This is a genomic window from Streptomyces sp. NPDC054932 (assembly GCF_053610205.1).
Genome location: NZ_JBSGXU010000035.1, coordinates 1 through 54136, shown reverse-complemented (window position 1 = coordinate 54136; position 54136 = coordinate 1). Strand labels below are relative to the sequence as shown.

Annotated in this window: 59 protein-coding genes and 1 riboswitch (1 of these 60 cut by a window edge); of the genes, 29 read left to right on the top strand and 30 right to left on the bottom strand. The window is 72.1% G+C overall.

Features of this window, described 5'->3' with window-relative positions:
* Window positions 1-552, top strand: the end of a protein-coding gene (locus tag ACWGE1_RS13020; RefSeq protein ID WP_453420553.1) for a DNA repair helicase XPB. Its footprint begins 1092 nt before the window's first position; 552 of the gene's 1644 nt are visible here — the last part of the coding sequence; its start codon lies off the left edge, out of view; the stop codon is at window positions 550-552.
* Here the strand turns inward: ACWGE1_RS13020 and ACWGE1_RS13015 are convergent.
* Window positions 510-1277, bottom strand: a complete 768-nt coding sequence (locus ACWGE1_RS13015) for a glycosyltransferase 87 family protein (protein ID WP_453420552.1) — start codon at window positions 1275-1277, stop codon at window positions 510-512. The two genes, ACWGE1_RS13020 and ACWGE1_RS13015, sit on opposite strands and share 43 nt — an antisense overlap.
* Window positions 1278-1325: 48 nt before the next feature.
* Window positions 1326-1511, bottom strand: coding sequence for a hypothetical protein (locus ACWGE1_RS13010; RefSeq protein ID WP_453420551.1), 186 nt, complete (start codon window positions 1509-1511; stop codon window positions 1326-1328).
* 208 nt (window positions 1512-1719) lie between these two features.
* Here ACWGE1_RS13010 and ACWGE1_RS13005 point away from each other — a divergent pair, with 208 nt between their 5' ends.
* Entirely contained in the window at window positions 1720-2367 is a 648-nt protein-coding gene (locus ACWGE1_RS13005; RefSeq protein WP_453420550.1) for a hypothetical protein, read from the top strand.
* 258 nt (window positions 2368-2625) lie between these two features.
* Entirely contained in the window at window positions 2626-4599 is a 1974-nt protein-coding gene (locus tag ACWGE1_RS13000; protein ID WP_453420559.1) for a HelD family protein, read from the top strand.
* Between the two features lie 160 nt (window positions 4600-4759).
* Here the strand turns inward: ACWGE1_RS13000 and ACWGE1_RS12995 are convergent, their stop codons facing one another.
* The gene (locus ACWGE1_RS12995; protein ID WP_453420549.1) at window positions 4760-5446 is read right to left on the bottom strand and encodes a copper homeostasis protein CutC; all 687 of its coding nucleotides are present in this window, start codon (window positions 5444-5446) and stop codon (window positions 4760-4762) included.
* A gap of 132 nt (window positions 5447-5578) precedes the next feature.
* Here ACWGE1_RS12995 and ACWGE1_RS12990 point away from each other — a divergent pair, with 132 nt between their 5' ends.
* Both ACWGE1_RS12990 and ACWGE1_RS12985 read left to right on the top strand, forming a co-directional pair.
* A complete protein-coding gene (locus ACWGE1_RS12990) occupies window positions 5579-6244 on the top strand; it encodes an HD domain-containing protein (RefSeq protein WP_453420548.1) in 666 nt (221 codons plus the stop codon).
* 73 nt (window positions 6245-6317) lie between these two features.
* Window positions 6318-7541, top strand: a complete 1224-nt coding sequence (locus ACWGE1_RS12985) for a Cmx/CmrA family chloramphenicol efflux MFS transporter (RefSeq protein WP_453420558.1) — start codon at window positions 6318-6320, stop codon at window positions 7539-7541.
* Here the strand turns inward: ACWGE1_RS12985 and ACWGE1_RS12980 are convergent.
* Window positions 7538-8449 carry a helix-turn-helix domain-containing protein gene (locus ACWGE1_RS12980; protein ID WP_453420547.1) on the bottom strand — a complete coding sequence of 304 codons (912 nt, stop codon included), beginning with the start codon at window positions 8447-8449 and terminating at the stop codon, window positions 7538-7540. The two genes, ACWGE1_RS12985 and ACWGE1_RS12980, sit on opposite strands and share 4 nt — an antisense overlap.
* A 447-nt stretch (window positions 8450-8896) precedes the next feature.
* Here ACWGE1_RS12980 and ACWGE1_RS12975 point away from each other — a divergent pair, with 447 nt between their 5' ends.
* The gene (locus tag ACWGE1_RS12975) at window positions 8897-10126 is read left to right on the top strand and encodes a serine hydrolase domain-containing protein (RefSeq protein WP_453420546.1); all 1230 of its coding nucleotides are present in this window, start codon (window positions 8897-8899) and stop codon (window positions 10124-10126) included.
* A gap of 81 nt (window positions 10127-10207) precedes the next feature.
* Here the strand turns inward: ACWGE1_RS12975 and ACWGE1_RS12970 are convergent, their stop codons facing one another.
* Window positions 10208-10477, bottom strand: a complete 270-nt coding sequence (locus ACWGE1_RS12970; protein ID WP_030387344.1) for a DUF4031 domain-containing protein — start codon at window positions 10475-10477, stop codon at window positions 10208-10210.
* 7 nt (window positions 10478-10484) lie between these two features.
* Window positions 10485-10859, bottom strand: a complete 375-nt coding sequence (locus tag ACWGE1_RS12965) for a hypothetical protein (protein WP_453420545.1) — start codon at window positions 10857-10859, stop codon at window positions 10485-10487.
* A 228-nt stretch (window positions 10860-11087) separates the two neighbouring features.
* Here ACWGE1_RS12965 and ACWGE1_RS12960 point away from each other — a divergent pair, with 228 nt between their 5' ends.
* The 4 genes from ACWGE1_RS12960 to ACWGE1_RS12945 all read left to right on the top strand — a co-directional run bounded on the left by ACWGE1_RS12960 (window position 11088) and on the right by ACWGE1_RS12945 (window position 15146).
* Entirely contained in the window at window positions 11088-11963 is an 876-nt protein-coding gene (locus ACWGE1_RS12960; protein ID WP_453420557.1) for a MurR/RpiR family transcriptional regulator, read from the top strand.
* 61 nt (window positions 11964-12024) lie between these two features.
* On the top strand, window positions 12025-12960 hold the full coding sequence (gene murQ / locus ACWGE1_RS12955) for an N-acetylmuramic acid 6-phosphate etherase (RefSeq protein WP_453420544.1): 936 nt from the start codon (window positions 12025-12027) through the stop codon (window positions 12958-12960).
* A 53-nt stretch (window positions 12961-13013) separates the two neighbouring features.
* Window positions 13014-14501, top strand: a complete 1488-nt coding sequence (locus ACWGE1_RS12950; protein ID WP_453420543.1) for a PTS transporter subunit EIIC — start codon at window positions 13014-13016, stop codon at window positions 14499-14501.
* Window positions 14502-14552: 51 nt separating this feature from the next.
* A complete protein-coding gene (locus ACWGE1_RS12945) occupies window positions 14553-15146 on the top strand; it encodes a GNAT family N-acetyltransferase (RefSeq protein WP_453420542.1) in 594 nt (197 codons plus the stop codon).
* Window positions 15147-15153: 7 nt separating this feature from the next.
* Here the strand turns inward: ACWGE1_RS12945 and ACWGE1_RS12940 are convergent, their stop codons facing one another.
* Window positions 15154-16599: a hypothetical protein gene (locus tag ACWGE1_RS12940; RefSeq protein ID WP_453420541.1), complete on the bottom strand. Its 1446-nt coding sequence runs from the start codon at window positions 16597-16599 to the stop codon at window positions 15154-15156.
* A gap of 132 nt (window positions 16600-16731) precedes the next feature.
* Between ACWGE1_RS12940 and ACWGE1_RS12935 the strand changes: the two genes are divergently transcribed.
* Window positions 16732-16932 carry a hypothetical protein gene (locus ACWGE1_RS12935; protein WP_453420540.1) on the top strand — a complete coding sequence of 67 codons (201 nt, stop codon included), beginning with the start codon at window positions 16732-16734 and terminating at the stop codon, window positions 16930-16932.
* 7 nt (window positions 16933-16939) lie between these two features.
* On the opposite strand, the gene ACWGE1_RS12930 is transcribed toward ACWGE1_RS12935, so the two are convergent.
* Window positions 16940-17584, bottom strand: coding sequence for a hypothetical protein (locus ACWGE1_RS12930; RefSeq protein WP_453420539.1), 645 nt, complete (start codon window positions 17582-17584; stop codon window positions 16940-16942).
* The gene (locus tag ACWGE1_RS12925; protein WP_453420538.1) at window positions 17581-17802 is read right to left on the bottom strand and encodes a hypothetical protein; all 222 of its coding nucleotides are present in this window, start codon (window positions 17800-17802) and stop codon (window positions 17581-17583) included. The genes ACWGE1_RS12930 and ACWGE1_RS12925 overlap by 4 nt, the downstream gene beginning before the upstream one ends.
* 115 nt (window positions 17803-17917) lie before the next feature.
* On the opposite strand from ACWGE1_RS12925, the gene ACWGE1_RS12920 reads away from it, so the two are divergent.
* The gene (locus ACWGE1_RS12920; RefSeq protein WP_453420537.1) at window positions 17918-18754 is read left to right on the top strand and encodes a helix-turn-helix domain-containing protein; all 837 of its coding nucleotides are present in this window, start codon (window positions 17918-17920) and stop codon (window positions 18752-18754) included.
* Window positions 18738-18932 carry a DUF397 domain-containing protein gene (locus ACWGE1_RS12915; RefSeq protein ID WP_453420536.1) on the top strand — a complete coding sequence of 65 codons (195 nt, stop codon included), beginning with the start codon at window positions 18738-18740 and terminating at the stop codon, window positions 18930-18932. Before ACWGE1_RS12920 ends, ACWGE1_RS12915 begins: the two co-directional genes overlap by 17 nt.
* Here the strand turns inward: ACWGE1_RS12915 and ACWGE1_RS12910 are convergent.
* Window positions 18916-20103, bottom strand: coding sequence for a S8 family peptidase (locus tag ACWGE1_RS12910; protein ID WP_453420535.1), 1188 nt, complete (start codon window positions 20101-20103; stop codon window positions 18916-18918). The genes ACWGE1_RS12915 and ACWGE1_RS12910 overlap by 17 nt on opposite strands.
* 281 nt (window positions 20104-20384) lie before the next feature.
* A complete protein-coding gene (locus ACWGE1_RS12905; RefSeq protein WP_453420534.1) occupies window positions 20385-21578 on the bottom strand; it encodes a S8 family serine peptidase in 1194 nt (397 codons plus the stop codon).
* 365 nt (window positions 21579-21943) lie between these two features.
* Here ACWGE1_RS12905 and ACWGE1_RS12900 point away from each other — a divergent pair, with 365 nt between their 5' ends.
* Window positions 21944-22318, top strand: a complete 375-nt coding sequence (locus ACWGE1_RS12900) for a protease inhibitor I9 family protein (protein ID WP_453420533.1) — start codon at window positions 21944-21946, stop codon at window positions 22316-22318.
* 7 nt (window positions 22319-22325) lie between these two features.
* On the opposite strand, the gene ACWGE1_RS12895 is transcribed toward ACWGE1_RS12900, so the two are convergent.
* The 3 genes from ACWGE1_RS12895 to ACWGE1_RS12885 all read right to left on the bottom strand — a co-directional run bounded on the left by ACWGE1_RS12895 (window position 22326) and on the right by ACWGE1_RS12885 (window position 25212).
* Window positions 22326-23750, bottom strand: a complete 1425-nt coding sequence (locus ACWGE1_RS12895) for an outer membrane protein assembly factor BamB family protein (RefSeq protein ID WP_453420532.1) — start codon at window positions 23748-23750, stop codon at window positions 22326-22328.
* Between the two features lie 44 nt (window positions 23751-23794).
* Window positions 23795-24535, bottom strand: a complete 741-nt coding sequence (locus ACWGE1_RS12890; protein WP_453420531.1) for an SDR family oxidoreductase — start codon at window positions 24533-24535, stop codon at window positions 23795-23797.
* 77 nt (window positions 24536-24612) lie between these two features.
* Window positions 24613-25212 carry a phosphoribosylanthranilate isomerase gene (locus tag ACWGE1_RS12885; protein WP_453420530.1) on the bottom strand — a complete coding sequence of 200 codons (600 nt, stop codon included), beginning with the start codon at window positions 25210-25212 and terminating at the stop codon, window positions 24613-24615.
* Window positions 25213-25336: 124 nt separating this feature from the next.
* Here ACWGE1_RS12885 and ACWGE1_RS12880 point away from each other — a divergent pair, with 124 nt between their 5' ends.
* Entirely contained in the window at window positions 25337-25498 is a 162-nt protein-coding gene (locus ACWGE1_RS12880) for a hypothetical protein (RefSeq protein WP_453420529.1), read from the top strand.
* Between the two features lie 9 nt (window positions 25499-25507).
* Window positions 25508-25918, top strand: a complete 411-nt coding sequence (locus ACWGE1_RS12875; protein WP_453420528.1) for a Uma2 family endonuclease — start codon at window positions 25508-25510, stop codon at window positions 25916-25918.
* A gap of 92 nt (window positions 25919-26010) precedes the next feature.
* Here ACWGE1_RS12875 and groL read toward each other — a convergent pair whose 3' ends face one another.
* The 4 genes from groL to thrC form a co-directional block, all read right to left on the bottom strand.
* Window positions 26011-27633, bottom strand: a complete 1623-nt coding sequence (groL, locus tag ACWGE1_RS12870) for a chaperonin GroEL (protein ID WP_033223630.1) — start codon at window positions 27631-27633, stop codon at window positions 26011-26013.
* A 328-nt stretch (window positions 27634-27961) separates the two neighbouring features.
* Complete coding sequence (locus ACWGE1_RS12865; protein WP_030009783.1) at window positions 27962-28168, bottom strand: cold-shock protein; 207 nt, start codon at window positions 28166-28168, stop codon at window positions 27962-27964.
* Window positions 28169-28585: 417 nt separating this feature from the next.
* On the bottom strand, window positions 28586-28864 hold the full coding sequence (locus ACWGE1_RS12860; protein WP_453420527.1) for a MoaD/ThiS family protein: 279 nt from the start codon (window positions 28862-28864) through the stop codon (window positions 28586-28588).
* A gap of 36 nt (window positions 28865-28900) precedes the next feature.
* Window positions 28901-30175: a threonine synthase gene (gene thrC, locus ACWGE1_RS12855; RefSeq protein WP_301369964.1), complete on the bottom strand. Its 1275-nt coding sequence runs from the start codon at window positions 30173-30175 to the stop codon at window positions 28901-28903.
* A gap of 17 nt (window positions 30176-30192) precedes the next feature.
* Window positions 30193-30350, bottom strand: a riboswitch (SAM riboswitch).
* Between the two features lie 184 nt (window positions 30351-30534).
* On the opposite strand from thrC, the gene ACWGE1_RS12850 reads away from it, so the two are divergent.
* Window positions 30535-31485, top strand: a complete 951-nt coding sequence (locus tag ACWGE1_RS12850; RefSeq protein ID WP_453420556.1) for a glucosyl-3-phosphoglycerate synthase — start codon at window positions 30535-30537, stop codon at window positions 31483-31485.
* 46 nt (window positions 31486-31531) lie between these two features.
* Window positions 31532-32962 carry an alpha,alpha-trehalose-phosphate synthase (UDP-forming) gene (locus tag ACWGE1_RS12845; protein WP_453420526.1) on the top strand — a complete coding sequence of 477 codons (1431 nt, stop codon included), beginning with the start codon at window positions 31532-31534 and terminating at the stop codon, window positions 32960-32962.
* Between the two features lie 74 nt (window positions 32963-33036).
* Here ACWGE1_RS12845 and otsB read toward each other — a convergent pair whose 3' ends face one another.
* The 3 genes from otsB to ACWGE1_RS12830 are packed head-to-tail and all read right to left on the bottom strand — an operon-like array spanning window position 33037 to window position 35501.
* On the bottom strand, window positions 33037-33885 hold the full coding sequence (otsB, locus tag ACWGE1_RS12840) for a trehalose-phosphatase (protein ID WP_453420525.1): 849 nt from the start codon (window positions 33883-33885) through the stop codon (window positions 33037-33039).
* A 33-nt stretch (window positions 33886-33918) separates the two neighbouring features.
* Entirely contained in the window at window positions 33919-34155 is a 237-nt protein-coding gene (locus ACWGE1_RS12835) for a DUF3263 domain-containing protein (protein ID WP_453420524.1), read from the bottom strand.
* A 47-nt stretch (window positions 34156-34202) separates the two neighbouring features.
* A complete protein-coding gene (locus ACWGE1_RS12830) occupies window positions 34203-35501 on the bottom strand; it encodes an extracellular solute-binding protein (RefSeq protein WP_453420523.1) in 1299 nt (432 codons plus the stop codon).
* A gap of 176 nt (window positions 35502-35677) precedes the next feature.
* Between ACWGE1_RS12830 and ACWGE1_RS12825 the strand changes: the two genes are divergently transcribed.
* The 3 genes from ACWGE1_RS12825 to ACWGE1_RS12815 all read left to right on the top strand — a co-directional run bounded on the left by ACWGE1_RS12825 (window position 35678) and on the right by ACWGE1_RS12815 (window position 38791).
* Window positions 35678-36610, top strand: coding sequence for an ROK family protein (locus tag ACWGE1_RS12825; RefSeq protein ID WP_453420555.1), 933 nt, complete (start codon window positions 35678-35680; stop codon window positions 36608-36610).
* A complete protein-coding gene (gene nagA / locus ACWGE1_RS12820) occupies window positions 36610-37773 on the top strand; it encodes an N-acetylglucosamine-6-phosphate deacetylase (protein ID WP_453420522.1) in 1164 nt (387 codons plus the stop codon). Before ACWGE1_RS12825 ends, nagA begins: the two co-directional genes overlap by 1 nt.
* Window positions 37774-37873: 100 nt before the next feature.
* Entirely contained in the window at window positions 37874-38791 is a 918-nt protein-coding gene (locus tag ACWGE1_RS12815) for a 1-phosphofructokinase family hexose kinase (protein ID WP_453420521.1), read from the top strand.
* Between the two features lie 19 nt (window positions 38792-38810).
* Here the strand turns inward: ACWGE1_RS12815 and ACWGE1_RS12810 are convergent, their stop codons facing one another.
* Both ACWGE1_RS12810 and cdgB read right to left on the bottom strand, forming a co-directional pair.
* Window positions 38811-39821 (bottom strand): CBM35 domain-containing protein, encoded by a 1011-nt coding sequence (locus ACWGE1_RS12810; RefSeq protein ID WP_453420520.1) that lies wholly within the window; start codon window positions 39819-39821, stop codon window positions 38811-38813.
* Window positions 39822-39889: 68 nt separating this feature from the next.
* A complete protein-coding gene (gene cdgB / locus ACWGE1_RS12805; protein WP_453420519.1) occupies window positions 39890-41629 on the bottom strand; it encodes a diguanylate cyclase CdgB in 1740 nt (579 codons plus the stop codon).
* A gap of 302 nt (window positions 41630-41931) precedes the next feature.
* On the opposite strand from cdgB, the gene ACWGE1_RS12800 reads away from it, so the two are divergent.
* A complete protein-coding gene (locus ACWGE1_RS12800; RefSeq protein ID WP_453420518.1) occupies window positions 41932-42501 on the top strand; it encodes a flavin reductase family protein in 570 nt (189 codons plus the stop codon).
* Window positions 42502-42635: 134 nt separating this feature from the next.
* Here ACWGE1_RS12800 and arfB read toward each other — a convergent pair whose 3' ends face one another.
* Complete coding sequence (gene arfB, locus ACWGE1_RS12795) at window positions 42636-43061, bottom strand: alternative ribosome rescue aminoacyl-tRNA hydrolase ArfB (protein ID WP_453420517.1); 426 nt, start codon at window positions 43059-43061, stop codon at window positions 42636-42638.
* A gap of 187 nt (window positions 43062-43248) precedes the next feature.
* Here arfB and ACWGE1_RS12790 point away from each other — a divergent pair, with 187 nt between their 5' ends.
* A complete protein-coding gene (locus tag ACWGE1_RS12790) occupies window positions 43249-43824 on the top strand; it encodes a TerD family protein (protein WP_030718836.1) in 576 nt (191 codons plus the stop codon).
* A 126-nt stretch (window positions 43825-43950) separates the two neighbouring features.
* On the top strand, window positions 43951-44472 hold the full coding sequence (locus tag ACWGE1_RS12785; protein ID WP_453420516.1) for a GNAT family N-acetyltransferase: 522 nt from the start codon (window positions 43951-43953) through the stop codon (window positions 44470-44472).
* A gap of 12 nt (window positions 44473-44484) precedes the next feature.
* Here the strand turns inward: ACWGE1_RS12785 and ACWGE1_RS12780 are convergent, their stop codons facing one another.
* Window positions 44485-45897: a M1 family metallopeptidase gene (locus tag ACWGE1_RS12780; protein ID WP_453420515.1), complete on the bottom strand. Its 1413-nt coding sequence runs from the start codon at window positions 45895-45897 to the stop codon at window positions 44485-44487.
* Window positions 45898-45928: 31 nt separating this feature from the next.
* Entirely contained in the window at window positions 45929-46486 is a 558-nt protein-coding gene (locus tag ACWGE1_RS12775) for a GlcG/HbpS family heme-binding protein (RefSeq protein ID WP_453420514.1), read from the bottom strand.
* A 393-nt stretch (window positions 46487-46879) separates the two neighbouring features.
* On the opposite strand from ACWGE1_RS12775, the gene ACWGE1_RS12770 reads away from it, so the two are divergent.
* Genes ACWGE1_RS12770 through ACWGE1_RS12760 form a run of 3 tightly spaced genes read left to right on the top strand, consistent with a single transcriptional unit; the run spans window position 46880 to window position 49212 of the window.
* Complete coding sequence (locus tag ACWGE1_RS12770) at window positions 46880-48043, top strand: sensor histidine kinase (protein ID WP_453420513.1); 1164 nt, start codon at window positions 46880-46882, stop codon at window positions 48041-48043.
* Entirely contained in the window at window positions 48040-48663 is a 624-nt protein-coding gene (locus ACWGE1_RS12765; protein WP_453420512.1) for a response regulator, read from the top strand. Before ACWGE1_RS12770 ends, ACWGE1_RS12765 begins: the two co-directional genes overlap by 4 nt.
* Before the next feature lie 45 nt (window positions 48664-48708).
* A complete protein-coding gene (locus ACWGE1_RS12760; RefSeq protein ID WP_453420511.1) occupies window positions 48709-49212 on the top strand; it encodes a hypothetical protein in 504 nt (167 codons plus the stop codon).
* A gap of 10 nt (window positions 49213-49222) precedes the next feature.
* Here ACWGE1_RS12760 and ACWGE1_RS12755 read toward each other — a convergent pair whose 3' ends face one another.
* Complete coding sequence (locus tag ACWGE1_RS12755) at window positions 49223-50293, bottom strand: glycoside hydrolase family 26 protein (RefSeq protein WP_453420510.1); 1071 nt, start codon at window positions 50291-50293, stop codon at window positions 49223-49225.
* 140 nt (window positions 50294-50433) lie between these two features.
* Between ACWGE1_RS12755 and ACWGE1_RS12750 the strand changes: the two genes are divergently transcribed.
* Window positions 50434-50775 carry a hypothetical protein gene (locus ACWGE1_RS12750; RefSeq protein ID WP_453420509.1) on the top strand — a complete coding sequence of 114 codons (342 nt, stop codon included), beginning with the start codon at window positions 50434-50436 and terminating at the stop codon, window positions 50773-50775.
* A 43-nt stretch (window positions 50776-50818) separates the two neighbouring features.
* Here ACWGE1_RS12750 and ACWGE1_RS12745 read toward each other — a convergent pair whose 3' ends face one another.
* The gene (locus ACWGE1_RS12745; RefSeq protein ID WP_453420508.1) at window positions 50819-51496 is read right to left on the bottom strand and encodes a pentapeptide repeat-containing protein; all 678 of its coding nucleotides are present in this window, start codon (window positions 51494-51496) and stop codon (window positions 50819-50821) included.
* A gap of 94 nt (window positions 51497-51590) precedes the next feature.
* Between ACWGE1_RS12745 and ACWGE1_RS12740 the strand changes: the two genes are divergently transcribed.
* A complete protein-coding gene (locus ACWGE1_RS12740; RefSeq protein ID WP_453420554.1) occupies window positions 51591-52583 on the top strand; it encodes a zinc-binding dehydrogenase in 993 nt (330 codons plus the stop codon).
* A 6-nt stretch (window positions 52584-52589) separates the two neighbouring features.
* Here ACWGE1_RS12740 and ACWGE1_RS12735 read toward each other — a convergent pair whose 3' ends face one another.
* Window positions 52590-53063 carry an N-acetyltransferase family protein gene (locus tag ACWGE1_RS12735; protein WP_453420507.1) on the bottom strand — a complete coding sequence of 158 codons (474 nt, stop codon included), beginning with the start codon at window positions 53061-53063 and terminating at the stop codon, window positions 52590-52592.
* Window positions 53064-53084: 21 nt separating this feature from the next.
* Window positions 53085-53975 (bottom strand): aminoglycoside phosphotransferase family protein, encoded by an 891-nt coding sequence (locus tag ACWGE1_RS12730; RefSeq protein WP_453420506.1) that lies wholly within the window; start codon window positions 53973-53975, stop codon window positions 53085-53087.
* Window positions 53976-54136: the final 161 nt, after the last annotated feature.

Genomic DNA, 54136 nt, shown 5'->3' with positions numbered 1-54136 from the left:
GTGCGGGTCAATCTGACGGAGTCGGAGCGGCTCGCGTACGCGACCGCCGAGACGGAGGAGAAGTACCGCTTCTGCGCGACGACGGCGACGAAGCGGAAGGTCACCGAGGCGCTCGTCGCCAAGCACCGCGGTGAGCAGACCCTCGTCATCGGCCAGTACATCGACCAGCTCGACGAGCTGGGCGAGCACCTGGACGCCCCCGTCATCAAGGGCGAGACCTCCAACGCGCAGCGCGAGAAGCTCTTCAACGCCTTCCGCGAGGGCGAGCTCAGCGTGCTGGTCGTCTCGAAGGTCGCGAACTTCTCCATCGACCTGCCGGAGGCCACCGTCGCCATCCAGGTGTCGGGCACCTTCGGCTCCCGCCAGGAGGAGGCCCAGCGCCTGGGCCGCGTGCTGCGCCCGAAGGCGGACGGCCACGAGGCGCGGTTCTACTCGGTCGTCGCGCGCGACACGATCGACCAGGACTTCGCGGCGCACCGCCAGCGGTTCCTCGCCGAGCAGGGGTACGCCTACCGGATCATGGACGCCGACGAGCTGCTGGCGAGCGACTGACCCCGGCACGCCCGGGCCGCCAGGACGGCCAGTAACGGAGCGCACCAGACCCACAGCGGCGGCCAGTCCAGTACCAGGGCCCGGGCCGCCGCGGGCAGGTGCCGGGTCCAGAACTCGGCGGAGGCCTCCGGGAGGACCAGCAGCCCGAGCAGGGCGGTGCCGGCCGAGGCCGCCAGCGCCGTGAGCCCGGCACGGACACGGCGGGTCAGCAGGAGGTAGGCGGCGATGGCCGCCGGGGCGAGGGTGATCCCGGCGGCGATGCCCAGCGCGAAGCCCTTGCCGAGCGCGGAGCGGGGCCGGCCGAGGTCCCACAGGACCAGGCAGGCGAGGGCCAGGTTGATCTGGCCGGCCAGCGGGGCCTGGAACAGGGGCTGCAGCCACAGCCCCGCGATGGTCGCGGCCAGCACGGGCCCGGGCCGCGACCGCAGTCCCGCAAGCCGGCAGGACAGCATGATCAGCAGGGCGAGCAGGGCGGCGTTGCCGAGGACGAGGACGGCCTTCAGCGCGCCGGCCGGCAGCCACGCGGCCGGAGTGAACAGGATCGCGGCGAACGGCGGATACGCGGCGGGCGGCCCCCAGTCGGCGGCGGAGAAACCCTGGACGAGGGCGTCGGCCACCGGAATGCGCAGGGCGATGCAGAGCACGCCCAGCACCAGCAGCGAGCCGGTCAGCAGCACACCGGCAACGAACGACGGCGAGCGGCTGGGAACGGGGCTCCGGGTCACCCGCGTGACCCTAGTGGATCAGTGGATGCGCTGCGCGGGCCCGGCCGTTCAGTGACGTATGACGCCCGCGTCCTCGGCGTACTCACCGAGGACGACGACGCTGACGGCGGTCGCCGCGAAGATCTTGACGGCGCGCAGCATGCCGCCGAGACCATGGCGCGGGCGGGAGTCGGAGGTGGCGGAGGCGCCGCTAGGGCGGCCGCCCTGGATCGGGGTGAAGGTTGCGGTGCTCATGTATCCATGGTGCGTTTTCGCCCCGTCCCGCACATCGCTCCCGGGAGGGAACATCAAGGCGTCCCGCCTACTCCTCCCGTCGCATGCCCACCCCTAGGGGGCCGTACCGAGGTCTGACGCTCCCGGGTATGACACCCGTCCGGATGCAGGGGCGGCGGGGGCGGCGGTCCCGGGGAGGGGCCCCGCGACCCGCGCCCCTGGGCAGGGGGTGGGGTTCATTATACCCCGGTATCGGACGCAGCGCCTGCTGCTGGTCCCCGCAGCCACGGCCGCGGCCGCGGCCCTGGTCACCGGTGGCGTGCTGCCGTCCGCCGCGACCGCCACCGCCGTCGCCACCGGCGCTGCCGCACCGACGCCGACGCCGACGCCCGCCACGTCCGCGCCGCCGACCGCCGAGGACTGGGTGAAGAACACCGACGCCCCCAGCGGCATCTCGGCCGACCTGCCCGGCACGGCCGAGGTCCGCAAGAGCTCCGTCCTCGTCGACGGCAGGACCGTCGACGTCCGCGCGCACGTGCTGGACACGCCGACCGGAGGCACCGGCTTCGTCGTCCACGACCTCCCGGGCAACCTGCACCCGCTGGAGGACAACCTCACGAGCTTCGTCAACGCGTACAACCGGCTCGGCCAGGGCGTCATGACCACGAGCCGGATCCGCAGGACGACGGTCGACGGCCGCCCGGCCCTCGACGCACACGTCTCCGGCAAGGAGGGCCCCGACCTCGCGGTCGGCTCCATCCGCATCGTCTCCGACGACGACCACCTCGTCATGGTCATGACCTACGGGCCCGTGGAGAACGAGAAGGACCTGAAGGAGATGCACGAGCGGGTCGTCGACTCCCTCCGCATCCCCTGACCCCACCCCGAAATCCATTCGCGCCGCCCCGCACCGGTGGCTAGAATCTCCGCTCTTGCCGCCTCCCGCCGCCTCATCGGGGAGAGCCGCCCTCCGGCCGGAAACCGGCGGGCCATCTGTTCCGCACCCCACGCAGCTGGAGGCAGTTCCGTGCCCTCGCACGCCCCCGAGACCACGCACGACGACCCGACCGCACCCGCCGACCCGCTGGGCCGCGAACGGGCCCACCTCACCGCCTCCCGCTCCGCCCTGCGTGCCATGCGCGAGGACGTCGAGGCCCTCGACATCCGCGACGTCACCGCGAACTGGGTCAACGCGATCGTCCTCCAGGCCCAGATCGACGACCGCATCAAGGCCCTCGCCGACCTCGCCCACACCCCGCTCTTCTTCGGCCGCCTGAACTATCTGCACGCACCCGGCGCGGAACTCGCCGAGGGCGCGGAGGGCGAGCAGTTCTACATCGGCCGCCGCCACGTCCACGACGCCGACGGCGACCCGATGGTCATCGACTGGCGCGCGCCCGTCTCCCAGCCGTTCTACCGGGCCTCCAAGACCGACCCGCAGGACATCGCGCTGCGCCGCCGCTTCGGATACACCGGCGGCGAGCTGACGGCGTACGAGGACGAGCACCTCTCCGACCCCGCCGAGGCGGCCGCCGTCAGCAAGCTGCTCCAGCAGGAGATCGAGCGCCCGCGCGTGGGCCCGATGCGGGACATCGTCGCGACGATCCAGCCCGAGCAGGACGAGATCGTCCGCTCCGGCCTGTCCGGTTCCGTCTGCGTGCAGGGCGGCCCCGGCACCGGGAAGACGGCCGTCGGCCTGCACCGGGTCGCCTACCTCCTCTACGCGCACCGCGACCGCCTCGCCCGCACGGGCACCCTCGTCATCGGGCCGAACCGCTCCTTCCTGCACTACATCGAGCAGGTCCTGCCGGCCCTGGGCGAGCTGGAGGTCAAGCAGGCCACCGTCGACGACCTGGTCGCCCGGGGCGGCCTCGAGGTGCGCGGCACGGACGCCGCCGGGACCGCCGTGGTCAAGGGCGACGCCCGGATGGCGGAGGTACTGGCCCGCGCGGTGCGCTCGCACGTCACGGCGCCCACCGAGGCACTGATGGTGGTGCGCGGTTCGCGCCGCTGGCGCGTGCCCGCGTACGAGATCGCCGAGATGGTCGAGGAACTGCAGAAGCGCGACATCCGCTACGGCGCCGCCCGGGAGGCGCTGCCGCAGCGCATCGCGCACGCGGTGCTCGTACGGATGGAGCAGGCGGGCGAGGCTCCGGACGACCGGGTGCAGGACGCGGTGGCCCGCAACACGGCGGTGAAGGCCGCGGTGAAGGACATCTGGCCGCCCGTCGAACCGGCGAAGCTGGTCCTGCGGCTGCTGTCCGATCCGGAGTTCCTCGCGCTGCACGCGGCGGACGTCCTCACCGAGGACGAGCAGAAGCTCCTCCTGTGGCCGAAGCCGTTCCGGAGCGTGAAGTCGGCGAAGTGGTCGGCGGCGGACCTGGTCCTGATCGACGAGGCGGCCGACCTGGTGGAGCGGACGCATTCGCTGGGCCACGTGGTCCTCGACGAGGCCCAGGACCTGTCGCCGATGCAGTACCGGGCGGTGGGGCGGCGCTGCACCACGGGCTCGGCGACGGTGCTGGGCGACCTCGCGCAGGGCACCACCCCGTGGGCCACGCGCAGCTGGGACGAGGCCCTCACCCACCTCGGCAAGCCGCAGGCGGTGGTGGAGGAGCTGACCGCGGGCTTCCGCGTGCCGCGCGAGGTGATCGCGTACGCCTCCCGCCTGCTGCCGTCGATCTCCCCGGGCCTGGCCCCGGTCTCCTCGGTCCGTGAGACGCCGGGCTCACTGCGGATCGCGCAGACCGCGGAGCTGACGGCGGCGGTGGTCGCCGCCTGCCGCGACTCCCTCGTCCACGAGGGCTCGATCGGCCTGATCGCGGCCGACGCCCGCATCCCGGTCCTGGCGCAGGCCCTGGCGGAGGCGGGGATGCCGTACCTGTCGCCGGGCGAGGAGACCACCGCCGAGTCGCGGCTGACCCTCGTCCCGGCGTCGCTGGCGAAGGGCCTGGAGTACGACTACGTGGTCCTGGACGAGCCCGCGGCGATCGTGGACGGCGAGCCGGACGAACGGACGGGTCTGCGCCGGCTGTACGTCTGCCTCACCCGCGCGGTCTCGGGCCTGACGGCCCTGCACTCGGCCCCGCTCCCGACCGCCCTGGCCTGACCTGGCCTGACCTGCGGCCCGTCTTCCCGGGGCGCCGCCCCTCCGCCCCGCGCCCGAACGCCGGAGGGGCCGGAAAATCCAGCCTCGCCGGCGTTTGAGGCGCGGCGGTCCGGGGGCGGCGCCCCCGGCAGCGGTGGCGCGGCCGACAGCCGGACCCCCGTCAGGACAGGGCGGTGCGCCACTCGGCGACGGCCGCCGCCGAGACCGGCCGCCCCCACCCGGAGGGCCGCGCCGCCCCGCCGATGTGGAAGGCGTCGATCCCGGCCTCGCGCAGCACCGGCAGGTGCGCGAGGGTCAGCCCGCCGCCCACCAGGATCCGCGCCCCGTACCCCGGCTCGCCCCGCCGCGCCGCCTCGGCGACCAGCACCGGCAGGCCCTCGTCGACCCCGGCCGCCGACCCGGCCGTCAGGAACGTGTCCAGCCCCGGCGCATCGGCCAGCGCCTTGCGCAGCTGGTCGCGGTCGGCCGCCCGGTCGATCGCCCGGTGGAAGGTCCAGCTGCAGCCGTCCAGCTCCGCGACGACCGCCTCGACGGCGGCGAGGTCGGGTGCGCCGTCCGCGTCCAGGAAGCCGAGGACGAACTCCTGCGCGCCCTCCGCCCGCAGTTCCCGCGCCGCCCGGGCCAGGACGGAGACGTCACCGGCCGCGAAGCCGTCCGTCTTGCGGAGCATCACGCGCAGCGGGATGTCGACCGCCGCCCTGATCGCCGCGAAGGTCTCGCGCGGCGGGGTGAGCCCGTCGGCGGCCATGTCGGTGACCAGTTCGAGTCGGTCCGCCCCACCGGCCCGGGCCGCGACCGCATCCTCCACGTCGAGGGCGATCACCTCCAGGAGCGCACGGTTGCTCATTCGATCCCATCCTTCGGAAAGCAGCTCGGAAATGCTCGGAAACCCAGGAAAAATAGGTCTAGTCCAATATCCAGGGTACGGGCCTCCGCCCGCGCTCCACCAGCACAATCACGCCACCCCCACAATGTGCCCATGGACACAGGCACCCAGCACAGCGACACCGCCGACCTCCGGGCCCGCTGGCACGCGACCGTCAGCGCCGCCGGCGCCCCCGCCGACCGCGATCCCGCCCCCTACGCCGACCGCCTCCTCGCCGCCTGGGCGGAGCCGCAGCGCCGGTACCACACCACCACCCACCTGGCCGACGTACTCGCGCGGATAGACGTACTGGCCCCGCACGCCGCCGATCCCGCCGCCGTGCGGCTCGCCGCCTGGTTCCACGACGCCGTCTACCGCCCCGACCGCTCCGAGAACGAGGAGCGCAGCGCCGCCATGGCCGAGCGCGCCCTCCCCGAGCTCGGCATCGACCCCGCGCGCACCGCCGAGGTGGCCCGGCTGGTCCGGCTCACCGTCACCCACGACCCCGCCCCCGGCGACACCGACGGGGAGACGCTCTGCGACGCCGACCTGGGCGTCCTGGCCGGGGATCCGGACGCCTACGCCGCCTACGCCGCCGCCGTCCGCGCCGAGTACGGCTTCGTCCCGGACGACGCCTTCCGTACCGGCCGCGCCGCCGTCCTGCGCCACCTCCTCGAGCTGCCGAGGCTCTTCCGCACCCCCCACGGAGCCGCGCACTGGGAAGCCCCGGCCCGCGCCAACCTCACCGCGGAGCTCGCCACGCTCACGTCACACGAATGACACACCCCGGGGAATTCGATCGCGTTCGCAATGGTTGGTGACAGTCATGCCCGCAGCTGCCGCACGCCCCCGCATGCCCGTCGCCGTCTACATCCTGGGACTGTCCGTCTTCGCGCTCGGCACCAGCGAATTCATGCTCTCCGGCCTGCTGCCGCCCATCGCCGAGGACATGGGCGTCACCATCCCGCAGGCGGGCCTGCTCATATCCGCCTTCGCGATCGGCATGGTCGTCGGAGCGCCGCTGCTGGCCGTGGCCACCCTGCGCCTCCCCCGGCGCACCACCCTCGTCTCCCTCATCAGCCTCTTCGGCCTCGGGCAGGTCGCGGGCGCGCTGGCCCCCTCGTACGAGCTCCTCTTCGCCTCCCGCGTGGTCTCCGCGTTCACCTGCGCCGGTTTCTGGGCGGTGGGCGCGGCCGTCGCCATCGCCATGGTCGACAAGGACCAGCGGGCCCGCGCGATGGCCGTCATGATCGGCGGGCTGTCGATCGCCAACGTCCTCGGGGTCCCCGCCGGCGCCTTCCTCGGCGAGCACCTGGGCTGGCGCTCCGCCTTCTGGTCGGTCGCCGCGGCCTCCGCGATCGCCCTCGTCGGCATCCTGGCGCTGATCCCGAAGATCCCGCTGCCCGCCGAGAAGCCGTCGCTCGGGCGCGAGCTGCGCATCTACCGCGACCGCCAGGTGTGGCTCTCCATCGCCATCACGGCGCTGGCCGCGGGCGGCGTCTTCTGCGCCTTCAGCTACCTGTCACCGCTGCTCACCGACGTGGCCGGGCTGGACTCGCAGTGGGTCCCGTGGATCCTCGGCCTCTTCGGCATCGGCGCGCTGGCCGGCACCACCGTCGGCGGGCGGATCGCCGACGCGCACCTTTTCGGGGTGATGATCTGGGGCATCACCGCCTCGACCGTCTTCCTCGCCGCGCTCGCCCTGCTGGCCTCCTCCGCCGCCGCGGCCGTCGCCCTCGCCTTCCTGCTCGGCTTCTCGGCCTTCTTCACCGCCCCGGCGCTCAACGCCCGCATGTTCAACGTGGCCGGCGCCGCCCCGACCCTGGCCGGTGCCACCACCACGGCCGCCTTCAACCTCGGCAACACCGGTGGCCCCTGGCTCGGCGGCACCGTCATCGACGCGGACCTGGGCTTCGCCGCCACCGCCTGGGCGGGCGCCGCAATGACGGTCACCGCGATCGCCCTCACCGTGCTCGCCCTGCGCCTGGACCGCCGTACACCGCCGCGCGCGACCCGCGTGATCGCCGGAGGGGGCGCAGCAGCCCTGACCCACGCCGAGGAGCCCGCCCGCGCCTAAGGTTTTCCCCGGCTACTCGCGTCGGCGATCCCGGGAAGTCGATCCGCCCCCGACGCGCACGCCCGGCAGGTCCCCCGTTCCGGGCCGCGGAAGGCGTGGTCGCAGAGGTCGCAGTTCTGGAGCGGGTGTCTGATGGCCGGAGGCGCTGCCGGGGCGCGGAACGGGGGCACGGGCGGGAGCTGGGCCGCGAGGCGGTGGGCCAGGAGGGCGGCCGGGCGGTGCAGGGGCTCCGCCGGCAGGTCGGCGGTCAGGGCGTGGTGTACGGCGCTCGGCGGCAGGTCGCGCTCCAGCCAGGCCGCGACTCCGGGGGCGAGGTGCTCGACGTCGGCGACGGAGAGCAGGAGGCGGGGATCTCCACGGCGGAGGCCTGCGAGGACATCGATGGCGGACCGGAGGAGGTCAGGGGCGCGGTACGCGGGCTGCGGCACCGCGGGCAGGGCACGGCGCGGCGGCTCGCCCTCCCGGCGGGCGGGGCGCCGGGGCTTCGGTTGCGGCTCGTCCGTGGCGCCGGACCGGCCCGGCTGGTTGCAGGAGACCGTGCGGGTGACGACGCGACCGCCGCTGGTGCGTTCGCAGGTGCGGCGCAGATAGCCGTGGGCCTCCAGCTCGCGCAGGGCGCCGGCGATCCGGGTCTTCCCCTCGGGGAAACGGGCGGCCAGGGTCCGGATGTCGATGAGCGCGCCGCCGGGAAGGGACTGAATGTGCACGGCCAGGCCGATGGCCAGCAGCGACAGCTCGGGGTGCTTGGCGAGGTGGTTTCCGATCACCGTGAAGCGGGTGGTGTGGCGGGCGTTGTCGTGGATGACCCCGCCGGATCGGGTGTGCGCACGGATTCGCCGGGAGGGGTGGTTTTCCCCGTCGTTCCGGGACTGGGCGTGCGGGCGCACGCTAGTGTTCTGGGTATCCATCAGGAAGGTCCTGCTTCCTCGGTGGTCAGGCCCCCGCACTGGGATTGCAGTCCCGGCGGGGGCCGACGTATGTCAGCGGTGATGTGGTGTCTCGCGCTGAGCGTAGATCAGGCAACCCTCCCAGAAACCAGTCAAGTTGGCATTTTTCACTCAAGCGAGTGAGCGTGCTCCATGGGCGGGAGGGGTGGGGTTCGGTGTGGGGCTTTCCTCTCGTGTCTTGAATCCCGGGATCGTCCCCGCCTCCGGAGTCCCACCGGGCGGGCTCCGGTGCGGGAGTGATGTCCGCAGGTCAGGTGGTGCGGCGGGGCGGCTTCGGCCCGTACGGTCTGCCGGAGGACGGGACCGAGCCCGGTCCCGGTCGCCGCCCCGGACCCGCCTTCCTACGATGAGAAGGTCCGCTCGGGGAGCCGGTGACCGCTCGGGGACGTGCGTCAGAGGAGATCCTCCATGGGCCGGTACCGCACGCCCGCCGTCCTGGCAGCCGCCTCCCTGCTGCTGACCGCGCTGTGCGCGGGCCAGGCCCCAGCGGCCGCCCTGCCGGGCCGGGTCGACATCGACCCGGCGACCGCCGAGCAGCTCGACGACGCGATCACCGCGGCCATGCGCGAGGCCGCCATCCCCGGGGTGGGCGTCGGCCTGTGGATCGACGGCGAAGACCCCTACGTGCGCACCTTCGGCACCGCCGACAAGGCCACCGGCGCCCCCATCAAGCCCGACATGCACACCCGCATCGGCAGCGTCACCAAGACCTTCACCATCACCGCCGTCCTCCAGCTCGTCGACGACGGGAAGGTACGGCTCGACGCGCCGGTCTCGACGTACCTCGACGGCGTGCCCGGCGGCGACAGGATCACCGTCCGGCAGCTCGCCGACATGCGCAGCGGCCTCTACAACTACACCGAGGACCCGCGCCTGCTGGCCACCTACAAGGCCGACCCACACCGCGCCTGGACCCCGCAGGAGCTGCTGGACGCCGCTTTCCGGCACCCTGCCGACTTCCCGCCGGGCACGCGCTGGGAGTACTCCAACACCAACACCGTCCTGCTCGGCCTGCTCGTCGAGAAGGTAGGCGGGCAGCCCCTGCACGCCTACCTGCAGCAGCACGTCCTCGAACCGGCAGACCTGGACGCGACCTCGCTGCCGACCGGCGCGGAAATCGCGTCCCCGTACGTGCACGGCTACACGAACTTCACCCCGAACGGCGCGACCGTCGACGCCTCCACCTGGAACCCGTCCTGGGCCTGGGCGGCCGGCGCAATGATCTCCACCATGGACGACCTGCACTCCTGGGTCCCGACCCTGGTCACCGGGAAGCTGCCCGACGGCGACCGCCTGCTGGAGCCGGGCACCCAGGCTCAGCGGCTGCGCATGCTGCCCACCGGACACCCCGACGTGCGCTACGGGCTCGGCATCGCCGAGCTCGACGGCTGGATCGGCCACAACGGCGAGCTGCCCGGCTACGAGACCGTCGCCGTCCGGCTCCCGCAGGCCCACGCCACCATGGTGGTCGTGGTGAACTCCGACGTCGACGGGAAGTTCAGCAACCTGAGCTCCCTCATCGCCAACACGGTCACCAAGATCGTGACACCGGACCACGTCTGGGAGCTCCCGCCTGCGGCCCAGCCCCACACCGTCCCGGAGCCGTCCGCACCCCCGACTCCGAAACCGGGTTCCTAGACCGGGCTCCTCGGAGTTGTCGTCAAGGTGTCACGCCCACATCAGGAGCGACGCGAGGGCGACGGCTGCCGGACAGAGACCCTAGGCCGCCGGCCGGCCCTTCGGGCGGCGCAGGCCGGCCGCCGTGAGGCGGCGGACGAGTTCCTTGCTGCCGATCTCCACCGCCCCGGCGCCGACCGCGTCCGCGTACCGGTAGGAGGGCACGTCGTAGTGGTCCCGCTCGAAGGCCCGCGGCGGGCAGCCGATGCCGGCCGCGAAGGCGTGCAGCTCCTCGTACGAGACGTCGCTGACCAGGTGCGACCACATGCGGCCGTGGCCCGGCCAGGTCGGCGGGTCGATGTAGACGGTCACCGGCGGCTCACCGGAGGCCCAAGACCGGGCCCAGGCCGCCGACCGCGGCCACTTTCACGCCCGCCTCCGAACACACCCAGTGCGGGTCGGGTCCCAGCTCCGGCTCCACGTCCAGCGCGTGCGGGTCGCCGTGGTTGCAGACCGGGCACAGCGGCCAGCGACCGTACTTCTCCAGCAGCGCGTCCTGCACGTCCTGGGCGACGAGTCCGGCAAGGTAGTCGACCCCTTCCGGCCACTGCTCCACCCACCACCGGCGGTGCGTGACCGAGTCCTCGACGAGGGAGACGACATCGGCATCGGCGACCTCGCCGGCAGCGAGATCGGCAAGAACAAGTGCACGGGCGACGTGCAGCGCCTGCTCCAGGGGGGTCGCGTGGTCCATGCGCCCATTGTGGACCCGGGAGGGCCCACTGACGAAGGCCCTCTTTTCGAGGCCCAATGGCGTATTGACCGGGACCCGGGTCGAAAATAAGTTTCAGGAGTGAGCCAGCAGCCGAAGGAAACTTCCAGCCGTACGCCCCTCCCCACCGACGGTCACGCCCACGGCCCCGCCCACGGCCCCCGCGACGACCGCACCCCGCCTCCCCCGCCCCACGCCCTCCGGGCCCGGATCCGCAGCCTCGGCCCGTCCCTTCCCCGCTCCGTGCAGGCCGTCGCCGAAGCCGTCGCCGCCGACCCCGCCGGCTGCGCCCGGCTCACCGTCTCCGCCCTCGCCGAGCACACCGGCACCAGCGAGGCGACCGTCGTCCGCACCGCCCGCCTCCTCGGCTACCCCGGCTACCGCGACCTGCGCCTCGCCCTCGCCGCCCTCGCCGCCCAGCAGGAATCCGGCGCCGCCCCCGCCGTCACCGTCGACATAGCCGTCGACGACCCCCTCGCGGACGTCGTCGCCAAGCTGGCCCACGAGGAGGCGCAGACCCTCACCGACACCGCCGCCGCGCTCGACCTCACCCAGCTCGCCGGCGCCGTCACCGCCCTCGCGACCGCCCGCCGCATCGACATCTACGGCGTCGGCGCCTCCGCCCTCGTCGGCCAGGACCTCGCACAGAAGCTGCTGCGCATCGGCCTCCTCGCCCACGCCCACAGCGACCCCCACCTGGCCGTCACCGGCGCCGTCCAGCTCCGCCCCGGAGACGTGGCCGTCGCCATCACCCACTCCGGCACCACGGGCGATGTGATCGAGCCGCTGCGCGTCGCCTTCGAGCGCGGCGCCACCACCCTCGCCCTCACCGGCCGCCCCAACAGCCCCGTCACCCACTGCGCCGACCTCGTCCTCGCCACCTCCGCCGCCCGCGAGACCCGGCTGCGCCCGGCCGCCATGTCCAGCCGGACCAGCCAGCTGCTCGTCGTCGACTGCCTCTTCGTCGGCGTCGCGCAGCAGACGTACGAGAGCGCCGCGCCCGCCCTCGCCGCCTCCTACGAGGCGCTCGCCCACCGCCACACCGCCAAATCCAGCCCCACCACATCCAGCCCCGCCGGCGTTTGAGACGCGGGGTCCGGGGGCGGAGCCCCGATCTTGAAGCTCAGCCCGCACACCAGGGAGCCACATGACCGCGTACGAAGAACTCCGCGCCCAGCTGGACACCCTCACCACCGAGGCCTTCCGACCGGAACTCGCCGAGATCGACCGGCTGTCCACCCTCGACATCGCCCGCACCATGAACGCCGAGGACGCCACCGTCCCGGCCGCCGTCGCCGGGCAGCTGCCGCAGATCGCCGCCGCCGTCGACGCGATCGCCGAGCGGATGGCCCGGGGCGGCCGGCTCGTCTACGCGGGCGCCGGCACCGCCGGCCGGATGGGCGTCCTGGACGCCAGCGAGTGCCCGCCCACCTTCAACACCGACCCGGCCGAGGTCGTCGGCCTGATCGCGGGCGGCCCGACGGCCATGGTCAAAGCCGTCGAAGGCGCCGAGGACTCCGGGGAGCTCGCCGCCGAGGACCTCACCGCACTGGACCTCGGGCCGGACGACACGGTCGTCGGCATCTCCGCCTCCGGCCGCACCCCCTACGCCATCGGCGCCGTCGAGTTCGCCCGGACCCGCGGCGCGCTCACCGTCGGCCTCTCCTGCAACGCCGCATCCGCCCTCGCCGCGGCCGCCGACCACGGCATCGAGGTCGTCGTCGGACCCGAACTCCTCACCGGATCCACCCGTCTGAAGGCCGGCACCGCGCAGAAGCTCGTCCTCAACCTCATCTCGACCATCACGATGATCCGGCTCGGGAAGACGTACGGGAACCTCATGGTCGACATGCGCTCCTCGAACGAGAAGCTGCGCGCCCGCGCCCGCCGCATCGTGGCGCTGGCCACCGGCGCCCCCGACGAGGAGATCGAGGCCGCGCTGACCGCCACGGACGGCGAGGTCAAGAATGCCGTCCTCGTCGTCCTCGGCGGGGTCGACGGACCCACGGCCGCCGAGCTCCTCGCCGCCTCCCGCGGCCACCTGCGCGCCGCCCTCGCACTCGCCCTCGCCCCCGCCCGCTGACCTGCGCCCCGGTACCGACCCCGCCCCGCCCCCCGAGCCAAGGCGATCCACACATGTCCACTGACAAGAACCGCGCCACAGCCGCCGCGATCCTTCCGCTGGTCGGCGGCCCGGACAACATCACCTCGATCGCGCACTGCATGACCCGCCTGCGCATCTCGCTGCGCGACCGCTCCCTCGTCCAGGACGAGGCCCTGCGGGCCCTCCCGGCGGTCCTCGGCGTCGTCGAGGACGACACCACCTACCAGATCGTGCTGGGACCGGGCACGGTCTCCCGCGTGACCCCCGAGTTCGAGGCCCTGGTCGAGGAGGGCCGCTCGGCGGCGCCGGCCGGGGCGCCGACCATCACCGCGGACGACCTCGCCGACCGGGGCGCGGCGCTGAAGGAGGCTCAGAAGGCCCGCAACGCCACCCCCTTCAAACTGTTCCTGCGCCGGATCGCGAACATCTTCGTCCCGCTGATCCCGGCACTGATCGGCTGCGGCATCATCGCCGGGCTGAACGGCCTCCTGACGAATCTGGGCCAGGTGCCCGCCGTCGTACCCGCCCTCGCCGCGATCGCGTCCGGCTTCATGTCCCTGATCGCGGTCTTCGTCGGCCACAACACGGCCAAGGAGTTCGGCGGCACGCCGATCCTGGGCGGCGCGGTCGCCGCGATCATCGTCTTCCCGGGCGTCGCGAAGATCGACGCCTTCGGGCTGGAACTCAAGCCCGGCCAGGGCGGCGTCCTCGGCGCGCTCGCCGCGGCCCTCCTCGCCGTGTACGTGGAGAAGTGGTGCCGCAGGTGGGTCCCCGAGGCCCTGGACGTCCTCGTCACCCCCACCCTCACGGTGCTGGTCTCGGGCCTCGTCACCATCTTCGGCCTGATGTTCCTCGCCGGTGGGGCCTCCGCCGCCATCGGCTCCTTCGCCGACCGGCTCCTCTCCGGCGGCGGCGCCTTCGCGGGCCTGGTCCTCGGCGGCCTCTTCCTCCCCCTCGTGATGCTCGGCCTGCACCAGGCCCTGATCCCCATCCACACCACCCTGATCGAGCAGGACGGCTACACCGTCCTGCTGCCCATCCTCGCCATGGCGGGCGCGGGCCAGGTCGGCGCGGCCATCGCCGTCTACTGCCGGCTCCCGCGCAACGGCTCGCTCCGCGCCACCATCAAGTCGGCGCTCCCGGCCGGCTTCCTCGGCGTGGGCGAACCCCTGATCTACGGCGTCTCCCTGCCGCTCGGCCGCCCCTTCGTCACCGCCTGCATCGGCGGCGCGGCGGGCGGCGCCTTCGTCGGCCTCTTCCACCAACTGGGCGTCGCCTTCGGCTCCACCGCCATCGGCCCCTCGGGCTGGGCCCTGTTCCCGCTGCTGGACGGCCGGTCGAGCGCCGGCGCCACCCTCGCGATCTACGCGGGCGGCCTGCTGGTCGGGTACCTGGTGGGCTTCGCCGCCACCTACTTCTTCGGCTTCACCCGCCGGATGCTGACCGACCTCAACACCGACCCGGACCCGGACACCACGACCGCCGCCGGAGCACCCCCGAAGGAACGCGTCCCGGCGTAGGCCCTCCCCCGCCGTCCCACCCCGCCCCGCCCCGCCCGTCATGATGCAGGGATGATCAACTCGATACCTCCCGTGGTCCCGGCCGGCCGGATGCGCGCCCTGCCGCAGCCCGAGTTCGCCCTGCCGGGCGGCCTGCTGCTGCGCCCCTGGTCGACGGACCACGACGTCCCCGCACTCGTCGAGTCCTGCCTCGACCCGGACATCCTGCACTGGAACCGCCCCGAACCGCTCACCCCGGAAGGGGCGAAGGAGCGGATCGCCCGCTGGCACGCCCGCTGGCAGGACGAGGAGGCCGCGATCTGGGCCGTCGCCCCCGCCGCCGGTGGCCCGGCCCTCGGACTCATCGGCATCGGCGACATCGATCTCGCGGGCGGCAGCGGCGAGATCCTGTACTGGCTGCTGCCCGCCGGACGCGGACGCGGGGTCATGGTGGCGGCCACCGACCGGGTCGGCCGCTGGGCGTTCGAGGACCTCGGCCTGCACCGGGTGCGGATCACCCACTCGGTGGCCAACCCGGCCTCGTGCGCCATCGCCACGAAGGCGGGCTATCCCCTGGAAGGCACCATGCGCGGCGCCCTCCTCCACGCGGACGGCTGGCACGACGAACACCTCCACGCCCGCCTGCGCACCGACGCCCCGCTGTGAGAGGGGGTCACCGGGCCGGAGACTGGAGCGGGGTAGGAGTCGGGGTCGGGGCCGAGGGCGGGGTCGCGCCCCTTTCGGTGGCGCTGGCCTTCTCCAGGAGCTCCCGGTAGGGCGTCTGCGCAATGGAGCCACGGATCTGCGTGAGGCCGTACCGTTCGACGGCCTCTTCGTTCGCGATGGGGTTTCGGGAGTCGAAGGGGATCCGTTCACCCGGTGGCGACACATCCACGATGACGTGCGGCTCCTTGCCGCCCACCCTCCACACGGTGATGCGCTGTCGGCCGCGGGTCACGTTCAGGATTTCACTGCTGTTCGAGATCCCGGTCCGGTATCTGGACTCCGCATTGGCAGGATCCCCCGGCTGGCAGTCCGCCTTGAGCCTCTTTCCCTGCAGCAAAGAGCGCTCGTAGTCCGCGGTCATCTTCATTCTGTCTTTCCTGATCACGTACACCTCGGTCCGTGCCCTGACCGCCTCATATTCATGTTCGGGGCGCTTTATCTCGATGACCGCATCCTGGGCGATCTCTTCCCCCGGATTCAGTACGCGGCCGACCGGCGTCACGAACTCGCCGTCGTAGAGCAAGTCGGCTGCGGCAGTCTTTTTGTCGTCCTTGTTGTTCGCAGGCACGCCATGGACCCAGTAGATGCTGCCGAGGACGTAAACGGGCACCTGGCCTGCGTTCTTCACGAACAGATGGACCGTCACGTACACCTGCGGCGCCCCCTTCACCATGTTCGATTCCTTGAACTCGGCCCCGCTCTGGATGAGCGGCAACGTCACATAGGGAACATAGATCTGCGAATATGCAAGGTTGGCGGCGGCGAGAAGGGTGGAGATTATCACCCCGATCGCGATTTTCCTGGGGACGTGGAGCCCCTTCCACGCCCCGCATTTGAAAAGCCCGATCAGGGCCACCGCGGACCAGACACCGAGGACGATCCCGACCACGGTGTAACCGGTGAACCGCTCGCCGATCTGCAGGAGGAGCAGGGCGGCGCTGCAGAAGAGGGAGATCACGACTCCGATCAGGACGACGACTCCCGAGTAGCGCCACCGACGTTTGGTCCAGTAGTCGATGGCGGCCAGGACGGCCAACGCCTCCACCAAGGCCACAGCGAGGATGGTGAGTCCCGCGATCCGCCCGGCGTACGTGAGGGCATCGCCGCTGTCCGACATTCCGATCCGGAAGAGCGGCCATGCCGTCGCAAGGAGGCCGGCAACCATGACGAAACAAGTGGTTCGCCGCAGGTACGTCCAGACCTCGTCCGGCCAGACGGTGCTGTCTCCGCCGAGCCAGTGGATCTCGTGCCCCGGTGGCACACCGGCACGATCCAGGATTCTTCGGAGTTCCTTGAGGGACCCGGCCTTGCCGACACGCTTGCCGCCCACCGAAACCGACCGCAAGCCGAGGTCTTCAGGCGCCCCCACGGTTACCTCGGGCGTGTTCGCCATAACACCAGCCTGCCGCTCGACGGTGAGCGGCGCCTCTCGTGCGCCCCCTTGTGCGCCCCCGCCGGAGTGCACCCGAGCCGCCGCAGAGGGAGGCTGGTGTTGACGTGTTGATGTCGCCCCCGGAGGAGTCCCATGCGTACCCGAATTCTCGCGGTCACCGCCACCCTCGTACTGGCCGCCCTGGGCGCCGCGGTCCCCGCTGCACAGGGCGCCGTACCGACTGTCCCCGGACCGACGTGCGAGGTCGGCGGGGGAACTGTGGAGTACGACTCCGCCGTCGGCGTGTGGAACTGCGTGGACGGCGAGTACGACGGCGAACGCATCACCAGCTGAACACGGATCAGCCCGCGGCAGTACGCAGGAACCGCACCAGGTCATCGACGCCGTAACCGAGCCTCGGCCCGCGCTCGGCGGCCATCAGCAGCAGTTGGCCCACGATCTCCGCACCCCACCCGTCCGTACCGTCCTGCGACCACTCCCACAGCTTCTCGATGCCGAGGTCCGACATGAGCAGCCCGTGCTCCGCCCGGACCTCCCGGCAGGTCTCGGCGACGGCATCCAGCAGCCGCGCCCCCGGCCGCTCGCAGCGCAGCCCGAAGTATCCGCCGACGTACTCGACCACGCACCCCTGCGGCGGCCGCGCCTCGATACGTTCGTAGCTCGGCGGCTCCCCCACCGGGCAGTGGATCAGAGTGAACCGCTGCCACCCCGGCGGCGGAGGCGGCTTGGGGCGCCATGCGGTCAGCCCGAAGGCTTCCTGTACCAGCGCGGTCGCCTCGTCCGCCGTGGCGGCCGTCCGCGCCTCCCGCCGCTCCCCGTCGTCCCCGACGGCCGTCCAGGGCGTGCCGCCCTCTTCGCCGTGCACGCGCACGGACAGCCCCATGCCTCCACGCCTCCACGCGCCGCCGGCCAGCGCCGTCTCCAGGCCGCGCAGCTTCCAGCCGAGCTCGAAGGCGAAGTTCGCGGCATCCACTGCCTCGCTCACGCGCCCGCCGCCCGCTCGTGCAGGACGGCGGCCAGCCGGAGCGCGGTGTCCAGGTTGCAGCGGCCCAGGTCGACCAGGGGCAGCCCGTACGAACCGGCGGCCGAGACCCGCTCCACGTCCAGCGAGGGGAAGACCACACCCACGCCGGTGAGCGCCTCCTTGAGCTGGCGCACCGCCTCCTCGGCCGCGAGGATGCGCTCCTGCGAGGTCATCACCATCACATGTCACCTTTCCACTCTGCGTGTTCACGTTCAGCACACAGAGTGGCGACGGGCTGGCTAGCCTTTCAAGGAAGCGCCGAGAACAACCCCACCTGTTGGCCCGGGAGTCGCCATGGCAGGTAAGAACCTCGATCCTTCCTCCTCACCCCGCGCCCTGCTCGGAGCCGAGCTCCGCGTGGCCCGCGAGCGCGCCAGCATGAGCCAGGCCGAACTCGGCGAACCGCTCTTCGTCAGCGGCTCGTTCATCGGCCAGCTCGAAGCGGGCACGCGCCGCATGCACCTCGAGTTCGCCCGCCAGATAGACGACATCCTCGACACGAACGGCTTCTTCGTCCGCAACTGCGGGGCCCTGGCCAAGTCCAAGTACCCGAACCACTTCGCTGAGGCTGCCGAGGCAGAAGCCGAAGCAAAGACGATCCGCGAGTACGCGCCCCTGGCCCTACCAGGGATGCTGCAGCCGGAGTCGTACGCCCGGGCAGTGTTCATCGCCTACCAGCCAACGGCCACGGAAGAGGTCATCGCCGAGCTGGTCGCGAACCGGCTGGACCGCGCCAAGCTGCTGTCCGACCCAACAACACCCTTGTTTTGGTGTGTGCTGGACGAAGCCGTCCTTCGGAGGGTCGTCGGCAGTAGGGCGGTGATGGGGGAGGCCCTTCGGCACATCGCGGCCCTGATCCGCGCCCGCCGGATCTTCGTGCAGGTACTGCCGTTCGGCGCAGGAGCCCATTCGTCCATGGGAGGCACCTTGAAGCTGATGACCTTCGAGAGCGCCCCTCCACTTGCTTACGTCCAAGGCAACGCCATAGGCGTCCTGTTGGACGATCCAGCCACGGTTACCCGTCACTCGCTGACCTACGATCTCCTCACGGCCAGTGCGCTGTCACCCACCGATTCGCTGGCCATGATCGAGTCCGCGGCGGAGGATTACGAACATGACCAGCACTCGTAAGGACACCTGGCACAAATCCAGCTACAGCGACGGCACTGGCGGCGACTGCCTGGAAGTCAGCGACGGCCACCCCGGCCTCGTCCCCGTGAGGGACTCCAAGCAGCCCGAAGGCCCGCACGTGGTGTTCCACGCGCAGGCCTGGGCCCGGTTCGTCGGGTCGCTCAGAGACCGTTGGTGAACAGCAACTTGTCGGGGCCGTTGTCGCTGAGGTTCTGGATGACGTCCTCCGTGGCCTCGTTCTTCAGCCAGTTCGCCACCTCGTTCGGGGTGGCGGTGGGGTGCGCGGCCTTGTAGAGGGCCGCCACTCCGGTGACGTGCGGCGCGGCCATGGACGTGCCGCTCATCGACACACTGTTCCGGGCGTTCGCCCGCGCGGAGATGATGTCCTGGCCGGGGGCGTAGAGGTCGAGGATCTCGCCCCAGTTGGAGAAGTCGGTCTCCTGGTCGAAGCGGTTGGTCGCGCCGACCGTCACCGCGTTCGGGGTGGAGGCGGGCGAGACCGCTCGGGCGTCGATGTTGTCGTTGCCCGCCGCGACGATCGGCAGCACGCCGGCGTTGAACAGGGCGTTCGTGGCGTTGTTGACCGGCTCGAAGCGGTTGCCGCCCAGCGAGGCGTTCAGGACGGCCGGCTGCCGGGCGTTGTTGGCCACCCAGTCCAGGCCCGCGATGATCCCCGACCAGGGGCCCCGGCCGTCGCACCCGAGGACCCGGACGCTGACCAGGCTCACCTTGTGCGCCACACCGAAGGTCTCGCCGCCGACCGTGCCCGCGACGTGCGTGCCGTGGCCGTTGCAGTCCGCGCCGTTGCGGCCGTCGCCGATCGCGTCGAAGCCGCGGCGCGCGCGGCCCCCGAACTCGGGGTGCGCGAAGTCGATGCCGCTGTCGAGGATGTACGCCGTCGCGCCCTGGCCGTTGGTGTTGGGGCTGAACTCGTTGTCGAGCGGCAGCTCCCTCTGGTCGATCCGGTCCAGGCCCCAGGAGTTCGAGGGCGCCTTGGTCGCGACCCCGCTCGACGGGACCGGCGGGGCGGAGACCAGCGCGTCCTGTGCCACGGACTGCACGCCCGCCGTGTGCCGTGCGATCTTCAGCTGCTTGTCGCTGAGGTTCGCGGCGAAGCCGTTCAGCGCCGAGCGGTACGTGAACTTCGCCTTCACCCCGAGGGACGCCGCGACCTTCGCCGGGGACGCGGACTTGTCGAGGGTGACGATGTAGTTCTCGGGGATGGGGTTCGTAGCGGTGAGCAGCGGCGCCGGGGTGGGCTCCGGGGTGTCGGCGGAGGCCGAACCGGCCGCCACTGAGGTCAGCGTGAGGACAGCGGCCGTGGTCAGGCGTGCGGCGAGCAGACGCATCGAGAGAACTCCCTGAAGTGCGTGTGGATCGGCGTGAAGGGGAGCCGCGCCCGTCAACCGGCGAACGCCCCGGGGTGCGGCCCTCCCGTACATCGGGTATGTCGCACGGAGGACTTGAGCCATCCGCCCCCGCCTGGCCCAGCCGCGGATACCGCCCGGGAAGGCCCTTTGCGCACGCTGCAGAAAGGGTCTTCCCCGGGCATTTGTACGGGTGATCACCCGTATGTCGTATCCCGTGAAAGGTCCGGGAAATTCACCCGTACGGGCGACCGGCGGGCGGGTCAGAGACCGGCGGTGTACAGCAGCTTGTTCGGGGAGGACTTGCTGACGCTGGTCAACACGTCCTTGGTGGACTCCTCCTCGAGGAACGCCGCGACCTCCTCGGGGGCTGCGCCCGGGTGCGCCTGCTTGTACAGGACGGCGACACCGGCGGCGTGCGGGGCGGCCATCGACGTGCCGTTGAGAGCCACGCTGCCGCCGCCGAGCTTGGCGGAGACGATGGCCTGGCCCGGCGCGTAGAGGGTGACGCACGAGCCCCAGTTCGAGAAGTCGGTCTCCTCGTCCCACTCGTTGCTCGCCGCGACCGTCACCACGCGCGAGGCGGACGCCGGCGAAACGAAGCACGCGTCCTTCGCGGAGTTGCCCGCCGCGATCACCGGCAGCACACCGGCGTCGGTGACCGCGTCCGCGGCGGCGTTGACCGTGTCCGACCGCTCCCCGCCCAGGGAACCGTTCAGCACGGCCGGCTGCTTGGCGTTCTTGGCCACCCAGTCCAGGCCCGCGATGATCCCCGACCAGGTGCCCTGGCCGTCGCAGCCGAGGACGCGGACGCTGACCAGGTTCGCCTTGCGTGCGATCCCGTACGTCTTGCCCGCGAGCGTGCCGGCGACATGCGTGCCGTGACCCTGGCAGTCCTGTCCGTTCCGGCCGTCGTTGATGGCGTCGAAGCCGAAGGTGGCACGTGTGGCGTCGGGCCCGCCGAACTCGGTGTGCTGGTAGTCGATGCCGGTGTCGAGGACGTACGCGGTCACCCCGGCGCCGTTGCCCTCAACGGTGAAGTTCTTGTCGAGGGGCAGCTCCTTCTGGTCGATGCGGTCCTGCCCCCACGAGTTCGACGGGGACCGCATTCCCTCCACGGTGGCCGGCCTCGGCACCGACTGCACCTTCGCGTCCTCCTCGACCGACTTCACCCCCAGGGCGTTGCGGACGATCGTCAGCTGGAGCGGGGTCATCGGCACCGCGAAGCCGTTGATCGCCGAGGTGTAGACGAACGAGGGCTTCAGGCCCAGCTTCTGCGCGGCCTCGGCCGCGTCCACCCCCTTCTCCAGCGTCACGATGTACTGGCCGGGCACCGGGTTGGCAGCGGTCGTCAAAGGCGCCGGGGTCGGCTCCGGGGCCGCGGCGGAGGCGGTACCGGCCGCGACCGGAGGGACGGTGAGGAGCGCGGCGGCGGCCAGGCGTGCGAGCAGGCGCATGGAAGGAACTCCCTGACGGGGGTGGAAGGAGGCATGGGGGAGCCGCCCTCACGGCACCAGGTGCTCCTGCGGGGGCGGCCCTCAGCTCCATCGCTGCCACCTCTCCGCGGCTTGAACCACCGGATCACCTGGTTGCCCGTCCAGTGCCGCGTCGACACGCCCCGTCATGCGCACCGTGCAGAAAGGGTTGTCCCGATGTGCCGTACCGCTCGCGCCCCGGCCCGCACGGCCGTCGGGCCGCCCCACAGGATCACCCGTACGGTCCGCCGCCGGACCAGGGGGCGCACGGCCGGTGCGCCGCCCGTGACCCCGCCACACCCGAGGGCGTCGTTGACCGGCCCCGTCGCGCGTGATGCCCTCCCCCCATGCGCATCCGTCTGAGCCGAGCCCTGCCCGTGGCCGTCGCCGTACTGGCCGCCGTCGCCGCCCTGCCCGTGTCCGCGGCCACCGCCGCCGTGCGGGAACCCGTACCGCACACGGCTCCCGCCGCCGACCACGCCACCTACATCGTCACCGTGCAGGAGGACAGCGACCCGGCCGAGGTGGCGGACCGGGTCGGCGTCACCCCGGTGCACGTCTACCGCTCCGCCCTGCACGGCTTCGCCGCCCGGCTGAGCCCCGAACAGGTCGCGGCCCTGGAGGACATGCCGGACGTCGAGTCCATCGAGGAGGACGGCCGGGCGGGCGGTTCCGGAGGCTCCGGGAGTTCCGCGGGCGCGGGGGGCGCCGGGGGCTGCTGAAGCCCGGTCACCAGCCGAAGACGGGGTCGATGTCGAAGATCGGCGGCAGGGTGCCGCTCCGGTCCAGGTTGACGAAGACGTACGAGCCGGGCGGGCCCGGGAAGAACGCGAACGGCCCGCCCAGCGGCAGGTCGCGCAGGACCGTGGGCTCGGCGCGGCGCTTCCCGTCGGCCAGGCCGCGGTGGGAGAGGTAGGTCCACCAGCGGTCGGAGGTCACCACGCCGACCCTGCCCGGACCGGTCGGGGCGAGTCCGCGGACCTCCTCGTCGCCGGCGTCCGCGTGCCAGGCGCGCCGGCCGTCGGCGAGGGAGTACGCGGACACCCCGTTGCGCCTCCCCTGCTTCACCGGGGTGACCAGCAGGCCGCCGGTCACGATCGGGGACGGCTCGCTCAGCAGGTCCCCCGCCGGACCCGAAGCGGGTACGGAGCCCCGGGCGCCGCCCGCGTCGTCGAACAGCAGCACCGCGTCCGTGCCGGTCCCGGCCGTCTCCGTGACCCGTACCGCGGGCGGGGCGGCGGACAGCACCCGCACCTCGCGCAGCCGGCTCGCCGTGGGCAGCGGGGTCTGCCAGGCGCGCGTTCCCGTACGCACGTCGACGGCCGTGATCCGGGCCGAGTCCCCGCACTCCTCCACGTACATTGCGCGATCCGCCGTCCCGTCGACGGCCTTCACCGTGCAGTCGGCCGGGACCGGTACCCGCCAGAGCTCCCGGCCGCCGCGCAGGTCCAGACCGGTCACCGTGTCCCGGTCCGCCACGACGGCGGCCGGGCCCGCCACGGCCACCAGCGCCCGGCCGGTGTCCCGGGTCCACAGGCGCCGGCCCTCCGCCAGGTCCACGGCGACGACCTGTGATCCGCAAGCGCCCGGGCTCTCCCCGTACAGGAGGAGGCCGACGCCCGACGGGGCGGTCCTGCTGAGCGCGCAGAGCGGCGTACGCTCCGGGGCGGGCAGCCGCCAGCCCCTGCGGCCCTCCCCGTTGAAGGCGACGAGGCCGTCCGTGCGGGCCCGTACGAGCATTCCGGGCCGGGTCTCCCAGACACCGACCGCAGCCGCCGCCGGATGCACCGGCTGCTGCCACCCGGACAGGTCCATCTGCGGGCCGCGCATCCACTCGAAGCCCAGCCAGCCGGGCCACAGCGCCGCCAGCGCCACGAGGACGGCGAGCACCCGGGCGGGCACCGGGGCGCGGCCGTGGCCGCGCCTGCGCCGTCCGCACCGCAGCAGCCATGCGGCGGTGGCGCACAGGAGCAGGGAGAGCACGAGCGCGCCGAGGCCGCGCGGGCAGCTCGCGGGGGTGCACACCCGGCCCGGGACGTCGACGGCCGCCATCTTCACGAGGAGCACCAGGTACAGGGCCGCCACCGCGGCGAAGGCGGCGGCAGCGGCGAACCCGGCGTGACCCAAGAGGCGCTCGCGCAGCGGTCGTTCCATGTCCATGATCCCCCCGACGGCAGCGTAGCCGCCCGTCCCGGGGGTCAGAGACCGGCGCCGCCGGTCGCGTCGACCACGCGGCCCGTCACCCAGCGGGCGGCGTCGGAGGCGAGGAATCCGACGACGTCGGCGATGTCCTCGGGGCGGCCGACCCGGCCGAGCGCGGCGAGGGAGGCGGCGTGCGCCTCGGCCTCGGCGTTGCCGCGCAGCCAGCCGGCGTTGACGTCGGTGTCGACGATGCCGGGCGCGACCGAGTTCACGGTGATGCCCCGCGCGCCCAGGGCCTTGGCGAGGTTCAGCGTGAGGTTGTCGAGCGCGCCCTTGGTGGCCGCGTAGGCGAGGATCTCGGGCATCGCGATGCGGGCGGCGCCGCTGGAGACGTTGATGATCCGGCCCCCGTCGCGCAGCCGCCCGAGGGCCTCCTGGACGACGAAGAACGGCGCCCGGACGTTGACCGCGAAGACCCGGTCGAAGTCCTCCTCGGCGACCTCGCCGAGCGGCACGGGCAGTCCGATGCCCGCGTTGTTGACGATGATGTCGACCCCGTCCAGCCCCAGCGCGTCGTACGCCGCCCAGAGCGCGGCGGCGGCGCCGGGCGCGCCGAGCTCCGCCCGGAGCGCGTGGGCCCGGCCGCCGTCCTTCGTGATCCGCTCGACGGTCTCCCGGGCGGCCGCCCCGTCGCTGGCGTACGTGAGCACGACCGTGATCCCGTCGGCGGCGAGCCGCTCGGCGACGGCCCGGCCGATGCCCCTACTGCCGCCCGTGACCAGCGCGTTCTTGCCCATGGTGGATCCCCCTCATTTCCTTAACGATCACTACAGAATGAACGTAGCACGATTTCCGTAATGGTCGCTACAGAAAACTAGGCGCGGGCCGCCTCGATGAAGGCGCGGATCAGCACGGGGTCCTTCACACCGCGCTCCCGCTCCACCCCGCTGGACACGTCCACACCCCACGCGCCGGTGGCCGCGAGCGCCTCGCGCACATTGCCCGGATCGAGCCCGCCGGCCAGCAGCCACCGCCCCTCGGGCGCGGTGAAGTCCGCCGACCCCCAGTTCCACGGCTTGCCGGAGCCCGGGTCGGGCGCGTCCAGCAGCAGCAGGTCCTCGCCGTACTCACCGCAGCGCTTCACGTGCTCGGCGGTGGCCCGCAGCAGGGTCCGGCCCTCGGCGCGCAGCGCCGCGAAGTCCCCGGGCCCCTCCTCGCCGTGCAGCTGCACGCCCCGCACACCGCTCTCCTCGGCGAACCGCCGCACCTCCGCCACCGGCTGCCTCCGGAAGACGCCGACGGTGAGCACCCCGGCGGGGACCCGTGCGGCGAGCTCCCGCGCGGTGGCGGCGTCCACGGTACGCGGGCTCCCGGGCGCGAAGACGAATCCGACGGCGTCCGCCCCGGCGGCCACGGCCACGTCGACGTCGTGCGCGGTCTTGAGTCCGCAGATCTTGACGAAGAGATCGCTCATGCGACCAGTCAACCAAAGCCCCTCGTACGGTGGTGATGCGTCTCGACAACCGGGCGGGCCCGCCCTCCCGCCACTAGCCTGGAGAGCATCACAGCCTGTGCGCAGCACGCCACGGAGGACCACGATGACGATCATGATCGAACGGGCCACACCTATGGAGCAGGCGGCACCGCCGACGTTCGAGACGCTCCTGCGCACAGTTGAGGAGATGGACACGCCGGACGGCTTCAAGGCCGAGCTCATCCGGGGGAAGATCGTCGTGTCGCCGTTTTCCACGCTGCGCTAATTGCGTCGTATGCGTGCGCTGCGTGAACAGCTCCAGGCCCACGCCCCCGAAGGACACATCGCGGAAATCGCGCCCTTCCTCTTCCGCTTCTCGGCAGCGGAGCGGGCGTACGGGCCCGACCTCTTCGTGGCCGACGAATCGGCCTTCGACGGCGAGGGCCGGCACGCGGACGGGGCGGCCCTGTCGCTCGTCGGGGAGTTCACGTCCGTCTCCACCAGGGACGCCGACTGGACCGAAAAGCTGGACGTGTACGGCCGACTCGTACCTGTCCACATGGTCGTCGACATGCAGGACTCGGAGATCACCTGCTTCTGGGACCCCTCCCCGCACGGGTACCGCTCCCGTACGACGGTGTCCTTCGGCGAACCCCTGCACGTCCCGGACCCCTTCGGCTTCGACATCGACAGCTCGGGCTTCTGACGACATCCGAAACGCCCGAGGGCGGCACCCCCGTGGGGGTGCCGCCCTCGTTCGAGAACAGCCGATCAACCAGTGGCCGGAGCCGGGGTCGATCAGAAGTCCATGTCACCACCCGGCATGCCGCCGCCCGCGGGGGCACCGGCCTTCTCGGGCTTGTCGGCGATGACGGCCTCGGTGGTGAGGAACAGCGCGGCGATCGACGCGGCGTTCTGCAGGGCGGAGCGCGTGACCTTCGCCGGGTCGATGATGCCCTCGGCGATCATGTCGACGTACTCGCCGGTCGCGGCGTTCAGGCCGTGACCGATCGGCAGGTTGCGCACCTTCTCGACGACGACGCCACCCTCGAGACCACCGTTGACGGCGATCTGCTTGAGCGGGGCCTCCAGCGCGAGCTTCACGGCGTTGGCGCCGGTCGCCTCGTCACCCTCGAGCTCCAGCTTCTCGAAGACCGCGGAGGCCTGCAGCAGGGCCACGCCACCACCGGCGACGATGCCCTCCTCGACGGCCGCCTTCGCGTTGCGAACGGCGTCCTCGATGCGGTGCTTGCGCTCCTTGAGCTCGACCTCGGTCGCGGCGCCGGCCTTGATGACGGCCACGCCGCCGGCCAGCTTCGCGAGGCGCTCCTGGAGCTTCTCGCGGTCGTAGTCCGAGTCGGAGTTCTCGATCTCGGCGCGGATCTGGTTCACGCGACCGGCGACCTGGTCGCTGTCACCGGCACCGTCGACGATGGTGGTCTCGTCCTTGGTGATGACGACCTTGCGGGCGCGGCCGAGCAGGTCGAGACCGGCGTTCTCCAGCTTGAGGCCGACCTCCTCGGAGATGACCGTGCCGCCCGTGAGGATGGCGATGTCACCGAGCATGGCCTTGCGGCGGTCACCGAAGCCCGGGGCCTTGACGGCGACGGACTTGAAGGTGCCACGGATCTTGTTGACGACCAGGGTCGACAGGGCCTCGCCCTCGACGTCCTCGGCGATGATCAGCAGCGGCTTGCCGGACTGCATGACCTTCTCCAGGAGCGGCAGCAGGTCCTTGACCGAGCCGATCTTGGAGTTGACGATCAGGATGTACGGGTCGTCGAGGGACGACTCCATGCGCTCCATGTCGGTGGCGAAGTACGCCGAGATGTAGCCCTTGTCGAAGCGCATGCCCTCGGTGAGCTCCAGCTCCAGACCGAAGGTCTGGGACTCCTCGACGGTGATGACGCCTTCCTTGCCGACCTTGTCCATGGCCTCGGCGATGAGCTCGCCGATCTGGGTGTCGGCGGCGGAGATGGAGGCCGTCGAAGCGATCTGCTCCTTGGTCTCGACATCCTTGGCCTGGGCGAGCAGGGCGGCGGAGACGGCCTCGACGGCCTTCTCGATACCACGCTTGAGGGCCATCGGGTTGGCACCGGCGGCCACGTTGCGCAGGCCCTCGCGGACCAGCGCCTGGGCCAGCACGGTGGCGGTGGTCGTACCGTCGCCGGCGACGTCGTCCGTCTTCTTGGCGACTTCCTTGACCAGCTCGGCGCCGATCTTCTCGTACGGGTCCTCGAGCTCGATCTCCTTGGCGATGGAGACACCATCGTTGGTGATCGTGGGGGCGCCCCACTTCTTCTCAAGGACGACGTTGCGACCCTTGGGGCCAAGGGTGACCTTGACGGCGTCGGCGAGCTGGTTCATCCCACGCTCGAGGCCGCGGCGGGCCTCCTCGTCGAACGCAATGATCTTGGCCATCTGAAGTGGTCCTCCCGGACAGCGGTGGATTGCTCCCAGGACCGCGCCCGCGCCCGCGACGGACGGCCTGCGTGCCCGGCGGTTCCTTCCCACCGGACCCTGCGGGCCTCACCGACCCGGTCCTCGTTCAGTAGCACTCTCACCGGGAGAGTGCTAACGCCAATGATTAGCACTCGACCCCTCCGAGTGCAAGCGGCTCGGGGGAACGCCCCGCTACTACCGGGCACACGCACGAGGGGCCCCCATCCCGTGTCCAGGATGTGGGCCCCTCGTGCGGTCCTGCAGGTCTTCAACGAAAGCTGTGTGTCGGCGGTCGATCGCGCCAGGACTAGCCGAGTGCGAGTTTGACCATGTCCGCCTGCGGACCCTTCTGGCCCTGCGAGATCTCGAACTCGACCCGCTGACCCTCTTCAAGGGTGCGGTACCCGTCCATCTGGATGGCGCTGTAGTGGACGAACACATCCGCACCACCGTCGACCGCGATGAAGCCGTAGCCCTTCTCCGCGTTGAACCACTTGACGGTGCCCTGAGCCATGCCTAACTCCCCTATTACTGGCCCTTGCGCAGGAACGCACTTCGCGATCCCGGGTCAGAACTTGCGTCGGAACGCGTCGACCGAGGCTGAATGTATCTGCGCGGATGCTGTCTGCAACAGGTCAATCCGATGAGAATTCTGGACACCGAGAAACATTGAAATAGAGTGAAAATTTGCCATACTCCAGGGCAACTCGGGCCCGACATATCTCGCCAAAGCCCCATACCGCACTTGCACATTGGCCCGATGTCGACCCTCACGCGGCCCGTTCATATGCGGCGGGCAAGAACAGCGGAGGGGACTTCCCCAACCCTACCGTGCCCAATCAAGCAGAATTGCCCCCTCCGCTTTTAGCGGAGGGGGCAATTTCGGTTTGCGCGTGTCACCTGGAGGTGACCCGGGAGGCGATCCGGGGAATCAGCAGCCGCCGGCCACGGCCGGGATGATCGAGACGCCGGCGCCGTCCGGCGTCACCGCCTGCAGCCCGCCCTCGAAACGCACGTCGTCGTCGTTCACGTAGACGTTCACGAAGCGGCGCAGCTTGCCCTGGTCGTCCAGGACGCGCGCGGCGATGCCCGGGTGGTTCTTCTCCAGGGACTCGATGACCTCGGAGAGGGTCGCGCCCTCGGCCGGGACCTCGGCGGCGCCGCCGGTGTAGGTGCGCAGGATGGTGGGGATGCGGACGTTGACGCTCATGGCGCTACTGCCTTTCCGGGAGTACGTGGAGGGTGGTCAGGCCAGGCCGGCGGCGCGGAACGCGTCCAGGCTCGGGCGGATGGTGGCGGTCTGCCCGCTGTCCGCGGCCACCGCCTCCAGGGTCTTGAGGCCGTCACCGGTGTTGAGGACGACGGTGGTCAGCGTCGGGTCGAGCTGCCCGTTGTCGATGAGCTTCTTCGTGACGCCGACGGTCACACCGCCCGCGGTCTCGGCGAAGATGCCCTCGGTCTGCGCGAGGATCTTGATGGCCTCGACGACCTGCTCGTCGGTCACGTCCTCGACGAAACCACCGGTGCGGCGGGCGATGTCCAGGACGTACGGGCCGTCCGCCGGGTTGCCGATCGCGAGGGACTTGGCGATGGTGTTCGGCTTCTGCGGGCGGACCACGTCGTGACCGGCCTTGAAGGCGGTCGACACCGGGGAGCAGCCCTCGGCCTGGGCACCGAAGATCTTGTACGGCTTGTCCTCGACGAGGCCGAGCTTGATGAGCTCCTGCAGACCCTTGTCGATCTTCGTCAGCTGCGAGCCGGACGCGATCGGGATGACGATCTGGTCGGGCAGCTGCCAGCCGAGCTGCTCGCAGATCTCGTACGCCAGGGTCTTGGAGCCCTCGCCGTAGTACGGGCGGAGGTTGACGTTGACGAAGCCCCAGCCCTCGCCCAGCGGGTCGCCGATGAGCTCGGAGCAGAAACGGTTGACGTCGTCGTAGTTGCCCTCGATGCCGACCAGGTCGCCGCCGTACACACCGGCCATGACGACCTTGCCCTGCTCCAGGTCGTGCGGGATGAACACGCAGGAGCGGAAGCCGGCGCGGGCGGCCGCGGCGCCGACGGCGCCGGCCAGGTTGCCGGTCGAGGAGCAGGACAGGGTGGTGAAGCCGAAGGCGCGGGCGGCCTCGACGGCGATGGCCACGACACGGTCCTTGAAGGAGTGCGTCGGGTTGCCGGAGTCGTCCTTGACGTAGAGCTTGCCGGTGATGCCCAGCTCCTTGGCCAGGTTGGCCGCGTCCACGAGCTTGGTGAAGCCGGGGTTCAGGCTGGGCTTGGCGGCCACGTCCGCGGGGACGGGCAGCAGCGGCGCGTAGCGCCAGATGTTGTTGGGGCCGGCCTCGATCGCCGCGCGCAGGGCTTCGGGGTCGCCGGTCGGGAGGTCGTAGGCGACTTCCAGCGGTCCGAAGCACTCGGCGCACGCGAAGATGGGGCCGAGCTCGAAGCGGGTACCGCACTCACGACAGGAAAGGCCGGTGGCAGGTCCGAGATCAACAGAGGTGGCGACAGTCTGTGCAGCCATGATGGCGAGGCCCTTTCTCCTCATCTTCCCCATGGCGCACTTCGCCATGAGACGGAATTGGCACCTTCCCTAGCCGGGGACCTCGCTGACGAGCGCTGATGCGCGATCGCGAGAACCGACTGGAGGGTTGCCGGGGCTTCAACGGGCCGTGTCCCTCTGCCCCTCTGGATGAGCGGTATGGCACCGGGCGACACGCTCTGTGGCGCGCCCGGGCGTTTGTCACGAGGACCCCCGGCATGCGGTGGTCCTTCGCGTTGTTCAAGACTGTAACCGAAGGCACGCGCGGTTGAGACAGGCGTCCGAACCGCGAGATGGATCACATAACGGCGGATATCGCCGACGAGCAGGGAGTACTGAGGGTGCTGGAAGAGGTGGAGCGATGGCTGGCCGACCGCTCCTGGTCCGCCGCCGACCGACCGCTCGACCAGCTGCTCGACCGGAAACGGGCGGCCGGGACCACGGTCAGCGTCGTGCTGCCCGCCCTGAACGAGGAGGCGACCGTCGGCGCGATCGCCGAGGTGATCCGGCGTGAGCTGATCGAGGGACTGCCCGTCCCTCTGGTGGACGAACTGGTCGTCATCGACTCGGGCTCCACCGACCGCACCGCGGAGGTCGCGGCGAAGGCCGGGGCCCGCGTGGTGCACCGCGACGACGTGCTGCCCCGGATCCCGGCGCTGCCCGGCAAGGGCGAGGTGCTGTGGCGCTCCCTGCTGGTCACCGGCGGGGACATCGTCTGCTTCGTCGACGCCGACCTGCGGGACTTCTCCGCCGCCTTCGTCTCCGGGATCGTGGGACCGCTGCTGACCGAACCGGACGTGCACTTCGTCAAGGCGATGTACGACCGGCCGCTCGGGTCCACTCCCGGACAGGGCGGCCGGGTCACCGAGCTGGTCGCCCGCCCGCTCCTCAACCTCCACTGGCCGCAGCTGGCCGGCTTCGTGCAGCCGCTGGGGGGCGAGTACGCCGTACGCCGCTCCCTGCTGGAGCGGCTGCCGTTCCCCGTCGGGTACGGCGTCGAGCTGGGCCTGCTGGTCGACGCGCTGCACACGGTCGGGCTGGACGCGCTGGCCCAGGTGGACGTCGGCGTACGGCTCCACCGCCATCAGGACGGGCAGGCGCTGGGCCGGATGGCCGCGGCGATCTACCGCACCGCGCAGGTGCGGCTCTCGCGCGGGCACCTCGTACGGCCCGAGCTGACGCAGTTCGAGCGCGGACCGGAGGGCTTCGTACCGCGGACGTACCCCGTGGACACCGAGGAGCGGCCGCCGATGGCCGGCATCGAGGAGTACGCACTGCGTCGCGTGGCGTGAGGAAACGTACGGTTTGAGCGGGCACGGCCCGGGCTAGGTTGGCCGCATGGCTTCCCAGGTGCTCGTCGCAGCGAACCGCGGCCCCCTCTCCTACGCCCTCGCCGAGGACGGGACGCTCAGCGCCCGGCGCGGCGGGGGCGGTCTCGTCTCCGGACTCTCCGCGGCCCTCGCGGAGCAGCCGGAGGCACTGTGGATCTGTGCGGCGCTCTCGGACGCGGACCGGGAGGCGGTCCGCCGGGGCACGGCCGAACCGGGCGTCCGGATGCTGGACATCGATCCCACGATGTACGACGACGCCTACAACGGAATCGCCAACTCCGTGCTGTGGTTCACACACCACCACCTGTACGACATCCCGCGCGAACCGGTCTTCGACGCGGAGTTCCGCCGACGGTGGGACTCGTACGAGCGCTACAACCAGGCCTTCGCCGACGCCCTGGCCGAGGAGGCGGCGCAGGGCGCGTCCGTCCTGGTCCAGGACTACCACCTGGCGCTGGTCCCCGGACTGCTGCGGGTGCTCCGACCGGACCTGCGGATCGCCCACTTCACGCACACCCCGTGGGCCTCGCCCGGCTACCTCGCCATGCTGCCCGACGTCGTCCGCGAGACCCTGCTGTGGGGCATGCTCGGCGCGGACGTGCTCGGCTTCCACACCGAGGCGTGGGCGGCGGAGTTCCTGGGATCCGCGCAGCTGGACGACGCGTACGGCCGGTCCTCCGTGCGCAGCGGCTCGGTGGTGGAACACCGCCGGTACTCGGTGTGGCCGGACCGCACCACCCGAGTGCGGGCGTACCCGCTGGGCGTGGACGGGGACGAACTGCGGGCGCTGGCGCACCGGCCGGAGGTGAACGACAGGCTGGCGGAGCTGCGGGCGGAGGTCGACGGCCTGCGGACGATCGTCCGCGTGGACCGCACGGAGCTGTCGAAGAACATCCTGCGCGGCCTGCTGGCCTACCGGGAACTGCTGACCACGCGCCCGCAGTGGCGGGGCCGGGTGGTCCACCTGGCATCGGCGTACCCCTCGCGGCAGGACCTGCGGGTGTACCGGGACTACACGGACGCGGTGACGGCGCTGGCGGCGGAGATCAACGCGGAGTTCGGTACGGAGGACTGGCAGCCGGTGCTGGTGTCGGTGAAGGACGACTTCGCGCGCTCGCTGGCGGCGTACCGGCTGGCCGACGTCGCGCTGGTGAACCCGGTGCGGGACGGGATGAACCTGGTGGCGAAGGAGATCCCGGTGGTGTCGGAGGCGGGGTGCGTGCTGGTGCTGTCCACGGGGGCGGGGGCGTACGAGGAGCTCCGCCAGGACGCGGTGACGGTGAACCCGTACGACGTGTCGCAGACGGCGCAGGCGCTGCACACGGCGCTGTCCATGCCGGTGGGTGAACGCGTGGAACGCACGAAGCGGCTGGCCGCTGCCGCGACGTCCCTCCCCCCGGCGGCCTGGTTCACGGCCCAGCTCTCCGCCCTGACCTGAGCCGGCCCGCGCCACCGCTGCCGGGGCGCCGGCCCCCGGCGACGGCGCCGCGGACGCCGGAGGGGCTGGGTACGTCAGCCCCGCAGGGCAGTGGCCAGGGTGGCCAGGAAGGCGGCCACCGTGCCCGGTCCGGGGAGGACGAGGTCGGCCCGCGCGGCGAGCTCGGGGACCTCGGCCGAGCCACTGCACACCAGCAGCCCCGGCAGCCCGTCCGTGCGGCCCTTCTCCACCGCGGCGTAGGCCGCGAGGTCCCCCAGGTCGTCGCCCGCGTACAGCACCGCTTCCGCTTCCCGCTCCGCCAGGAACTCGGTCAGGGCGACGCCCTTGTCCATGCCCGGCGGCCTCAGCTCCAGCACCGCCCGACCCGGCTCGACCATCAGACCGTGCCGCGCCGCCAGTTCGGCCAGCGGTTCCCGCAGGGCCGCGAAGGCCGCCGCCGGGTCCTCCGCGCGGCGGGTGTGGACGGCGAGCGCGCGGCCCTTCTCCTCGATCCAGGTTCCGCGCCAGGCTCCGATGGAGTCCAGGAAGCCCGGCAGTTCCGCCCGGACCGCCGCGACCCCGGGGTGCTCGGCGGGGGCGTGGACCAGTCCGGACACGGCGTCCCAGCGCTCGGCCCCGTAGTGGCCGAGGACGACGAGGTGTTCCAGTCCGGGGACCCCGGCGAAGCCCCCGTAGCGGACGGCGACGCTCGCCGGCCGTCCGGTGATCACCGCCACCGAGTCGACCTCGGGGGCGAGCGCGGAGAGGGCCGGGACGGCTGCGGGGTGGGCTCGGGCCTGGTCCGGGTCGGGGACGATGTCGGCGAGGGTGCCGTCGAAGTCCAGGGCGACCACGGACCGGCGCGGTGCGCGGAGCAGGGCTTCGAGTCCCTCGCGTCCGGCTGCGGTGATTGGCATCGGCAGGTCGTGCGGATGACTCCCCATACGCACGACCCTAACGGCCCAACCGTGCGACGGCTATCGCCTGGCCCGCTGTGCCTCGCGGATCCTGCGCAGCCGGTTGACCGTGCCCGGGGCGTGAGCCAGCGCCCGCGGGTCGTCCATCAGCGCGTTGACCAGCTGGTAGTAGCGGACGGGGGTCATCCCCAGCCCTTCCCTGATGGCCCGTTCCTTGGCTCCGGGCCCGGGCCAGGTGCGTCCCTCGTACGCGAGCACCGCGGCCTCCGTGGCCGTCAGCTGCCCCTCGTCCGTCATACCGCCAGATTAACGCCGCCGTCTGACACCCGGCCCGTCGGCGCCGGTCAGCGCGGGTCGGCGGTGCGGGCGGTGGTGGCGATCTCCTCCAGGACCTTCGCCGGCTGCCCGCCCGGCTGGACGGTCTTGCCGATGTTCTGCTTGATGTCCTCGCTGACGCCCGCCCAGGACTTCTTGCCGACGGGGTACAGCCGCGAGCTGGGCAGCGCCGTCAGGAAGGGCTTCAGCCGGGCCGCCGGACCGCTCGTGGCGGCCTGCTTCGCCTGGTAGCCGCTGGTGGTGGCGGGCAGCAGGTCGTACTTCTCGGTGAAGGCCGTCACGTTCTTCGGCTGGTACAGGAAGTCCAGGAACTTGCCGGACTGCGCGCGGTGACCGTTCTTGAAGGCCATGACCCAGTCCGCGACGCCCATCGCCGGCTCCTCGGCCCCGGTGGCCGTCGGCAGCGGCACCATGCCGAACTTCACGCCCTTGGCCTCGGCCTGCTTCATCAGCGACGGGTGCCCGTTGAGCATGCCGACCTCGCCCTTGGTGAAGGCGTCGAAGGCGGCCTGCCGGTCCAGCTTGCCGGGCTCCACGGGTCCGGTCAGCTGCTGGCCGACCATCTTGTCCCGCAGGAACTCCAGCGCCTTGACGTTGTCGGCGGAGTCGATGGAGTACTGCTCCTCGTTGTCGGTGTAGCCACCGCCGCCCGCGAGCATCCACATCATCGTCTCGGCCTGCGCCTCCTCGCGGCCCAGCGGCAGCGCGAAGGGGGTGGGCACGCCCGCCGCCTTGAGCTTCTTCGCGGCCGCCTCCAGGTCCGCCCAGCTCTTCGGCTGCCAGCCCTTGGCGTCCTTGCCGATCACGCCGGAGTCGGCCAGCAGCTTCTCGTTGTAGAAGAGCAGCCGGGTGCTGGACACGAAGGGCATCCCGTACTGGACCTGCTTGACCTTGCCCGCGTCCGCGAGCGGCCCCAGGAAGTCGGCCTCGGTCTTCACCGAGAGCAGCTCCGCCGTCGAGTAGAGCTTGTCGGCGGCCGCGTAGTCGGCGTAGGCGCCGATCTGCGCGATGTCGGGCGCCTTGCCGGCCTTGACCATCTCGGCGACCTTGGCGTCGACCTCGGACCAGGAGTAGACGCTGACCTCGACGTTGATGCCCGGGTTGGCCTTCTCGAAGCCGTCGGCGAGGTCCTTCCAGTAGGCCTGTGAGGAGTTCTGCGGATTGTCCCCGTAGTCGGCCGCCACGACCCGCAGGGTCACCTCGTTGTCTCCGGTGAGTCCACCGAGGGCTCCGCAGCCGGTCAGCGTCACGGCGGTCAGGCACAGCGCGGCGCCGGAAGCGGCCAGCCTCAGGTAACGGCCCTTCACAGTTCTCCATCCACCCCTTGTTGTACGTACGATCCACGTAAGGTCTACACCACTTTGGCGGCTTGTCCACATCGGGCTCCCGGCCGGGGTCCCGATTTTGTATGGCCGCTCAACAATCTCCCTCATTGGACTAGACCTTTCCCCGCCGAGCACGCGAGACTGTCTCTGTGAAACCCGTGAAACACGTCATCGCCCTCGATGTGGGCGGCACCGGGATGAAGGCCGCCCTCGTCGCCGACGACGGCACCCTGCTCCACGAAGCGCGCCGGGCCACCGGCCGCGAGCGGGGCCCCGATGCCGTCGTCGAGACGATCCAGGACTTCGCCGCCGAGCTGCTCGACACCGGCCGGGAACGCTTCGGGCGGCCCGCGTCGGCCGCCGGCGTCGCCGTCCCGGGCATCGTCGACGCCGAGAACGGGATCGCCGTCTACGCGGCGAATCTGGGCTGGCGCGACGTACCGATGCGCGCCCTGCTCGGCAGCCGCCTCGGCGGCATCCCCGTCGCCCTCGGCCACGACGTGCGCACGGGCGGCCTCGCCGAGGGCCGCATCGGCGCCGGCCGGGGCGCCGACCGGTTCCTCTTCGTCCCGCTGGGCACCGGCATCGCCGGAGCCATCGGCATCGCCGGCCGCATCGAGGCCGGCGCCCACGGCTACGCGGGCGAGATCGGGCACATCGTGGTGCGCCCGGGCGGCCCCGCCTGCGGCTGCGGCCAGCACGGCTGCCTGGAGACCCTCGCCTCCGCCGCGGCCGTCAGCCGCGCCTGGGCGGCCGCCTCCGGCGACCCGCAGGCCGATGCCGCGCACTGCGCCAAGGCCGTCGAATCGGGTGACGCGCGCGCCCGGGAGGTCTGGCTGGCCGCCGTCGGCGCCCTCGCCGACGGGCTCGTCACCGCGATCACCCTGCTGGACCCGCGCACGCTGATCATCGGCGGCGGGCTGGCGGAGGCCGGGGAGACCTTGTTCACACCACTACGGACGGCCGTGGAGGAGCGCGTGACGTTCCAGCGGCTCCCCCACATCGTTCCGGCTGCCCTCGGGGACACCGCCGGATGCCTGGGCGCAGGGCTGCTCGCCTGGGACCTACTCGCCACGGAGGTACCTGCCTGATGTCCGGAAGCGCACACAGCACTGTTCTTTCCGGCGCCAGCGTGGTGCTGCCCACCGGCACGGTGGCGAACGGCAGGATCATCGTCGACGGCGACCGCATCGCCGGCAGCGCCCACGAGGGCGCGCGGACCGTCGACCTGTCCGGGCACTGGATCGTCCCCGGCTTCGTCGACATGCACAACCACGGCGGCGGCGGCGCCTCGTTCACCTCCGGCACCGCCGAGGACGTCCTCAAGGGCGTGCGCACGCACCGCGAACACGGCACCACCACCCTGGTCGCCTCCACCGTCACCGGGGACCTGGACGAACTGGCCCGCCGGGCCGCCCTGCTCGCCGAACTGACCCAACAGGGCGAGATCGCCGGCATCCACTTCGAGGGGCCGTTCATCAACCCCTGCCGCAAGGGCGCGCACAAGGAGGACCTGCTGCGCGACCCCGACCCGGCCGAGGTCCGCAAGCTGATCGACGCCGCGCACGGCGCCGCCCGCATGTTCACCCTCGCCACCGAACTGCCGGGCGGCCTGGACTCCGTACGGCTGCTGGCCGAGCACGGGGTCATCGCGGCGATCGGCCACACGGACGCGACCTACGAACAGACGCGCGCCGCCATCGACGCGGGCGCGACCGTGGCCACCCACCTCTTCAACGCGATGCCGCCCCTCGCCCACCGCGAACCCGGCCCGATCGCCGCCCTGCTGGAGGACGAGCGGATCACCGTCGAGCTCATCAACGACGGCACCCACCTGCACCCGGCCGCCCTGGAACTGGCCTTCCACCACGCGGGCGCGCACCGCGTGGCGCTGATCACCGACGCGATGGACGCGGCCGGTTTCGGCGACGGGACCTACCACCTGGGCCCGCTGGAGGTCGAGGTCAAGCACGGTGTGGCACGGCTGGTCGAGGGCGGCTCCATCGCCGGCTCGACCCTGACCCTGGACACCGCCTTCAAGCGCTCGGTGACCCTCGACAAGCTGCCGGTGGAGTCCGTGGTCCAGGCGATCTCCGCCAACCCGGCCAAGCTGATCGGCCTGTACGACGAGATCGGCTCGCTGGAGCCCGGCAAGTACGCGGACCTCGTCGTCCTGGACGCCGGATTCGACGTCCGGGGCGTCATGCGGCGCGGCGAATGGATCGTCAGCCCGCCCGTCCGACCGGCGATCTGACGGCCAGGAGGCTCCGAGCAGGGAAGACGGTCGGCCCGAGGACTGGGCCGACCGCCTGGTCTTTGGCATGATCCCGGCAGCAACAGACCCGGGAGTGCCCATGATCCTTACCGTGACGCTCAACACCGCACTCGACGTCACGTACCAAGTGCCGCGGCTGCTTCCGCACGCCTCGCACCGGGTCTCCGCCGTCGCCGAACGCCCCGGCGGCAAGGGGATCAACGTGGCGCACGTACTGGCCGCGCTCGGCCACGAGGTGACCGCGACGGGCTTCGCGGGCGGCCCGGTCGGCTCCGTCGTCCGGGGGCTGCTCGCGCGCTCCCCGGGCGTGGTCGACGCCCTGGTGCCCTGCGCGGGCAACACCCGCCGCACGGTGGCCGTGGTCGACGCGGCCTCCGGCGACACCACCCAGTTCAACGAGCCGGGCCCGCTGATCACGGCCGCGGAGTGGTCGCGGTTCCTCGCCCGCTACGAGGAGCTCGTGCGGGGCGCCCGCGCCGTGGCCCTGTGCGGCAGTCTCCCGCCGGGCGTGCCGGTGGGCGCGTACGCGCTGCTCGTACGGTCGGCCCGCGCGGCCGGGGTCCCCGTCCTCCTGGACACCGGCGGCGAGGCCCTGCGCCGCGGCGTCGCCGCCCGCCCCGAGATCATCAAGCCGAACGCCGCCGAACTGGCCGAGCTCACCGGATCCCGCGATCCGCTGCCCGCCACCCGCGACGCCCGCCGCCGGGGCGCCCACGCGGTGGTCACCTCGCTCGGCCCGGCCGGCCTGCTGGCCGCCACCCCCGAGGGCACCTGGCAGGCGGCCCCGCCCCGCCCGCTGTCCGGCAACCCCACCGGAGCCGGGGACTCCGCCGTCGCCGGCCTGCTGTCCGCCCTGGCGGAGGGCCTGGCCTGGCCGGACCGCCTCACCCGCGCGGTCGCCCTCTCGGCGGCCACGGTCCTCGCCCCGGTGGCGGGAGAATTCGACCCCCGCACCTACGAAGAGGTACGGGGGTCGGTGAAGGTCACGTCGGCCTAGAAGGCCGTGGCGGCGGGGATCAGCCCTGCTCCAGCCACAGCTGGTCGATGTTGACGTTGCAGCTGTTGCCGGCCTCACAGGACAGCTTGATCGTGTTGGTGCCCTTTTCGAGGTTCACCTGGCCCCAGGTCGTCTGCCAGCCCTTCTCCCAGTCGCCCTTGGGCGACTTGGCGAAGTTGCGCATGCTGATCGGCGACTCGTTGGCCTTGCCGTTGACGGTCAGCGTGCCGTTGGCGTCCTCGCCGGGAATGCCGAAGCGCACGTAGAACCGGTACTTGCCGGCCTTGGGGACGTCCAGGGTCCAGGTCACGGCCGCGCCGGGCTGGTTGAACCTGCCGACGTACTGGCCGCCCGAGCTCTTCGCCCCCGGCACCGTGGTCTCCAGGGCCGCGCCGCCCGTGATGGACATGCCCGCACCGGCCGCCTCGCCCTTGGGCAGCGCAGCCTCGGACGGCTTCGCGCTCGGGGCCGGGCTGTTCGGGTTCTCGGGGGCCGCCGACTGCTGGCCGCTGTTCGCGACGGGCTCCTGCTTGCCCTTGTCCTTGTCGCCGAACTGCAGCGCCGCGACGATGCCGACCACGACCACGGCGACCACCGCGACGGCCGCGATCAGCAGACCGCGGCGGCTGGAGCCACCGCCGCCACCGTGACCGCCGGAGTGCGCGATCGACTGGGTCTGGTGCTGCGGGGGCTGCGCCTGCTGCGGAACGCCGTAGCCGCCCGCCTGGAGCGCTTCCGGGGCCTGGTACTGGGCCTGGTAGCCCTGGGCCTGCTGCTGGGGGACGGGGCCGCGCTGGCCGCCGTTCCTGCGCTCGCCGACCGTACGCACCTGGTGGTGCGAGGTGCGGGGAACCCCGGGCTGCGGGCCGGAAGGGCCGCCCCCCGCGGGTCCCGGGTAGCCGTATGCGCCGCCCTGACCTGGCGGTGTGGCTCCGGCCGCCTGGCCATCCTCGTAGAGATAGCCGAACGGATCGTCGTCCTCGGGCTTGTTCGCCCCACCGTGCGGGCCGTTGTTCGCGGGCGTCGTCATCGCAGGTCACTCCTTTCGACCCCCGGGAGCCTACCCCGAACACGTGCACCCACGGGCGGCAGACCGCCTCAGCCCGCCCGGCGATGCGCCTTGGACCGCGACCGCTTCTCGATGTACATCCGCTGGTCGGCCGAGCGCAGCACCTCGTCGGCCGACATCCCGCAGCTGGCCCATCCGATGCCGAAACTGGCCCCGACCCGCACCGCACGGCCGTCCACGCGGATCGGGGGGATGATCGCGTTGCGCAGCCTGACCGCGAGGTCGGCGGCGTCCGCCGCGCCGAGGCCGTCGGCCAGGACGACGAATTCATCACCACCCAGCCGAGCGACGGTGTCACCGTCCCTGACGCCCGTCGTCAGCCGCCTGGCGACCTCGATCAGGACCGCGTCACCCGTGTGGTGCCCGAACCGGTCGTTGATCGACTTGAAGCCGTCGAGGTCGCAGAAGAGGACCGCGAGCCCCTTCGTACCGTCGTCGATGTCGGTCGCGGGCGCCACCGTGTGCACGTGGTGGTCGTACGGACCGTCCGTCGGGGCGGCCGGGGCCCCGGGGAACTCGAAGGGGTCGGCCCCGGTGAACCGGTCGGGGCCGTCGGGGTGAAACCCGTGCTCACCGGCACCACCCGCCTCCGCCCCCACCGGGTGCCCGTCGTGCCCCGCGTGTCCGTCGTATCCGTCACGCCCCTCGAAGGCCGCGTCCAGCGCCTCGACCGCGGTGGCCCGTACGGACTGCGGTCTGCGGCACAGCCGCGCGCCGAGCCGGGCCCGCAGCTCGGCGCTGTTGGGCAGGCCGGTCAGCGAGTCGTGACTGGCCCGGTGGGCGAGCTGGAGCTCGTGCCGCTTGCGCTCCTCGATGTCCTCGACGTGCGTGAGCAGGAAGCGGGGCCCGTCGGCGGCGTCGGCGACGACGGAGTTGCGCAGCGAGACCCATACATACGTGCCGTCGCGGCGGCCCAGGCGCAGCTCGGCGCGGCCGCCCTCGGCGGAGGTGCGCAGCAGGGTGCCGATGTCCTCGGGGTGGACCAGGTCGGAGAAGGAGTAGCGGCGCAGGACGGAGGCGGGGCGGCCGAGCAGCCGGCACAGGGCGTCGTTGGTCCGCAGCAGCCGGCCGTGCTGGTCCCCGCCCATCTCGGCGATGGCCATGCCGCTGGGCGCGTACTCGAAGGCCTGGCGGAACGACTCTTCACTGGCACGCAGTGCCTGCTGCTCGCGCTCCAGCCGGACGAGGGCGCGCTGCATGTTCGCCCGGAGCCTGGCATTGCTGATCGCAATCGCCGCCTGGAAGGCGTACATCTGGAGCGCTTCGCGGCCCCAGGCGCCGGGCCGGCGGCCGTTGCGCGGTCTGTCCACCGAAATGACACCCAGAAGTTCCCCGGCGGACGCGTACATGGGTGCGTAGAGCCGGTCCTCGGGGTGCCACTCGTCCTCGAACCGCGGATCGGGGCCGTCGGTGTGCCACTGGGGGACGTCGTCCTCCAGGAGGACCCAGCCCTCGGTGTGCGGGATGAACCTGAGCCCGTCCCAGTTCTCACCCATCGTCAGGCGGCGTTCCCAGGAGGCGCGGGAGCCGACCCGGCCGGTGATGAGAGCCTCCGCCGCGGGGTCGCCGGCGAAGGCGGCGACGACGAGATCACCGTCCGGGCGAACGAGGTTGACACAGGCGAGTTCGTAGCCGAGGCCCACGACGATGCCGTCCACGACGGTCTGCAGAGTGTCCGCCAGGCTCCGGGCCGTATTGAGCTCGGCCACCACCCGGTGCAGCTGCCGCAGGGTCGCAAGACGGACGTACGGCTCCGACTCGGTCTCCATTGCTCGCTCTCCCCGAGACCTCGACAGCAACTCCAGGTTTGTCATCGGCGTTTCGTTGCGGTGTCCCGTCCACTGAATCACAGTGAGCTGTGCGGCAGGTACACAGGGTCAACAAATCTTGCCCTCTGTGACTCAAGTCACATCAGGTGAATATCGGTGCGCAGCGGGCTCGTGTACGACTGGGAGCGCTCCCTCACATTCCCGAGAGCAAACGATACGCCCGGGACTAGGCCCAGGGGCGGGGACGCGACTCGGACCAGGGCCCGATGTGCGTCGAGGAAGGGCGAGATTAGCGTTTCAGCGTGCTGAAGACGACCCCCGTACCCACCGCGTCCCCTGGAACCCCCCATGCTGAGGGAGTGAGCAATGACGAGTTCCGGGCCGCGATGTCCCGGCTGGCGGCGGGCGTGTGCCTGATCACCGCGCACGAGGCGCCGCTGTCGGCGGACGGCCCGCGCGGCGAGGACGTCGGCATGACGGCGACCGCCTTCATGTCCGTGTCCCTGGACCCGCCCCTGGTCCTGGTGAGCCTGCGCGAGGGCTCCCGGATGGACGACCTGCTGGCCGAGCAGCCGCTGTGGGCGGTCTCGGTGCTCGCCGACCACCAGCTCCAGGTGGCGGGCCGCTTCGCGATGAAGGGCCGCATCAGCGACCGGCTGCTCTTCGCCGACCTCCCGTACGTACGCGGCGAGGCCTCCGGCGCACCCCTGCTGAGCGGCGCCCTGGCCACCCTGGAATGCCGTACGGAGAACCGCGTCGAGGCGGGCGACCACACCCTGGTCGTCGGCCGGGTCCTGGCGGCCGGCCTGCCGTCCCCGGACTCGCCGCCGCTGACGTACTTCCGCGGGCGCTACCGCCACCTCAGCACGTAGGGCGCGTGGTGCCGCAGGGCTCGCGGGCTCCGGGATCACGGCCGGGCTCGCGAGGTCCGGGATCGCGGCCGGGCTCGCGGGCTCCGGGATCGCGGCCGGATTCGCGAGGTCCCGGACATCGCGGCCGGGCGGCGCTACCAGTCCCGGGCCGTACGGCCGCGCTTGGTCTCCGCCCGCGCCTTCTTCTCGCGCAGCCGGCGCTCGTTGATCCCGCGCGGGATCTTCGTCGGCCGACGCTGCTTCGGCGGCGGCGCCGTCGCCTCGGCCAGCAGCGAAGCCAGCCGGACCAGCGCCATCTCCCGGTTGCGCAGCTGCGAGCGGTGCTCGGAGGCCCGTACGGTCACCACGCCGTCCACCAGCCGCGCCGCGAGCCGCTCCAGCGCCCGCTCCTTCCACACCTCGGGCAGCGCCTTGGTGGCCGCCAGGTCGAACAGCAGCTCCGCGCGCGAGTCCGAGGTGTTCACGTGCTGACCGCCCGGTCCGGAGGAACGCGAGAACCGCCAGGCGAGCTCTCCCTCGGGGAGCACGACCGAACCGCGGATGACATAAGGACCAGGCATGCCCCTATGATCCGCCCCCGCCCCCGTCGCCGTCACCCGCATTTACCGGCCCCGCATTCGGCCCGCGGAGATTCGCCGTCACGGACAATTCACGACGGGAACCCGACCGGCCTCTCGTCGCGTTATAGGGAGCAGCGGTAGTTTGACCGCCTGTACGTGCATGTTGGATGAGGAAAGGGACATTCCCATGGCTGTCAGCCTGTCCAAGGGCGGCAACGTCTCGCTCACGAAGGAGGCCCCGGGCCTCGCTGCCGTCACGGTCGGCCTCGGCTGGGACGTCCGTACGACGACCGGTGTCGACTTCGACCTCGACGCCTCGGCCATCGCCGTCAACCCGACGGGCAAGGTCGTCTCCGACGGCCACTTCGTCTTCTTCAACAACAAGTCCACCCCGGACCAGACCATCGTCCACACCGGTGACAACCGCACCGGCGAGGGCGCGGGCGACGACGAGGCCATCAACGTCAACCTCGCCGGCCTGCCGGCCGACGTCGACAAGATCGTCTTCCCGGTCTCCATCTACGACGCCGAGGCCCGCAGCCAGAACTTCGGCCAGGTCCGCAACGCGTACATCCGCGTCGTGAACCAGGCCGGCGGCGCCGAGATCGCCCGCTACGACCTCTCCGAGGACGCGGCGACCGAGACCGCCATGGTCTTCGGCGAGCTCTACCGCAACGGCGCCGAGTGGAAGTTCCGCGCGGTCGGCCAGGGTTACGCCTCCGGCCTCACCGGCATCGCCCAGGACTTCGGCGTCAACGTCTGAGTCCGCCGGCCGGCCCGGTCCGGCCCCGTCCGACAGGTCCGGCCAAGTCCGGCACCTGCCGGACACCAGCGCCGGCGAAGCCCCCTCCCGGCCGTCCGGGGAGGGGGTTTCGCTACCGTTCGTCAGGTGATCCTGCAACCGCTCGTCCCCGTGGACGGCGCCCTTCCCGGCCCGGTCCTCACCGAGATCGCCGCCCTCTACTCGACGAACCACGCGTTCTTCGAACTGAGCGGCGACTTCCCCGACCCGGACCGCATCACGGTCGAACAGGTCGCCGCCGCACTCGCCGGTGAACTCGCCCACGACAGCGCCGAGGTGCTCCTCGCCCGCAGCGCCGGCCGCCTCGTCGGCCTGGCCGCCACCCTCGCGCAGGCACCCGCCGCCGACGACCCGGACCCGTGGATCGGTCTGCTGCTCATCGACGCCACCGCGCACCGCGAGGGATACGGCCGCGCCGTGGCCACCCTCGTCGAGGACCGCTTCCGCGCCGCCGGACGCACGGGCGTGCGGATCGCCGTACTGGACAACAACCCCAAGGCCCTCGCCTTCTGGCAGTCCCAGGGGTACGTCACCCTGCGCAGGGCCCAGGACCGCGAGCTGGGCCGCGACTGCACCGTGCTGCGCAAGCCGCTCGAAGCCCCGGCCTAGCGAACGACCGGCCTAGGCCGGGCGGTCCTTCCCGTACAGCCAGACGTCCCAGACCTTCTTCAGGTCGTGCCCCGTCTTCTCCTCGGCGTAGGCGGTGAACTCGGCCGTGCTCGCGTTCCCGTGGCGGTGGTCGGCGGCCCAGCCGCGCACCAGGGCGAAGAACTTCTCGTCGCCCACCTCCTGGCGGATCCGGTGCAGCACCATCGCACCGCGGTAGTACACCGGCTCCGCGGAGATCTCCCCGGGCCCGGGCGGGGACGCCGGAGGGAAGGCGTCCCAGTCGGAGTCGGCGTCCTTGTCGACGTCCGTGTCGCCGTCCACGAAGGCGTCGAAGTACTCCTGCGCCGTGGGCCCGTTGTGGTCCTCGGCCCACAGCCACTCGGCGTAGGTCGCGAAGCCCTCGTTGAGCCACATGTCCTTCCAGGACTTCGGCGACACCGAGTTGCCGAACCACTGGTGCGCGAGCTCGTGCACGACGAGCTCCTCCTCCGTGGGCGTTCCGGGGAAGACGGGCCGGCCCTGGGTCTCCAGCGCGTAGCCGAGGCTCCCGGCGGGCACCACGATCGCACCCGCCGCGGAGAACGGGTACGGGCCGAACCGGCCGTTGCCCCAATCCACCATCTCGGGCAGCCGCGCGAGCGGACCCGTACTCGCGGCCGGCTCCCCGGGCGCGACGGCCGTGTAGAGGGCGGTCCCCGAGGGCGTCCGCCCGGTCGTCACCGCGTACCGCCCGATCGCGGCGGTCGCCAGATAGCTCGCCATCGGCTCCGCGCTGTGCCACGCGAAGGCGGTCCGCCCGTCCGCCTCCTCGGTACGCGAACGCAGCTCGCCGTTCGACACGGCCTCGTAGCCGCGCGGGACGGTGAGGGTGATGTCGTAGGCGGCCTTGTCGCTGGGGTGGTGGTTGCCGGGGAACCAGGTCATCGAACCGATCGGCTCACCGACGGCGACCGCGCCGCCCTCAGTGGAGATCCAGCCCTCCTTGGAGCCGTCCGGGTCCACGAGGGGCTTCGGCTTCCCGCTGTAGTCGACCACCGTACGGAAGACCTCGCCCTTCTCCAGGTCCTCGGCCGGACGCACGGTCAGCTCACTGCCGGTCCGGTTGTACCGGGCCCCCGCGCCCTGGACGGTCACGCCCTCGACGTTCAGACCGCTGAAGTCCAGGTTGAAGGAGCTGAGCCCCTGCTCGGCGCGGGCGGTGATCACCGCGGTGCCGTGCAGCTTTCCGTCGGCGGGGTCGTAGTCCAGGTCCAGCGCGTAGTGATCGACCTGGTAGCCGCCGTTCCCGGCCCGGGGGAAATACGGATCGCGCAGCCCCGACGCACCCGGCCGCCCCTGCACCGTGTCGCCCGTGCACCCCGTGGTGAGGGCGAGCAGGGCGGCGACGGCAGGGGCGGCGAGGCGGGAGAGAGCACGGTGTTCCACGCACTCGATCCTAGGCGGGGGGCTTCCCTGACTACTTGCCGAGCGCGTCCACGCCCGCCTTGGCGAACTTCTCGTCCAGGTCACCGCTCGGGGCGCCGGCCACACCGATGCCCGCGACGGGCGCGCCGTTCGCCTGGACCGGGGTGCCGCCACCGAGGAAGAGGGTGCCGGGGATGTCCTTCAGGTTCGGGGCCTGGGCGAGCCGGCCCACGAGCACCGAGGTCGGGGCGTTCCAGGAGACGGCGGTGAATGCCTTGCGCTGCGCCGACTCGTAGGACTGCGGGCCCGCGCCGTCGCCGCGCAGGGTGACGATGGTGTTGCCGTTGCGGTCGACGACGGCGACGGTCACCTTCTGGTTCTCGGACTCGGCGGCCTTCAGCGCGGCCTGGGCGGCGCGGGTCGCGGCGTCGACGGTGAGGTGCGTCGTCGTGGTGAAGTTCTTGTCGACCGGGCCGTCCTTCTTCCCGGCCACGGACACCTGGGCGGTCTCGGCGGCGGGGGTCGCGCTGGCGCTCACGGCGCCGAAGGCTCCGGCGCCCAGGGCGACGGCGAGGGCGGTACCGGTGAGAACGCGGGTGCGGGTCTTCATCTCTGCTCCTGAGAACGGTGCCGCGGTGACGGCTACGGGTCGGGCGGTCCGGGCCGGTCGGACCGGCTCCTTCACTGCTCCAAGCCTGTGGCCGCAACCCCCGCCGGCCCGTCCCCGTACCGGCTCGCCCCGCCCACCGCACCGGTTGACCCGGGGGTCAACCGATCGGTCGATGCGCTTCGCCTCCGGCGCGGGATTTCCTGGTCGGATCCGCGCCCCGGCGCCGAATCAGCCCCGTCGGCGATTGAGGCGCGGGGTCCGGGGCGGAGCCCCTGCAGCGGCGCCGCACCTGCCGACACCACCGCCCGGCCGCCCCACCGCCCCGGCGCCGCAGGCAACCGGCAGCGGCGCCCCAGCCCACAATGGACGCATGCCCCGACCGAGGAGCACCCCGTGAAACCCGCCCCGCCGCGCGACGACACCCGCACCCTGGCGACGGTCGCGCACACCGCGTTCTTCCTGCTCCTCGGCGCCTCCGTGGTCCGCTTCCTGCTGCGCCACCCCGGCGAGGCCCGCACGCCGTGGATCATCGCCCTCAGCATCACCCTGGCCCTGCTCTACGTACTCGGCCCCGCGCTCGGCGCCGCCCCCACCGCCCGGCGGCTCCTGTGGCTCGGCCTGGTCGTCACCACCTGGATGGTCCTGGTCGTCCTCGCGCCCAGCTTCGCCTGGTGCGCCGTACCGCTGTTCTTCACCGCCCTGCGCACCCTCCCGCCGCGCGCCGCGATCGTGCTCGTGGCCCTCCTCACCGGCTTCGTGGTGACCGCCCAGCTCCAGCTGGCCAAGTCCTTCGACCCCAATCTGCTGCTGGCCCCGCCCGCCGTCGCCGCCCTCGCCACCGCCGTCTTCGTCCACATGGAACGCCAGGCCCGGGCCCAGCGGACACTGATCGACGACCTGATCCGCACCCGCCGCGAGCTCGCCGCCACCGAGCGCCGCGAAGGCACCCTCGCCGAACGGCAGCGGCTGTCCATGGAGATCCACGACACCCTCGCCCAGAACCTGTCCAGCCAGCAGATGCTGCTCCAGGCCGCGGACCGCACCTGGGACAGCGACCCGGCCACCGCCCGCGCGCACGTCCGTACCGCCACCGACATCGCCGCACACGGTCTCGCCGAGGCCCGCCGGCTCGTCCACGACCTGGCCCCGTCCGAGCTCGCGGACGGCGCCGGCCTCGCCGAGGCCCTGCGCTCCCTGGACGCCGGTCCCGACATCCAGGTCCGCTTCCACCTCGAAGGCACCCCGGCCCCGCTCCCGGACCGCATCCAGTCCGGCCTGCTGCGCATAGCCCAGGGGGCACTCGCCAACGTCCGCGAGCACTCCGGCGCCCGTACGGCCGCGCTCACCCTGAGCTTCCTGGGCGATCAGGTCGTCCTGGACATCGCCGACGACGGCCACGGCTTCACCGGGCCCCGCACCGACGCCGACGGACGCGGACACGGGCTCCCGGCCATGCGGGCCCGCGTCCGCCAGCTCGGCGGCACCCTGACGATCGAATCCACGCCGGGCGAGGGCACCGTCCTCTCCGCGGCCATCCCCCTGGAGCCGGCCCCATGACGACGATCCTCCTCTGCGACGACCACGTGGTGGTCCGCGCCGGACTCCTGGCCCTGCTCGGCAGCGAACCGGACATCGAGGTCCTCGGCGAGGCCGGCAGCGGTGAGGAGGCCGTCGCCCTCGCCGCGAAGCTCCACCCCGACGTGGTCCTCATGGACCTGCAGCTCGGCGAGGGCATCGACGGCGTCGAAGCCACCCGCCGCATCACCGCGCTCCCCCGGCCCCCGCACGTCCTGGTCCTCACCACCTACGACACCGACGCGGACATCACCCGGGCCATCGGCGCGGGCGCCACCGGCTACCTCCTCAAGGCCGAACGGCCCGAAGAGCTCTTCGCCGCCATCCACTCGGCCGCCCAGGGCCGCACCACCCTGTCCGCGCCGGTCGCCAGCCGGGTCATGGCCCACATGCGCGGCACCCGCCCCACCCTCACCGACCGCGAACTGGACATCCTCGGCCAGCTGGCCCGCGGCCTCGGCAACCGGGACATCGCCCGCGCCCTGTTCATCAGCGAAGCCACGGTCAAGACCCACCTGGGCCGCATCTACGACAAGCTCGGCGTCGACACCCGCGCCGGCGCGGTCTCGGTGGCCAAGGAACAGCGCCTCCTGCCGTCCTGACACCGGAGGTGAGCGGCGCCCGGTACCCGTGACACCATCGGGTACGTGCTCGACATCGGCTACTCCCTCTCCCGGCGTTTCCCGGACCCCCCGCAGACCGACTACCGCTCGGCGGACGTCCACACCCTGCGGCACGACCTCTTCTGCGGGGACGTCTACCTCGCCGACACCAACGCGGACCGGGAAGTGTCCACAGCCTGGGGATGGGTGCCCGTACTGGACTTCGCCTGGGCGCTGTGCGACATCGTCGAAGCGCTCGACAAGGACCCCCGCGGCAACCGCTCCGCCAACCGGCAGTACGCCGAGCTCGACTTCACCGAGTCCACGGACCGGATGCTCTTCGAACGCCGCTTCGGCTGGGTCGACGTCGAGGCCGACTGGATGCCGGCCGAGGAGGCGCCGCTGACCTTCAGCCACCGCCTGCTGCGCCGCGAGGCCCGCGACTTCCTGCACGACCTCATCGCGGACCTCATCGACATGCACGAGGGCCTCGCCGACAATCCGGCCATCTGGACCCTCCAGGCCCGCTTCCCCCGCGTCCCGGCCTGATCGACACGGGCTAGGGGGTGACCCGACGGGACGGCAGCCTGCCGTCCCTCCAGTCGAAGACGGCCGTCCGGTCGGCGCCGCCCTGCCCGGCGGACAGGAACTCCCGGAACACCTGGGTGGAGCGCGGGTTCTGCCCGCACTGCCACACGCCGTGCGGGCAGTAGTCGGTGATGCTCTGGTAGAGCGGCTGGTGCTCGGCGAACCATGCCAGCATGCCCCGCACGTAGTCGGCGTTGTCACCGTGCCGGAACAGCCCCCATTCCGGGTACGAGATCTGCTTGCCGTGCGCCTTCGCGAAGTCGACCTGTTGCTGGAGTCCGTACGGCTGGGTGACCTGCTCGGCGAAGGTACGGCCGGGCTCCTGGTCGTAGGAGTCCATGCCGACGATGTCGACCACGTCGTCGCCGGGGTAGCAGCTGGTCCAGGCGATCGCGTCACTCCCGCGGTTGGGGGCGTAGTCGAAACGGAACCGCTGCCCCTCCACCGAACGCATGGCGGCCACGATGCGCCGCCAGTACGTCTTCCAGTTCTGCGGATCGGGACTGCACCGGTGGGTGTAGTCGAAGCCGTTCATCTCCCAGCCGAGCACGATCACCGTGTCCGGCACCCCGAGATCGACCAGACGCATCGCCAGCCGCCGGAAGTGGTGGTCGTTCGCACCCTGCGCGCCGGAGCGGATCAGCTCGGCGACCCGGTCGTCGGGAACACGGGCCTCGTTGTGCTCCTGCATGGGCACGTTCAGCACGAACAGCCGATCGGCCTTCTCCTGGCGCCACCGTGCCCAGGTGCGCAGGGAATCCGGTTCCCCCTCGATGTTCGGCCAGGTGTCGCCGGGCAGATAGGTGTGCCCGGCGCGCAGCTCGGTACCGCCGAGCCAGCGCGAGAGTTCCTGCATCCGCTCGACCCCGGGCGAGCCGTAGTGGAGGTAGGCGCCGACCGCGACCTCGGCGGCCTCGGTCCCTGCGCTGCCGCCCGAACCCTCCCGCGACGGCGGCGTGGCGAGAACGCCCCCGATGACGAGCAGGCCGACGGCGACCGTACTTGCACAGGCGCCCGCCAGCCGGCGGCCCCGATGGAACATGACACCTCCACAGACCTCGTGCACCGATGTGTCTGCCAGCGACGTTAGGCGCATCGCCCGGCGAACGGCCTGTCCGGGTGCCGGACGCTCGGCCATTCGCCGCACCCGCCCACCGGCGCCCCGGCCGATAGCCTGGCCGGGTGAATGCGACCGAGCCCCCACTGCCGGCGGACGTCTACCCCGCGCTGGTCTCGTTCCTCGATGCCGCGCTGGTCGAGGAGGGCGAGCCCGCCCTTGCGCAGGCTCTGGCGCGGTTGCGCTTCCACGGATGGTGCACGTGCGGCCCTGCCTGCACCTACCTCCGAACCGCTCCCGCGACCCGCGCCGACAGCGCCTGGATCCATCTCGACGACGAGGAAGCACCGCGCGTGTGGCTCCAACTCGACCAGGACCGCACCTCGTTCGCGGGAATGGAGATCTGCGCCTTCGACCTGGGCCCCGCCCCGGCACTCGATCCCCACCGGCCCGCCGGCATGGGGTGACGAGCGCCCGGACCGGTGCGCGCCGCGATGACCCGGCAGCCCTCTACGCCACCACCCGGACCCCCAGCTGCGCGGCCAGCGCCGGAGCCAGGTCGAACAGCTGCCCCGGGCTGATCACCGCCCCCGCCAGCGCATCCACGCCCCGCGCGATCTCCAGCACCGAGGCCTCCCGCAGGTCCACGTCCGCCATCCGCACCCCGCTGAAATCCACCCCCCGCAGCGCGCAGTCCCGGAACTCCACCCGCTCCAGCACCGCTCCCCCGAAGTCCGGCTCCACCAGCACGCACCCCTCGAAGACCACGTCCTTGAGCCGCGCCTTCCGCAGGTTCAGGTAGTCGATCTTGCCCCCGCGGACCACCACCCGCTCCAGCACGGCCCCGTGCAACTGCACCCCGCCCAGCCGGGCGTCCACCAGCTCCACGTCCCGCAGCGAGGCCCCCGACAGGTCCGTCCCCACTCCCCGGACACCCTCCAGCACCGAGTCCAGGAACCGGGCCTTCGCCAGCCCCGCCTCGTCCAGCGCGCACCGCCGCACCGCACAGTCCATGAACCGGGCCCCGATCCCCTCCTGCCCCGCCAGGTCCAGGTCCGCGAGCTCCAGGCCGTCGTAGTCCCCGTCCGGCTCCAGCTCACCCCCCTCCCAGACCGTGAGCTCCGGCAGCCGCAGCTCCGGCCGCCGCGCCGCCTTCACCGTCTGCCCCTGCTGTCCTTTGCGCGCCATGCCCCCATCGTGGACCACCCCACCGACAACACCCCGCCCTTGACCTCAACCACGCGTGAGGTCGCAACCTGACCCCATGCCCACCGACACCACCATGCGAGCCGTCCGCCTCCACGCCTTCGGCCCCGCCGAGAACCTCTCCTACGAGCCCACGGACACCCCCGTCCCCGCCCCCGGCCAGGTCCGCATCGCCGTCGCCGCCGCCGGCGTCCACCTCCTCGACACCAGCCTCCGCCAGGGCATCCAGGGCCCGCCCGCCCCGCTCCCCGAGCTCCCCACCGTCCCCGGCCGCGAGGTCGCCGGCACCGTCGACGCCCTCGGCCCCGGCACCGACCCCGCCTGGCTCGGCCGCACCGTCGTCGTCCACCTCGGCTTCGCCCCCGGCGGCTACGCCGAGTACGCCGTCGCCGACGCCGACCGCCTGCACCCCGTACCGCCCGGCCTCGACCCCGCCGAGGCCGTCGCCATGATCGGCACCGGCCGCACCACCCTCGGGATCCTGCAGTTCGCCGACCTCGGCCCGGACTCCGTCGCCCTGGTGCCCGCCGCCGCGGGCGGCATCGGCACCCTGCTCGTCCAGTACGCGGTCAACGCCGGCGCCACCGTCATCGCCCTCGCCGGCGGCCCCGCCAAGACCGCCCTGGCCACCGCCAACGGCGCCCACCTCGCCCTCGACTACACCGACCCCGGCTGGCCCGACGCCGTACGCGCCCACCACCCCGGCGGCGCCACCGTCCTCTTCGACTCCGTCGGCGGCGAAACCGCCCGCACCGCCCTCGGCCTGCTCGCCCCCGGCGCCCGGCACCTCGTCTTCGGCTGGTCCGGCGGCCCCCTCGACCTCACCGACGCCGAGCGCGCCGACCTCACCGCCCGCTCCATCACCACCCGGTCCGTCCTCGGCCCCGCCATGCTCCAGCAGGTCGGCGCCCCCGACCCGCTGCGCGTCCTGGAGACCCGCGCCCTCGCCGAGGCCGCCGCGGGCCGACTGCGCCCGGCCCTGACCCGCTACCCGCTCGCCGAGGCCGCCGCCGCCCATCGCGCCCTGGAAACCCGCGCCACCACCGGCAAAGTCGTCCTGGAACCCTGAACCGGCCTACGGAGCCCCCAGCTCGGCCAGCGGCCCGTCCGTCAGCCGGTACACCGACCACTCCTCCTGCGGCCGCGCGCCCAGGCCCTCGTAGAAGGCGATCGTCGGCGCGTTCCACTTCAGGACCGACCACTCCAGCCGCTCGTAGCCCCGCTCCACGCACGTCCGCGCCAACTCCCGCAGCAGCGCCTTGCCGTGACCGCCGCCGCGCACCCCCGGCCGTACGTACAGGTCCTCCAGATAGATCCCGTGCACCCCGCGCCACGTCGAGAAGGAGAGGAACCACACCGCGAAGCCGACGACCTCCCCGCCCTCCGCCTCCGCGACGTGCGCGAACACCGCCGGGCGCGCCCCGAACAGCGCCTCCCGCAACTGCTCCTCGGTGGCCCGCGCCTCGTGCGGCACCTTCTCGTACTCCGCGAGCTCGCGGATCATCGCGTGGATGACGGGGACGTCGGTGACTTCAGCGCTACGGATCATGCGGGCAGCCTAGAACGGCGCTCAGCGCTCCAACAGGACCTCCGCGACCGTCAACTGGTCCTCGTCCAGGCGCTCTTCACCGTCCTCCACGTCCCACAGGCAATTCTGGAGCACCCGCCCCAGCGTCCAGGCCCGCGCCCGGTCCCGCTCCAGCCCCACCGCCTCCGTCAGCAGGTCGAACCGCCACCGCACGTCCCCGGCCCGGAAGTTGTTGGTGATCGCCGGCAGCAGATCGAACCCCGGATCCCCCACCAGCGGCTTCGGGTCGATCGCCAGCCACGGCTCCCGGCCGCCCGCCAGCACGTTGTCGTAGTGCAGGTCCCAGTGCAGCAGCCGGTCCCCCGGCTCCCCCACGACCTCCGCGACCGCCGCCGCGCAGTCCCTCAGCAGCCGCCGGTCCCGCTCCTCCACCAGCTGCCCGAGCGCCCGCGGCACCTCGTCCAGCATCCCGGCCGCGATCTCGCCGAGCCCGCGCAGCCCGGCCGGGGCCGGCACCGCCGTCAGCCGCGCCAGCAGCCCCCCGACCACCGCGACCGCCGCCCGCGCGTCCCGCTCCGCGAGCGCCGACAGGCTCCGGCCCTCGTCCAGCCGCTCCAGCAGCAGGGCGCCCGTGTCCGCGTCGTGCTCCAGCAGCCGTACGCAGCCCTCCCCGGCCCACGCGCGCAGCGCGACCGGCTCCCCCGCGCTCTCCTCGTCCACCGACACCAGCTTCAGCACGGCGCCGCTCCCGTCGGCCCGCTCGACCGGCAGCACCAGGGCCGTCATCCCGTGCATCACCGGCCCGGTGCGCCGCAACTCCCACTGCTCCAGGAAACGTGCGGCCCGCGCGGGCAACGCGGCGATGAACTCCCGCCCCGCGTCACCGTTGAACCCGACCTGCGCCTCGACCAACCCGTCCGGAATCTCAACCATGATCCGACGGTAGCCCTCCGGTGCCTCTGCTGCGCGGGCCTGCCCCGTCCCCTGCGGGGTGCTCGGCGGTGCCTCTGCTGCGCGGGCCTGCCCCTGCCCGGGTGGGCGCCTCAATCGCCGGCGGGGCTTCAATGGGTGGGGCGGTGCCCCGCACGAGGGCC

What these genes read in the sequence shown, in the direction of transcription:
- ACWGE1_RS13010 (WP_453420551.1), bottom strand. Translation starts at nt 1,511, where the DNA reads ATGAGCACCGCAACCTTCACCCCGATCCAGGGCGGCCGCCCTAGCGGC.
- ACWGE1_RS13000 (WP_453420559.1), top strand. Translation starts at nt 2,626, where the DNA reads ATGCGCGAGGACGTCGAGGCCCTCGACATCCGCGACGTCACCGCGAAC.
- ACWGE1_RS12995 (WP_453420549.1), bottom strand. Translation starts at nt 5,446, where the DNA reads ATGAGCAACCGTGCGCTCCTGGAGGTGATCGCCCTCGACGTGGAGGAT.
- ACWGE1_RS12990 (WP_453420548.1), top strand. Translation starts at nt 5,579, where the DNA reads ATGGACACAGGCACCCAGCACAGCGACACCGCCGACCTCCGGGCCCGC.
- ACWGE1_RS12985 (WP_453420558.1), top strand. Translation starts at nt 6,318, where the DNA reads ATGCCCGTCGCCGTCTACATCCTGGGACTGTCCGTCTTCGCGCTCGGC.
- ACWGE1_RS12980 (WP_453420547.1), bottom strand. Translation starts at nt 8,449, where the DNA reads ATGGATACCCAGAACACTAGCGTGCGCCCGCACGCCCAGTCCCGGAAC.
- ACWGE1_RS12975 (WP_453420546.1), top strand. Translation starts at nt 8,897, where the DNA reads ATGGGCCGGTACCGCACGCCCGCCGTCCTGGCAGCCGCCTCCCTGCTG.
- ACWGE1_RS12965 (WP_453420545.1), bottom strand. Translation starts at nt 10,859, where the DNA reads ATGGACCACGCGACCCCCCTGGAGCAGGCGCTGCACGTCGCCCGTGCA.
- murQ (WP_453420544.1), top strand. Translation starts at nt 12,025, where the DNA reads ATGACCGCGTACGAAGAACTCCGCGCCCAGCTGGACACCCTCACCACC.
- ACWGE1_RS12950 (WP_453420543.1), top strand. Translation starts at nt 13,014, where the DNA reads ATGTCCACTGACAAGAACCGCGCCACAGCCGCCGCGATCCTTCCGCTG.
- ACWGE1_RS12945 (WP_453420542.1), top strand. Translation starts at nt 14,553, where the DNA reads ATGATCAACTCGATACCTCCCGTGGTCCCGGCCGGCCGGATGCGCGCC.
- ACWGE1_RS12940 (WP_453420541.1), bottom strand. Translation starts at nt 16,599, where the DNA reads ATGGCGAACACGCCCGAGGTAACCGTGGGGGCGCCTGAAGACCTCGGC.
- ACWGE1_RS12935 (WP_453420540.1), top strand. Translation starts at nt 16,732, where the DNA reads ATGCGTACCCGAATTCTCGCGGTCACCGCCACCCTCGTACTGGCCGCC.
- ACWGE1_RS12925 (WP_453420538.1), bottom strand. Translation starts at nt 17,802, where the DNA reads ATGGTGATGACCTCGCAGGAGCGCATCCTCGCGGCCGAGGAGGCGGTG.
- ACWGE1_RS12920 (WP_453420537.1), top strand. Translation starts at nt 17,918, where the DNA reads ATGGCAGGTAAGAACCTCGATCCTTCCTCCTCACCCCGCGCCCTGCTC.
- ACWGE1_RS12915 (WP_453420536.1), top strand. Translation starts at nt 18,738, where the DNA reads ATGACCAGCACTCGTAAGGACACCTGGCACAAATCCAGCTACAGCGAC.
- ACWGE1_RS12910 (WP_453420535.1), bottom strand. Translation starts at nt 20,103, where the DNA reads ATGCGTCTGCTCGCCGCACGCCTGACCACGGCCGCTGTCCTCACGCTG.
- ACWGE1_RS12905 (WP_453420534.1), bottom strand. Translation starts at nt 21,578, where the DNA reads ATGCGCCTGCTCGCACGCCTGGCCGCCGCCGCGCTCCTCACCGTCCCT.
- ACWGE1_RS12900 (WP_453420533.1), top strand. Translation starts at nt 21,944, where the DNA reads ATGCGCATCCGTCTGAGCCGAGCCCTGCCCGTGGCCGTCGCCGTACTG.
- ACWGE1_RS12895 (WP_453420532.1), bottom strand. Translation starts at nt 23,750, where the DNA reads ATGGAACGACCGCTGCGCGAGCGCCTCTTGGGTCACGCCGGGTTCGCC.
- ACWGE1_RS12890 (WP_453420531.1), bottom strand. Translation starts at nt 24,535, where the DNA reads ATGGGCAAGAACGCGCTGGTCACGGGCGGCAGTAGGGGCATCGGCCGG.
- ACWGE1_RS12885 (WP_453420530.1), bottom strand. Translation starts at nt 25,212, where the DNA reads ATGAGCGATCTCTTCGTCAAGATCTGCGGACTCAAGACCGCGCACGAC.
- ACWGE1_RS12880 (WP_453420529.1), top strand. Translation starts at nt 25,337, where the DNA reads ATGACGATCATGATCGAACGGGCCACACCTATGGAGCAGGCGGCACCG.
- ACWGE1_RS12875 (WP_453420528.1), top strand. Translation starts at nt 25,508, where the DNA reads ATGCGTGCGCTGCGTGAACAGCTCCAGGCCCACGCCCCCGAAGGACAC.
- groL (WP_033223630.1), bottom strand. Translation starts at nt 27,633, where the DNA reads ATGGCCAAGATCATTGCGTTCGACGAGGAGGCCCGCCGCGGCCTCGAG.
- ACWGE1_RS12865 (WP_030009783.1), bottom strand. Translation starts at nt 28,168, where the DNA reads ATGGCTCAGGGCACCGTCAAGTGGTTCAACGCGGAGAAGGGCTACGGC.
- ACWGE1_RS12860 (WP_453420527.1), bottom strand. Translation starts at nt 28,864, where the DNA reads ATGAGCGTCAACGTCCGCATCCCCACCATCCTGCGCACCTACACCGGC.
- thrC (WP_301369964.1), bottom strand. Translation starts at nt 30,175, where the DNA reads ATGGCTGCACAGACTGTCGCCACCTCTGTTGATCTCGGACCTGCCACC.
- ACWGE1_RS12845 (WP_453420526.1), top strand. Translation starts at nt 31,532, where the DNA reads ATGGCTTCCCAGGTGCTCGTCGCAGCGAACCGCGGCCCCCTCTCCTAC.
- otsB (WP_453420525.1), bottom strand. Translation starts at nt 33,885, where the DNA reads ATGGGGAGTCATCCGCACGACCTGCCGATGCCAATCACCGCAGCCGGA.
- ACWGE1_RS12835 (WP_453420524.1), bottom strand. Translation starts at nt 34,155, where the DNA reads ATGACGGACGAGGGGCAGCTGACGGCCACGGAGGCCGCGGTGCTCGCG.
- nagA (WP_453420522.1), top strand. Translation starts at nt 36,610, where the DNA reads ATGTCCGGAAGCGCACACAGCACTGTTCTTTCCGGCGCCAGCGTGGTG.
- ACWGE1_RS12815 (WP_453420521.1), top strand. Translation starts at nt 37,874, where the DNA reads ATGATCCTTACCGTGACGCTCAACACCGCACTCGACGTCACGTACCAA.
- ACWGE1_RS12810 (WP_453420520.1), bottom strand. Translation starts at nt 39,821, where the DNA reads ATGACGACGCCCGCGAACAACGGCCCGCACGGTGGGGCGAACAAGCCC.
- cdgB (WP_453420519.1), bottom strand. Translation starts at nt 41,629, where the DNA reads ATGGAGACCGAGTCGGAGCCGTACGTCCGTCTTGCGACCCTGCGGCAG.
- arfB (WP_453420517.1), bottom strand. Translation starts at nt 43,061, where the DNA reads ATGCCTGGTCCTTATGTCATCCGCGGTTCGGTCGTGCTCCCCGAGGGA.
- ACWGE1_RS12790 (WP_030718836.1), top strand. Translation starts at nt 43,249, where the DNA reads ATGGCTGTCAGCCTGTCCAAGGGCGGCAACGTCTCGCTCACGAAGGAG.
- ACWGE1_RS12775 (WP_453420514.1), bottom strand. Translation starts at nt 46,486, where the DNA reads ATGAAGACCCGCACCCGCGTTCTCACCGGTACCGCCCTCGCCGTCGCC.
- ACWGE1_RS12765 (WP_453420512.1), top strand. Translation starts at nt 48,040, where the DNA reads ATGACGACGATCCTCCTCTGCGACGACCACGTGGTGGTCCGCGCCGGA.
- ACWGE1_RS12755 (WP_453420510.1), bottom strand. Translation starts at nt 50,293, where the DNA reads ATGTTCCATCGGGGCCGCCGGCTGGCGGGCGCCTGTGCAAGTACGGTC.
- ACWGE1_RS12745 (WP_453420508.1), bottom strand. Translation starts at nt 51,496, where the DNA reads ATGGCGCGCAAAGGACAGCAGGGGCAGACGGTGAAGGCGGCGCGGCGG.
- ACWGE1_RS12740 (WP_453420554.1), top strand. Translation starts at nt 51,591, where the DNA reads ATGCGAGCCGTCCGCCTCCACGCCTTCGGCCCCGCCGAGAACCTCTCC.
- ACWGE1_RS12735 (WP_453420507.1), bottom strand. Translation starts at nt 53,063, where the DNA reads ATGATCCGTAGCGCTGAAGTCACCGACGTCCCCGTCATCCACGCGATG.
- ACWGE1_RS12730 (WP_453420506.1), bottom strand. Translation starts at nt 53,975, where the DNA reads ATGGTTGAGATTCCGGACGGGTTGGTCGAGGCGCAGGTCGGGTTCAAC.